The organism is Acinetobacter sp. YH12137, assembly GCF_013418535.1.
In the GTDB taxonomy this organism is placed as follows: domain Bacteria; phylum Pseudomonadota; class Gammaproteobacteria; order Pseudomonadales; family Moraxellaceae; genus Acinetobacter.
The window spans coordinates 1-57671 of the sequence record NZ_VPBW01000011.1 but is presented as its reverse complement, the minus strand read 5'-3'; the positions used below and the strand labels follow the sequence as shown (position 1 = coordinate 57671).

General features: G+C 43.9%; 50 protein-coding genes and 1 tRNA gene (1 of these 51 running past the window's edge). 25 read left to right on the top strand and 26 right to left on the bottom strand.

All coding sequences use genetic code 11. The features are described from left to right. Nucleotides 1-2489: the 5' portion of an ATP-binding protein gene (locus FTU72_RS07980; protein WP_179992987.1), read on the bottom strand. Its footprint begins 319 nt before the window's first position; only the first 2489 of its 2808 coding nucleotides appear in the window; its start codon is at nt 2487-2489; its stop codon lies beyond the left edge, outside the window. Between the two features lie 331 nt (nt 2490-2820). On the opposite strand from FTU72_RS07980, the gene cysM reads away from it, so the two are divergent. The 5 genes from cysM (at nt 2821) to FTU72_RS07955 (ending at nt 9073) form a co-directional block, all read left to right on the top strand. Further along, nucleotides 2821-3750 (top strand): cysteine synthase CysM, encoded by a 930-nt coding sequence (gene cysM, locus FTU72_RS07975; protein WP_034702431.1) that lies wholly within the window; start codon nt 2821-2823, stop codon nt 3748-3750. A 17-nt stretch (nt 3751-3767) separates the two neighbouring features. After that, nucleotides 3768-4586: a 3'-5' exonuclease gene (locus tag FTU72_RS07970; RefSeq protein WP_180052655.1), complete on the top strand. Its 819-nt coding sequence runs from the start codon at nt 3768-3770 to the stop codon at nt 4584-4586. Nucleotides 4587-4592: 6 nt separating this feature from the next. Further along, the gene (gene rlmD, locus FTU72_RS07965; RefSeq protein ID WP_180052654.1) at nt 4593-5969 is read left to right on the top strand and encodes a 23S rRNA (uracil(1939)-C(5))-methyltransferase RlmD; all 1377 of its coding nucleotides are present in this window, start codon (nt 4593-4595) and stop codon (nt 5967-5969) included. 44 nt (nt 5970-6013) lie between these two features. Then, nucleotides 6014-8323, top strand: a complete 2310-nt coding sequence (locus FTU72_RS07960; RefSeq protein WP_179992984.1) for a bifunctional (p)ppGpp synthetase/guanosine-3',5'-bis(diphosphate) 3'-pyrophosphohydrolase — start codon at nt 6014-6016, stop codon at nt 8321-8323. Between the two features lie 93 nt (nt 8324-8416). After that, the gene (locus FTU72_RS07955; protein ID WP_180052653.1) at nt 8417-9073 is read left to right on the top strand and encodes a hypothetical protein; all 657 of its coding nucleotides are present in this window, start codon (nt 8417-8419) and stop codon (nt 9071-9073) included. A gap of 49 nt (nt 9074-9122) precedes the next feature. On the opposite strand, the gene secF is transcribed toward FTU72_RS07955, so the two are convergent. The 8 genes from secF to queA form a co-directional block, all read right to left on the bottom strand. Next, nucleotides 9123-10097: a protein translocase subunit SecF gene (gene secF, locus FTU72_RS07950; RefSeq protein ID WP_171064806.1), complete on the bottom strand. Its 975-nt coding sequence runs from the start codon at nt 10095-10097 to the stop codon at nt 9123-9125. A 7-nt stretch (nt 10098-10104) separates the two neighbouring features. Continuing rightward, nucleotides 10105-12003 (bottom strand): protein translocase subunit SecD, encoded by a 1899-nt coding sequence (gene secD / locus FTU72_RS07945; protein ID WP_159123076.1) that lies wholly within the window; start codon nt 12001-12003, stop codon nt 10105-10107. Nucleotides 12004-12055: 52 nt separating this feature from the next. After that, on the bottom strand, nt 12056-12385 hold the full coding sequence (gene yajC / locus FTU72_RS07940; protein WP_004783613.1) for a preprotein translocase subunit YajC: 330 nt from the start codon (nt 12383-12385) through the stop codon (nt 12056-12058). A 100-nt stretch (nt 12386-12485) separates the two neighbouring features. Next, nucleotides 12486-13616 carry a tRNA guanosine(34) transglycosylase Tgt gene (gene tgt, locus FTU72_RS07935; RefSeq protein WP_004783611.1) on the bottom strand — a complete coding sequence of 377 codons (1131 nt, stop codon included), beginning with the start codon at nt 13614-13616 and terminating at the stop codon, nt 12486-12488. A 122-nt stretch (nt 13617-13738) separates the two neighbouring features. Then, nucleotides 13739-14593, bottom strand: coding sequence for a DUF4303 domain-containing protein (locus FTU72_RS07930; protein ID WP_180052652.1), 855 nt, complete (start codon nt 14591-14593; stop codon nt 13739-13741). 110 nt (nt 14594-14703) lie between these two features. Next, complete coding sequence (locus FTU72_RS07925; protein ID WP_034702415.1) at nt 14704-15273, bottom strand: LemA family protein; 570 nt, start codon at nt 15271-15273, stop codon at nt 14704-14706. Nucleotides 15274-15298: 25 nt separating this feature from the next. After that, a complete protein-coding gene (locus tag FTU72_RS07920) occupies nt 15299-16327 on the bottom strand; it encodes a hypothetical protein (RefSeq protein WP_180052651.1) in 1029 nt (342 codons plus the stop codon). A gap of 18 nt (nt 16328-16345) precedes the next feature. Continuing rightward, the gene (gene queA / locus FTU72_RS07915; RefSeq protein ID WP_004783603.1) at nt 16346-17380 is read right to left on the bottom strand and encodes a tRNA preQ1(34) S-adenosylmethionine ribosyltransferase-isomerase QueA; all 1035 of its coding nucleotides are present in this window, start codon (nt 17378-17380) and stop codon (nt 16346-16348) included. 167 nt (nt 17381-17547) lie between these two features. Here queA and FTU72_RS07910 point away from each other — a divergent pair. Beyond that, nucleotides 17548-17634: transfer RNA gene (locus tag FTU72_RS07910), tRNA-Leu, on the top strand. Nucleotides 17635-17897: 263 nt separating this feature from the next. Here the strand turns inward: FTU72_RS07910 and FTU72_RS07905 are convergent. Then, nucleotides 17898-19541: an acyl-CoA synthetase gene (locus FTU72_RS07905; RefSeq protein WP_179992978.1), complete on the bottom strand. Its 1644-nt coding sequence runs from the start codon at nt 19539-19541 to the stop codon at nt 17898-17900. A 241-nt stretch (nt 19542-19782) separates the two neighbouring features. Here FTU72_RS07905 and FTU72_RS07900 point away from each other — a divergent pair, with 241 nt between their 5' ends. From FTU72_RS07900 to infC, 4 genes are all read left to right on the top strand, one after another. Further along, nucleotides 19783-21066: a D-arabinono-1,4-lactone oxidase gene (locus FTU72_RS07900; RefSeq protein WP_180052650.1), complete on the top strand. Its 1284-nt coding sequence runs from the start codon at nt 19783-19785 to the stop codon at nt 21064-21066. Between the two features lie 12 nt (nt 21067-21078). Beyond that, nucleotides 21079-22248: an alanine racemase gene (locus tag FTU72_RS07895; protein ID WP_180052649.1), complete on the top strand. Its 1170-nt coding sequence runs from the start codon at nt 21079-21081 to the stop codon at nt 22246-22248. 227 nt (nt 22249-22475) lie between these two features. After that, on the top strand, nt 22476-24398 hold the full coding sequence (gene thrS / locus FTU72_RS07890; protein WP_180052648.1) for a threonine--tRNA ligase: 1923 nt from the start codon (nt 22476-22478) through the stop codon (nt 24396-24398). Between the two features lie 5 nt (nt 24399-24403). Continuing rightward, entirely contained in the window at nt 24404-24955 is a 552-nt protein-coding gene (gene infC / locus FTU72_RS07885; protein ID WP_081400954.1) for a translation initiation factor IF-3, read from the top strand. A 61-nt stretch (nt 24956-25016) separates the two neighbouring features. On the opposite strand, the gene FTU72_RS07880 is transcribed toward infC, so the two are convergent. From FTU72_RS07880 to FTU72_RS07870, 3 genes are all read right to left on the bottom strand, one after another. Continuing rightward, entirely contained in the window at nt 25017-25412 is a 396-nt protein-coding gene (locus FTU72_RS07880) for a hypothetical protein (protein WP_004783587.1), read from the bottom strand. 225 nt (nt 25413-25637) lie between these two features. Next, nucleotides 25638-26189 (bottom strand): hypothetical protein, encoded by a 552-nt coding sequence (locus tag FTU72_RS07875; RefSeq protein WP_159123057.1) that lies wholly within the window; start codon nt 26187-26189, stop codon nt 25638-25640. A 99-nt stretch (nt 26190-26288) separates the two neighbouring features. Continuing rightward, nucleotides 26289-26753, bottom strand: coding sequence for an Hsp20 family protein (locus FTU72_RS07870; protein WP_004783582.1), 465 nt, complete (start codon nt 26751-26753; stop codon nt 26289-26291). A 310-nt stretch (nt 26754-27063) separates the two neighbouring features. Here FTU72_RS07870 and FTU72_RS07865 point away from each other — a divergent pair, with 310 nt between their 5' ends. The 3 genes from FTU72_RS07865 to FTU72_RS07855 all read left to right on the top strand — a co-directional run bounded on the left by FTU72_RS07865 (nt 27064) and on the right by FTU72_RS07855 (nt 28477). Then, on the top strand, nt 27064-27684 hold the full coding sequence (locus FTU72_RS07865) for a glutathione S-transferase N-terminal domain-containing protein (RefSeq protein WP_004783581.1): 621 nt from the start codon (nt 27064-27066) through the stop codon (nt 27682-27684). A 72-nt stretch (nt 27685-27756) separates the two neighbouring features. Beyond that, a complete protein-coding gene (locus tag FTU72_RS07860) occupies nt 27757-28047 on the top strand; it encodes a hypothetical protein (protein ID WP_159123055.1) in 291 nt (96 codons plus the stop codon). Between the two features lie 7 nt (nt 28048-28054). Continuing rightward, entirely contained in the window at nt 28055-28477 is a 423-nt protein-coding gene (locus FTU72_RS07855; RefSeq protein ID WP_034170828.1) for a YqaA family protein, read from the top strand. A 92-nt stretch (nt 28478-28569) separates the two neighbouring features. Here the strand turns inward: FTU72_RS07855 and FTU72_RS07850 are convergent, their stop codons facing one another. Beyond that, complete coding sequence (locus tag FTU72_RS07850; protein ID WP_180052647.1) at nt 28570-29823, bottom strand: MFS transporter; 1254 nt, start codon at nt 29821-29823, stop codon at nt 28570-28572. Between the two features lie 230 nt (nt 29824-30053). Here FTU72_RS07850 and rpmI point away from each other — a divergent pair, with 230 nt between their 5' ends. Both rpmI and rplT read left to right on the top strand, forming a co-directional pair. Beyond that, the gene (rpmI, locus tag FTU72_RS07845) at nt 30054-30248 is read left to right on the top strand and encodes a 50S ribosomal protein L35 (RefSeq protein WP_004278281.1); all 195 of its coding nucleotides are present in this window, start codon (nt 30054-30056) and stop codon (nt 30246-30248) included. Between the two features lie 11 nt (nt 30249-30259). Further along, a complete protein-coding gene (gene rplT, locus FTU72_RS07840; protein WP_004647525.1) occupies nt 30260-30619 on the top strand; it encodes a 50S ribosomal protein L20 in 360 nt (119 codons plus the stop codon). Nucleotides 30620-30703: 84 nt separating this feature from the next. Here rplT and FTU72_RS07835 read toward each other — a convergent pair whose 3' ends face one another. Next, a complete protein-coding gene (locus tag FTU72_RS07835) occupies nt 30704-31732 on the bottom strand; it encodes a hypothetical protein (RefSeq protein ID WP_180052646.1) in 1029 nt (342 codons plus the stop codon). Between the two features lie 159 nt (nt 31733-31891). On the opposite strand from FTU72_RS07835, the gene pheS reads away from it, so the two are divergent. The 3 genes from pheS to FTU72_RS07820 all read left to right on the top strand — a co-directional run bounded on the left by pheS (nt 31892) and on the right by FTU72_RS07820 (nt 35721). Next, nucleotides 31892-32872: a phenylalanine--tRNA ligase subunit alpha gene (gene pheS / locus FTU72_RS07830; RefSeq protein WP_180052645.1), complete on the top strand. Its 981-nt coding sequence runs from the start codon at nt 31892-31894 to the stop codon at nt 32870-32872. 174 nt (nt 32873-33046) lie between these two features. Then, nucleotides 33047-35428 carry a phenylalanine--tRNA ligase subunit beta gene (gene pheT / locus FTU72_RS07825; RefSeq protein ID WP_180052644.1) on the top strand — a complete coding sequence of 794 codons (2382 nt, stop codon included), beginning with the start codon at nt 33047-33049 and terminating at the stop codon, nt 35426-35428. After that, nucleotides 35425-35721, top strand: a complete 297-nt coding sequence (locus tag FTU72_RS07820) for an integration host factor subunit alpha (protein ID WP_004783565.1) — start codon at nt 35425-35427, stop codon at nt 35719-35721. Before pheT ends, FTU72_RS07820 begins: the two co-directional genes overlap by 4 nt. Before the next feature lie 105 nt (nt 35722-35826). On the opposite strand, the gene FTU72_RS07815 is transcribed toward FTU72_RS07820, so the two are convergent. From FTU72_RS07815 to trxA, 3 genes are all read right to left on the bottom strand, one after another. Continuing rightward, complete coding sequence (locus FTU72_RS07815; protein ID WP_179992970.1) at nt 35827-36114, bottom strand: hypothetical protein; 288 nt, start codon at nt 36112-36114, stop codon at nt 35827-35829. A gap of 402 nt (nt 36115-36516) precedes the next feature. Beyond that, a complete protein-coding gene (gene rho, locus FTU72_RS07810) occupies nt 36517-37785 on the bottom strand; it encodes a transcription termination factor Rho (protein ID WP_004783562.1) in 1269 nt (422 codons plus the stop codon). A 321-nt stretch (nt 37786-38106) separates the two neighbouring features. Beyond that, nucleotides 38107-38433, bottom strand: a complete 327-nt coding sequence (gene trxA, locus FTU72_RS07805) for a thioredoxin (RefSeq protein ID WP_005233946.1) — start codon at nt 38431-38433, stop codon at nt 38107-38109. Between the two features lie 261 nt (nt 38434-38694). Between trxA and ppx the strand changes: the two genes are divergently transcribed. From ppx to FTU72_RS07780, 5 genes are read left to right on the top strand one after another with little or no spacing between them, the layout of a single operon-like run. After that, nucleotides 38695-40215 (top strand): exopolyphosphatase, encoded by a 1521-nt coding sequence (gene ppx, locus FTU72_RS07800; protein ID WP_180017794.1) that lies wholly within the window; start codon nt 38695-38697, stop codon nt 40213-40215. Between the two features lie 30 nt (nt 40216-40245). Then, nucleotides 40246-41070: an acetyl-CoA carboxylase carboxyltransferase subunit alpha gene (locus FTU72_RS07795; protein ID WP_004783557.1), complete on the top strand. Its 825-nt coding sequence runs from the start codon at nt 40246-40248 to the stop codon at nt 41068-41070. After that, nucleotides 41007-42380 carry a tRNA lysidine(34) synthetase TilS gene (gene tilS / locus FTU72_RS07790; protein WP_180052643.1) on the top strand — a complete coding sequence of 458 codons (1374 nt, stop codon included), beginning with the start codon at nt 41007-41009 and terminating at the stop codon, nt 42378-42380. The genes FTU72_RS07795 and tilS overlap by 64 nt, the downstream gene beginning before the upstream one ends. A gap of 2 nt (nt 42381-42382) precedes the next feature. Then, nucleotides 42383-43213, top strand: coding sequence for a pyrroline-5-carboxylate reductase (gene proC / locus FTU72_RS07785; RefSeq protein ID WP_004783553.1), 831 nt, complete (start codon nt 42383-42385; stop codon nt 43211-43213). Nucleotides 43214-43245: 32 nt separating this feature from the next. Then, on the top strand, nt 43246-43815 hold the full coding sequence (locus tag FTU72_RS07780) for a YggT family protein (protein ID WP_004783550.1): 570 nt from the start codon (nt 43246-43248) through the stop codon (nt 43813-43815). Nucleotides 43816-43962: 147 nt separating this feature from the next. On the opposite strand, the gene polA is transcribed toward FTU72_RS07780, so the two are convergent. Beyond that, on the bottom strand, nt 43963-46728 hold the full coding sequence (polA, locus tag FTU72_RS07775) for a DNA polymerase I (protein ID WP_180052642.1): 2766 nt from the start codon (nt 46726-46728) through the stop codon (nt 43963-43965). 161 nt (nt 46729-46889) lie between these two features. Between polA and FTU72_RS07770 the strand changes: the two genes are divergently transcribed. Continuing rightward, on the top strand, nt 46890-49595 hold the full coding sequence (locus tag FTU72_RS07770) for a DUF2339 domain-containing protein (protein WP_180052641.1): 2706 nt from the start codon (nt 46890-46892) through the stop codon (nt 49593-49595). A gap of 152 nt (nt 49596-49747) precedes the next feature. Here the strand turns inward: FTU72_RS07770 and FTU72_RS07765 are convergent, their stop codons facing one another. Together FTU72_RS07765 and FTU72_RS07760 are read right to left on the bottom strand one after the other, a co-directional pair. Beyond that, complete coding sequence (locus FTU72_RS07765) at nt 49748-50671, bottom strand: mechanosensitive ion channel family protein (protein WP_180017804.1); 924 nt, start codon at nt 50669-50671, stop codon at nt 49748-49750. Between the two features lie 9 nt (nt 50672-50680). After that, nucleotides 50681-51511, bottom strand: a complete 831-nt coding sequence (locus FTU72_RS07760) for a hypothetical protein (RefSeq protein WP_166135723.1) — start codon at nt 51509-51511, stop codon at nt 50681-50683. Nucleotides 51512-51604: 93 nt separating this feature from the next. Here FTU72_RS07760 and gspE point away from each other — a divergent pair, with 93 nt between their 5' ends. After that, complete coding sequence (gene gspE, locus FTU72_RS07755; protein WP_180052640.1) at nt 51605-53092, top strand: type II secretion system ATPase GspE; 1488 nt, start codon at nt 51605-51607, stop codon at nt 53090-53092. Nucleotides 53093-53265: 173 nt separating this feature from the next. Here the strand turns inward: gspE and FTU72_RS07750 are convergent, their stop codons facing one another. The 5 genes from FTU72_RS07750 to FTU72_RS07730 form a co-directional block, all read right to left on the bottom strand. Further along, nucleotides 53266-53691 (bottom strand): organic hydroperoxide resistance protein, encoded by a 426-nt coding sequence (locus tag FTU72_RS07750; RefSeq protein ID WP_004783539.1) that lies wholly within the window; start codon nt 53689-53691, stop codon nt 53266-53268. Nucleotides 53692-53809: 118 nt separating this feature from the next. Next, nucleotides 53810-54637 carry a carbon-nitrogen hydrolase family protein gene (locus tag FTU72_RS07745; RefSeq protein WP_159123043.1) on the bottom strand — a complete coding sequence of 276 codons (828 nt, stop codon included), beginning with the start codon at nt 54635-54637 and terminating at the stop codon, nt 53810-53812. Nucleotides 54638-54657: 20 nt separating this feature from the next. Next, nucleotides 54658-55176 (bottom strand): anti-anti-sigma factor GigB, encoded by a 519-nt coding sequence (gene gigB, locus FTU72_RS07740; protein WP_004783532.1) that lies wholly within the window; start codon nt 55174-55176, stop codon nt 54658-54660. A gap of 112 nt (nt 55177-55288) precedes the next feature. After that, the gene (gigA, locus tag FTU72_RS07735; RefSeq protein ID WP_180052639.1) at nt 55289-56257 is read right to left on the bottom strand and encodes an RsbU family protein phosphatase GigA; all 969 of its coding nucleotides are present in this window, start codon (nt 56255-56257) and stop codon (nt 55289-55291) included. 103 nt (nt 56258-56360) lie between these two features. Next, complete coding sequence (locus FTU72_RS07730; RefSeq protein WP_159123041.1) at nt 56361-57275, bottom strand: VacJ family lipoprotein; 915 nt, start codon at nt 57273-57275, stop codon at nt 56361-56363. Nucleotides 57276-57671 lie beyond the last annotated feature (396 nt).

The window sequence follows — 57671 nt, the reverse complement described above, 5'->3', positions numbered from 1 at the left end:
GCCAGATCTTCTTTATTGGCCGCCAGTTGCAGGCTTTGCTGCCAGTCCAGAATATTCGGATCCAGCGCATCAATGACATTGGCACGTTCCAGCACCGGAATCTTTTTAAAACTCTCAGTCGTCCAATGCGTCAGGATCTGCACGATCTGATCAATCTGAATAGGCTTAGTGACATAATCATCCATACCATTTTGCAACAGTTTTTGCTTCTCATCGGAAAGGGCATGTGCTGTCAGGGCAATAATCGGCAGACGCTGATGATTTTCAAAAGTTGATTCCAGTGAACGGATTGCACGGGTGGTATCGATACCCGACATCACTGGCATCTGGATATCCATAAACACCAGGTCAAAGGACGGCAGACCCTGTTCATAACGGCTCTGGATGATATCAATCGCTTCCTGTCCGCTAATGGCTTTGGTCGTGGTGACATTCAGTTCGGCCAGTAAAGCTTCCAGAACAATCAGGTTCGGCAAATGGTCATCAACGGCAAGGATATGCAGTCCCTGACCATTAAAGTCTTCATGCTGTTCCTGATCGAAGACGGGTTGATTGCCGAGCAGTTGGATCAAGGCACTACGACTCAGTGGCTGATGCAGGGCACGAGCACGATGATCATTCAGCATGTTCGGATCTAGCTGCATCTGATAACCATACACAGCCAGATGCCCCTGATAGCGAGAGCGAATTTCTGTCAGTAGAGCCTGGCTATCGCCACTATGGTCAACAATCAGCCAGGTATTCTCAATATTCTGTAAATGGTTCAGACGACTGAACAGATCCAGAATGGAAGTCGATTCAATATGTTTAACGCGATAATTTTCCAGATAATGTCTCAAAACATTCGCTGTTGCCGGATGGGCAAGATAAGACACAACGGTCAGATCACTGAAGTCAGGATGTTCATGAACAATATCTTCATCCACCGGGAATTGGGCAGTAAACCAGAAGGTTGAGCCTTTTTCTGTTGGTGCACGTTCCTGGTTATCTTCAAAGCCGATCTGACCATGCATCAGGTGAACCAGTTGCTTAGAAATGGCCAGCCCTAGACCTGTACCACCGAATTGGCGGGTGACCGAGGTGTCGCCTTGCGAGAACGATTCAAACAGTTTCTTGCGGTCAGTTCCGCTCAGGCCAATGCCGCTGTCCTGAACACTGAAATGCAGCAGACATTGTCCAATATCATCGTGCTCCATGCGTGCCCGGACAATGATTTCGCCATCTGGAGTAAACTTGATCGCATTGGAAATCAGGTTGGTCAGAATCTGCTTGAAGCGTAGTACATCACCAATCACATGTTTTGGCACATTGTCTGCAAAATAGAATGCCATATCGATATGCTTCTGTGCAGCCAGTGGCGAGAGCATGTCCATCACATCGAAAATGGCTTCTTCCAGATCAAAAGGTGCGGTTTCCAGTTCCAGTTTGCCGGCATCGATCTTGGAGAAATCCAGTACATCATTGATCAGGGCCAGCAGATGCGCAGAAGATTTGCGGATGGTCTGTAAATACAGGCTTTGCTCATTGCTAAGATTGCCTTGACGCAGCAGCAGGTGAATAAAACCATCAATACTATTTAAGGGTGTGCGTAATTCATGGGAAATATTGGCCAGAAACACCGACTTGGCCTGGTTGGCCGAAATCGCCTGATCACGTGCCTGACGATAAGTAATATTTTGAACTTCTAAAGTATCTAGAGTACGGCGCAAATCATCTTCAGTCTGTTCGGTATGCTCGCGCAATTCCAGAAAACTGAAATGCAGACGTTTCACCACATTGGCAATATCACGCTGCAAAAGACGCAGTTCACCGGTACTGTTAATCACCATATGCTGATCTAGGGTATCGGCATTCAGGCGTTGTAGCTGCATGCGAATCTCATACATCGGTGCAATCCAGCGACGAGAATAGAAATTCAGACATAACAACAAGAGCAATAAGGTCAATAAGCCGGTCGCAATCAAAACGATCAGGACCCGGTAGCGGGCAATTTCTAAGGGCTGATTGTCCAGTTCGATCGCCAGCCAGCCTGCATTCATGCCATTTTCATTTACTTTGACTGCATAAATATGATTGTTTTTATCTAAGATTGGGCCAACAAAATTGCCGTCTTTTTTAAAGTCCGGCCAAGGCGCCTGTTCCTGAAACCCAATACCGAGTTTACTTTTACCATTTTCATCCAGAATAGCCGCACGAACCAGATGCTTTTCATTCAGCATATTTTGCATGGCGTCATGAGCTTGTTCATATTGCCATGGATAAAGGCTCAAAATGTCCAGCGCATATTCAGAAGTGGCCTGAAAACGGGTCAGAATCGCAATGGCCATCTGCTTTTGCTGGGCACGGGCAGCATTGGAAGTTTCTGAAATGACCAGAGCAGCACCAACACAGGCCAGAATAGTAATGGGTACAAAAATCAGTGCAATCAGCTGTCCATAAGCATGATTTAAGTGTAGGCGTTTAAACAGCTTTTTGTTGATATTTGACATGATTCAAGCAGTATTTTCCTTATGCTTTGCATATTAGCATGCTTTAAATCTACTGTTAAAATTTCAGCATTATTTTTCTAAAGCTCCAGATTAACGCAGAAAATAAGAACCATTGCGCTGAACAGTCATTATGTGTGTTTAAGCAAATCTTTTCAGGGGGAGAAGTGAGCTAAGTCACTGTCACGATTGAGGAGTTTTATCAAGCTAAAACAGGGCGAATTGGCCGTGCTGATCGTGATCTATACAGTTTTATGCAAAAGCACTGCTATAAATGGGTGCAGGGAAATGCATTTTTTCATACAATAGCCGCACCTCGATATAGGTGCAAATAATGAGTAATACCACCCCTGATTTTCAAGCAGACGAATTTTTACTGGACCATTATGTAGGCAAAACGCCACTGGTGCGTTTGCAGCGTCTGGCTAGTCACACTCAAGCCACAGTACTTGCAAAACTCGAAGGAAATAATCCGGCAGGCTCGGTCAAGGACCGTCCAGCGTATAACATGATCATGCAGGCGGAAAAGCGCGGACAGATCAAACCGGGTGATACCTTGATTGAGGCGACCAGCGGAAATACAGGGATTGCATTGGCGATGGTTGCGGCCATGCGTGGTTACAAGATGCAGCTGATTATGCCGAATAACATGAGTCAGGAACGTAAGGACGCAATGCGTGCTTATGGTGCTGAACTGATTGAAGTGACCAAAGAGCAGGGCATGGAAGGTGCACGTGATCTGGCCTTGCAAATGCAGGCTGAAGGTAAAGGTCTGGTGTTAAACCAGTTTGGTAACCCGGACAATGTCGAAGCGCATTACCTGACCACAGGTCCTGAAATCTGGCAGCAAACAGGTGGCAAAATTACACACTTTGTCAGCTCAATGGGTACTACAGGTACGATCATGGGCGTATCTAAATATCTGAAAGAAATGAATCCGGATATTCAGATTGTGGGCCTACAGCCATCTGATGGTTCTAGCATTGCCGGTATCCGTCGCTGGCCAGAAGAATATTTGCCAACGATTTTTGATCGTAGCCGTATCGACCGTATTATCGATATTCCACAGATTGAAGCGGAACGCACCATGCGTAAACTGGCGCAAAAAGAAGGTATCAGTGCCGGTACATCTTCTGGCGGTGCAGTTTGGGCATCCATCAAGCTCGCAGAAGAAAATCCGGATGCAGTAATTGTGTGTATTATCTGTGACCGTGGTGACCGTTACCTGTCTACAGGCTTATTCTCTGTACAAGACCCTGAATAATTTTTGAGAAATCTTTTATGCGCCTGCCTGTTTTAACTTTCGATATTGAAACTCAAACCGATCTTAAATCAGGCGCGCATCTGTTTGGTCTGGATCTGTCTGAGGCTGATCTGGATCAGGCTCTGACCAAATTACGCCGTCAGGAATCAGGCTCGGACTTTCAGCGTCTGCCACTGCATGAGATTGTTTGTATTTCCGGTTTATGGATGGATGAACAGGGCATGCGCCTGTTTTCTTTCAGCCGTGAACAGTACAGTGAAGCAGAGATTTTAAAAAAATTCTTATCTATTTTTGACAAGCGTCATCCGACGCTAGTCAGTTGGAATGGCTCACAATTTGACCTGCCGGTTATTCTTTATCGGGCCATGTATCATGGTTTATCTGCCCCAAGTCTGTTCGATCAGGGCGAAATTGATACGCAAAAGCGTTATAATAACTACCAGAATCGTTACCATCAGCGTCATGTTGATTTGATGGATGTTATGGCCATGTTTCATGCCCGTCATTTTCAGAAACTGGATGATGTTGCTCATTTACTGGGTTATCCAGGCAAGCGTGGTGATGGTGGCTATCATGTACCTGAATATGTACGTAACCAGCAATGGAACGCACTCACCAGCTATTGCGAAGGTGATGTGCTCAATACCTGGTTGGTCTATATTCGCTGGCTGTTGCTAAAAGGCCAGTTGATGTTGCCTGATTATCAGCATCTGGTGCAGAGTACGATTCAATACCTGCATACCCAGCCGCAACATGCAGATTTTTTATCAGTCTGGCGTGAAACCTCACAAAGAACTGAATTTACCCGTTTTGATTTTCCCATCTCCACATCCTAGGTTTTCATGAAACGTCGAGTACAACCACGTCCAGCGCCGCAATCCGAGTATATTTTTCAGGTTGAATCACTCTCACATGAAGGACGTGGCATCGCTCACTATGGTTCACATCCGGATCATCCACTTGAAAAGCATGGTAAGAAAGTCTTTATCCGCTATGCCTTGCCGGGTGAAACCGTACGTGCCCGCATTACCCGTGAAGTCAAAAAACTGGAAGAGGCGGATAGCCTTGAGTTGCTCAGTGAGGCTTCCGAGATCAGGGTCAAACCTGTGTGTCCACATTTTGGCGTATGCGGCGGCTGCAATATGCAGCATATCCATCCAGATGCACAGATTGAACTTAAGCAGAATGTTCTGAAATCACATTTGCAGCATTTTGCCGGGATTCAGCCTGAAGAATGGTTGCCACCGCTACGTTCACAACGTGAAGATTACCGTCGTAAAGCCCGGATTGGGGTGCGCTATCTGCCTCAAAAAGACAAGCTGGTGGTCGGTTTTCGTGAAAACCAGACCAATAAGCTGACTTCGATTGACCGCTGCATGATCCTGGATCGCGAGTTTGGATCGGTTACACGTCTTAAACAATTGCTCCAAAGTCTCGATGGTCAGGCAGATATTGGTCATATAGAATTGGCTATGGGTGATCATGACATTGCGTTGCTCATTCGTGAAACCGCAGAATTATCGGTAACAGATGTCAACCGATTGCGCCAATTTACGTTAGAGAAAGGTTGGCAGCTTTATTTGCAGCCTGCAGGCCAAGATTATTTGAAGCGGATTGATGAGCCTGAACAGGCAGCACGCTTACACTATGGTCTTGATGACTTTGATGTGGAATTCGGTTTTAATCCATTGGACTTCACTCAGGTCAATTCAACGATCAATCCGCAAATGGTGCGCTTGGCATGTGATTTGCTTCAATTACAGCAGAGCGAACGCGTTCTGGATCTGTTTTGTGGATTAGGAAACTTTTCTTTGCCACTGGCGCGCTGTGTTGGTGCGTCTGGTCAGGTGGTTGCGGTTGAGGGAAGTGAGGAAATGGTGCAACGCGGTGCGGAAAATGCTAACAATAATGGTATTGCACAAGTTTCGTTCTATTCACAAGATTTAACCAAAGATTTTTCGCACCAGTCTTGGGCAAATCAAGGATTTGATGCATTATTAATCGACCCGCCACGTGCTGGAGCAGAAGAAGTCATGCATTATATTCCTCAGTTTGGTGCCAAAAGAATCGTTTATGTGTCATGTAATCCTGCTACGCTTGCAAGAGATGCAGGGCTACTGGTACAACAGGGTTATCAGCTAACGAAAGCCGGTGTGATGGATATGTTTACGCATACCGGACATGTCGAGTCGATTGCCTTGTTCGAAAAAGAAAATTAAATAAACGATCAAAGAGATGATGTATCTAAAAGTAGGAGAAGGGTATGGTCACAGTACGTGAGCAACTGCCTGGGCGGCTCACTGAGTTGTCACAGGAGGCGACTGTAGAACATGCCGAACAAGCACAGCAGGATCTGACTGAATGGTTAGATCGGGTTCGTGGCATATTAGACGGGGCTCCCCTGAAGCAGCTCGAAGAAGTTGCCCGTTTAACCTTAGAAAAAGAGCTACAAAGTACGATTCAGCATCGCTCTAATACCTTCTATACCGGTATTGAAATGGCGGATATTCTCGCGCATCTCTATGTCGATGAAGATACCTTGTCCGCTGCCATGCTTTACCGCGCAGTACGTGAAGGCGTCATGCCACTGGCAGAAGTGCAGGAAAAATTCGGTGAACAGGTCTACAGTCTGGTCAAAGGCACGCTGTCCATGGGTAAGCTGTCTGAGCTGATTGAAAAAAATAAACGCCTGGAAGATCACTTTAATAATAACCAGCGTGAACATCTGTCTGGCATTTACAAGATGCTGATTTCAGTGACAGAAGATGTCCGCGTCGTGTTAATCAAGCTGGCAGAACGTACCTATGCACTGCGCGAACTGGCCAATTCTTCACGTGAACGGCAAGAACGGGTCGCACGAGAAATTCTCACCATTTATTCTCCTCTAGCGCATCGTCTCGGGATTGCCCAGTTGAAATGGGAACTCGAAGATCTGGCCTTCCGCTATCTGGCGCCAGAACGCTATAAAGAAATTGCCTCTTTGCTGAATGAAAAGCGTCTGGAACGTGAACAATATATTCAGTTCGTGATTGATAAATTGCGTGAAGAGCTGGCAGAACACGGCATTGAAGCTGAAATTAACGGCCGGGTGAAGCACATTTATTCGATCTATCGGAAAATGAAAAGCAAAAGCCTGAGCTTCGACCAGCTGTATGACATCCGTGCGCTGCGTGTATTGGTGAAAAGTGTGCCTGAGTGTTATCACACGCTCGGGATCGTACATCAATTGTGGCGACATATTCCGCATCAGTTTGATGACTATATTACCAATCCGAAGGCCAATGGTTATCGCTCTTTACACACAGCTGTGATTGCGGAAAACAAGTCACTTGAAGTGCAGATTCGTACTTATACGATGCATGAAGAGGCTGAACTTGGCGTATGCTCACACTTCAACTATAAGGAAGGTTCGAAAAATACCGATACTTCCTTTAATCATCGTCTGCATTCCCTGCGTGCAGTGATTGAGCATTATCAGGAACGCAATGAAGCCAGTGCACATAAGGATGAAGAAGAGGAAGTTGAAAATTTTGAGCATATTCAAGATTTTGAAGGCTTTGAAAAAATCTATGTGTTCAGCCGTGATGGTGATATTAAAGAGTTACCACGAGGGTCAACCGTACTCGACTTTGCCTATCATGTACATACGGAAGTCGGCAACAAATGCTATGCAGCCCGGGTCAACCAGCGCTATGTACCTTTAACCTATGCCTTGAAAACCGGGGAACAGGTTGAGATTCTGACCAAGAAAGACCGTGAACCAAATCGGGACTGGTTGGTTAATTCACTGGGTTATATCAAGACTGCACGTGCCCGTGACAAGTTACGTCACTGGTTCCGTCAGCAGGATCGCAGTAAGAATCTGGAAGTGGGTCGTGAAATTCTGAATAAAGAATTGGCACGTCTAGCAATTCACCCGAAATCAATCGACTTGGGTGATTATTGCAACCATTTCAATGTGAAAAGTGGTGAAGACATTCTGATTGGTCTGGTGAATGGTGATATCAGCCTGCATGCCCTGATCAATCAGGTGAACCGTCATATGCATCTGGATCAGGATGAGCCTGAACTGGTGCTGAAACCGGCGTTGAATCCGCGTGCCAGCCATACTTTGTCTGCACATGGTATTCTGATTGATGGTCTGGATAACGTCGAACTGCATGTAGCCCAGTGCTGTCAGCCGGTGCATGGTGAATCGATTGCGGGTTATATTACGCTGAATCGCGGTGTAAGCATCCATAAGGTGGCTTGTCCGGATTATGTACGCATGATCTCGCAGGAACCGGAACGTGCGGTAGAAGCCGACTGGGAAATGCAACCGACTCGCGGTCAGAGCGTGCAGATTGTGGTGGAAGCCTATGACCGTCGTGGTTTGCTTAAAGATCTGACTCAGGTGATTTTCTCGGATCAGATCAATATCCGTCAGGTAAATACTATTTCTGAAGCAGATGGTATTGCCAATATGAAGCTGTTGATCGAAGTTAAAGGCTTGGCTCAACTTTCCAAATTATTGGCCCGTCTTGAACAGCAGCCGGGAATTATCAGTGCCCGCCGTCTGGTTCAAGGTAACTGATTCTTTTTAGGCATGATTAGAAAAGCCCGCAATTCAATTGCGGGCTTTTTTGTTATAAGGTGTGCTGAAGAGGGAAAAGAGCAAATAATAAACATGAGTGCCACGGAAATATTTGAACTGAGACGAAATAATCTGGCCAAAGTAATCGATCAGTTGATTGATAGCCAGCAGTTTAAAAATGGCAAAGAGATTTGCGAGCACTTTGGTCTGTCTGCAGCCTATATTACCCAGCTATTGAACAGTAAGCGCCAGATTGGAGAGAAGGCCGCACGCGAGCTGGAGCAGCAACTGGGCCTGGAAAGTTTAATATTGGATCGTGCTCAAGCACCTGTTATTGAATTGGCATCTAGTCCTGTAAAAATGAATTTGTTCCAGATGCAGGTTGTTGAGCAGCAAGCCTTTAAAATGAAAACTATAGATTCGGCAGAAAGACTTTTACCATGGCTTAAATTGGAGCTTCAGCATTATGCCATTCAGGTCACAGGACAATATTATTTTCCGAGCCTAAAAGCAGGCTGGTGGTTGGTCTGTGATGAGCAAGCTGATTTACAGCCATCTGGCTTGATGTGTCTTTATTTAATTAATGGACTGCAGCTCATTGTGGAGCTGATTTCGGAAAACCAGGACAGCTATCAGATCCAAAGTCTGGATGAAAGCCGCAAGGTCAGTTTCCAGAAATCTGATATAGCTAAAATCCATCCTGTGATTGCCATAGTGCCTCAGCATTCAATTTTTTTAGACCAGAAATAATTCAGCCCATCATAAGATGGGCTGAATAGGGAAATCGAAAACGGGCAGCTTATGGAAGCTGATTTTCGTCTTCAAACTCTGGTTTCACCTGAACAATAAAGTCCTGACGATTCAGACCGCGCCACAGGGCGAAGGCTGTACCGATATAGATCGAAGAATAGGTACCGACAAAGACACCTACAAACATCGCAATCGAGAACCATTTCAGGCCAGCACCGCCCATGATCATCATGGCCACTACAACCAGTAATAAAGTCATAGAAGTATGAATGGTACGGCGTAAGGTTTCAGTCAAGGCAATATTGATAATTTCAACAGGTTCGGCACCCCGGATCTTACGGAAGTTCTCACGGATACGGTCAGAAACCACGATGTTATCGTTGAGTGAGAAACCGATGATCGCCAGTAGTGCAGCCAGAACCGTAAGGTCAAATGGCCATTGCATCATGGCAAAAATACCAATCGTCACCACGATATCGTGGAACAATGACAGTACCGCACCCATCGCCAGTTTGAACTCAAAGCGGATAGTGACATAGACCAGCATCAGCAAGAGGGCAAGAGCAACTGCACCCGCAGAACGCACATACAGCTCATTACCGACCTGTCCACCGACTACATCGACCTTAGGTACCTGAGCCGCATTGCCTGGCAGCTGAACTGCTGCAGTAACGGCTTTGGTAAGGTCTTCTGCTTCAATATCTTCCTGAACCGGCATACGTACCATCAGGTCACGTTCCGAGCCCAGAGTCTGCACGACAGCATCATCAAAGCCAGCTTTGCTGAGTGCCTGAGTTACATCATCAGGTTTTACCGGATTGGTATAGTTCAGCTCTGCTGATACACCACCGGTAAAGTCCAGACCGAGGTTCAAGCCTTTAGTCGCAATAAAGAAGATGCTGGCAACCGTCAGGATGATAGAGAACACTGCCGCAGGCAATGCAATCTTCATAAACGGAATGATACGTTCGTCTTCAGGACGACCATACTGTTTTTGATTCAGTTGAGTATTTTCAGTCATCATCGATCTCCTAAATGCTCAACTTTTTCAAGTTACGTTTTTTGCCATAGATGATCTGTACGATCGCACGGGTTACGGTAATCGCCGTAAACATCGAGCAGACAATACCAATCATCAGGGTGACAGCAAAGCCTTTGATCGGACCAGTACCAATTGCGAACAGAATGAACGCTACCAGGAAGGTAGTTAAGTTCGAGTCGAAAATGGTGTTATAGGCCCGATCATAACCGGCCACAATTGCCTGTTTCGGCGAGGCGCCCCATTTCATTTCTTCCCGTATCCGCTCACAGATCAGTACGTTGGCATCGACCGCCATACCGATAGTAATCACGATACCTGCAATACCCGGCAGGGTGAGGGAAGCGCCAATCCATGACATCACTGTCAGAATCATTGCCAGGTTAACGACCAGCGCGAAGTTGGCAATGACACCGAACAGACGGAAGAATACCACCATCCAGATCGCCACTAAAATGAAGCCGATTTGAGTAGAGAGTACGCCTTTATCAATATTTTCCTGACCCAGACTTGGACCAATCACACGTTCTTCAACGAAATACATTGGCGCAGCCAGAGCACCAGCACGTAGCATCAAGGCAAGCTCAGAAGCTTCCTGAGGTGAGTCCAGACCGGTAATACGGAATTGAGAACCCAATACTGCCTGAATGGTAGCAGCGTTAATCACCACAGATTCGGTATATGGTGTACGCACTTCAGTTTGTGCACCTGTTGCCGGGTCTTCTACGTAGCTGATCTTTTGCTTGTTCTCAATGAACAGTACCGCCATACGTTTGCCTACGGCATTACGTGTGGCATCTGCCATCAATTTACCGCCAGCGCTGTCCAAAGTAATATTAACTTCAGCACCACCAGTATCCTGACTAAAGCCAGAAGATGCATTTTGTACACGTTCACCGGTCAAAATACGGTTACGGTTTAGCAATAACTGACGACCACTGTCCAGAGATTCATAAGCAAATGCCTGAGTTCCTGCTGGAGCTGTACCACTTAATTGGCCAGTATAAGGATCGATGTATTGATCATTCAGATCAGACACCAGACGGAATTCCAGGTTCGCCGTACGACCCAAGACACGTTTTGCTTCTGCGGTATCCTGTACACCCGGAAGTTCAACCACAATACGGTTGCTACCTTGGGTTTGTACCAGCGCTTCAGCCACACCTAACTCGTTAATACGGTTACGTAAAGTAGTTAAGTTCTGGTTCACCGCATAAGATTCGATTTCCTGCTTACGCGTATCGGTATAGTTGAGGCGTAAAGTCGAACCTGTTTCAGTCGCCACTGCCTGCTGGTTGAATTCATTGCCATTACGGCGCAAGAAATCCATGACGGCAGCACGATCATCATTATTGGCAAACTGCACAACAATGGTGTTATTGCTTAAATTCAGGCTATTGAATTTCAGGTTGTTATCACGCAGCTGACGACGCAGGTCAGTTGCAGAGGTGTCCATACGCTGTGCAATCGCCTTGTCCATATCCACTTCGAGCAGGAAGTGAACACCACCACGTAAGTCCAGACCCAGTTTCATTGGTTTGGCGCCAATTTTCTGTAGCCATTCTGGGGTGGTTGGAGCAAGGTTAAGTGCTACGACGTATTCATCACCTAAACCACGGCGTAAAGCTTCTTTGGCTTTCAGCTGTGCTTCACTTGAATTTACACGTAATAAAGCAGCGTTATTACTAAAGCTATTGTCGTGAGTTGCAATATTTTCAGTTGTTAAAATCTGCTCTGCTTTTTGTACGATGCCTGCGTCAATCTGAGTACCGGCTTTGGCACCCGAAATCTGTACAGCAGGTTCATCTGGATACAAACTTGGCAGGGCATATAAAGTACTGACCACCAGGACAACCAGGATCAGCACATATTTCCATGCTGGGTAACGCATTCGTTTTCTTCTTAAAATGAAAAAGTCGTGCGGGGAGCACGACTAATTTTGATTAAATGTTATTTAAAGTGCCTTCAGGCAGAACTGAGATCACACTCGCGCGTTGAACTTTGACTTCTACACCGCGGCTCAACTCAACCACTGCGAAATCACCTTCAATTTTAGTGATTTTGCCCATTAAGCCGCCTGCAAAAACGACTTCGCTGCCTACGCCAAGGCTGTCAACCAGAGCACGGTGCTCTTTGGCACGTTTTGATTGAGGGCGCCAGATCAAGAAATAGAAGATTGCAACAAAAACCGCAATCATCAAAAGGTTAGCCATCAAGCTTGGTTGTTGTGCAGCTTCACCTGCAGCGTGAGCAGTCGAAATAAATAGGCTCATTTCATTTTCCTAAAATAAAAAACTGGTGATCAACTTGATAATAAATTGACATATTCTTGCAATTTACCCTGTCTTTTTCCTCAGCGCAAATGCTGAAAGATTAATCTTGTGGACAAGGTGGAACTTCTAGGCCACGACGAGCGTAAAAGTCCTGAACAAATTCATCAAAAGTCCCGTTATCCAGCGCGTTGCGGATATCTTCGGTAAAACGCTGGTAATAACGCAGGTTATGGATGGTACCGAGCATAGAACCCAGCATTTCTCCACATTTCTCTAAATGGAACAGATAAGCACGGGTAAAGTTCTGACAGGTATAACAATCGCAATGTGGATCAAGCGGGCTTTGATCATGACGGTATTGGCTATTACGGATACGCACCAGACCATCAGTCACGAAATAATGACCGTTACGTGCATTTCGGGTTGGCATGACGCAGTCGAACATGTCTACACCACGACGGATGCCTTCAACGATATCTTCCGGTTTGCCGACACCCATCAGGTAACGCGGTTTATTTTCCGGCATTTTGTTCGGAAGATAATCCAGTACCTTGATCATTTCTTCTTTCGGTTCGCCAACGGACAGACCGCCAATCGCATAACCGTCGAAGTCAATCTCAAGCAGGCCTTTTAAGGATTCATCACGCAGGTCTTCATACATCCCGCCCTGAATAATCCCGAACAGGGCATTTTTATTGTTGAGTTCGTCATGATGATGTTTCTTGCAGCGCTCAGCCCAACGTAAAGACAGCTGCAAAGATTTTTGCGCTTCTTCATGGGTCGCTGGATAAGGCGTACATTCATCAAAAATCATCACGATATCGGAGTTCAATGTATGCTGAATTTCCATTGAAATTTCAGGTGAAAGGAAAACTTTTGAACCATCAATCGGTGAGCGGAAGGTCACGCCTTTTTCTTCAATCTTGCGCATTGCACCCAGACTGAAGACCTGGAAGCCGCCTGAGTCAGTCAGAATCGGTTTATCCCATTTCATGAAACCGTGCAGGCCACCATGCTGCTTGATGACTTCAAGGCCCGGGCGCAGGTACAGGTGGAAGGTATTACCGAGGATAATCTGCGCTTTAATGCCTTCAACATCACGTGGCAACATGCCTTTAACCGTGCCATAAGTACCAACTGGCATAAAGACAGGTGTCTCTACTACGCCATGTTCAAGCGTTAAACGACCACGACGGGCACGACCCGACTGACCTAATTTTTCAAACTTCATAAGAGTTCCAAATCAAGGCGAAAAAACAGTTCGCTGATTACTAATGCGAATTAAAGGGCGCTATTTTCCTTGATTCTGACCTTAAACGCCAGCATTGTAGAGAATTCACTCTGTAATTTTATTTATCGATGAATAGAGGAAACATCAGGTGAAAGAGGTGAGTTTGCAGAAAACTGCTGTAAACGCTGCATGATTTCTTCCCGGCTCAAGGCACAGCTGCCATCGGGTTCAGCCGCCATGGCAGCAATATGCTGGATCAGTTTCTGGATATAGATATTGCTGTCGATAAAATAGGATTCTAGCGTCAGTAAATAGGCATCCTGCGCTACTTGTAAATAGTCATAAGGCTCCATAGCCAGCATTTGTTCCAGGTCAATCAGGATGTCTTTATCGCTTTGCGAAAGCTTGAGGTGTTTATGAGATGTGGGCAAAGGCTGAGCTTGCCGTGAAGCAAAAAAGTCATTTAGTAAAATGCTTTCAGTATTAAGTTCAAGTGCAGATTGGCATTCACATTCGGGTTGGCTCGGAACGCTGAGGAAAAAGATAATCGAATCTAGATCCAGACCATAAGCTTCAGAAAGTCTATGTTTAGCTTGCTTAAAAGTTTCTAGCAATAAATCCAAGTGAGTAGCAGGAAGCTGTTTTTGTTGAGCTAAGACAGGATGGCCAAAACTATGCTGGGTTTTAAAATACTCTGCCAGCCAAGTTTTAAAAGGCACGAGTTTAGATTGTGAAGAGGCTTGAGTTCTATAGCGCCATTTTCGTACATTCCAGCGATCCTGTTCGGCCAGATATTGCAGTGGATCTTCAGGATCCTGGAAAATGCTACGTTCTGTGGAAATCGCCAGATCATCCAGCAGCAAAAATTCATCAAAGACCAGACTACAGGCATAGATGTGATCATCCTGATAGCGATCATACAGTTGATAAAATTCCTTGACCAGCGTCTGTTGCAAGTGTTCTAAATAATCCAGCATGATTTTTTATTCTTTTTATTGGGTTTTATAAGTGTATTGCTTTATCTCTCGCTATTTCATCATAAGCCAATGTATTGCAAATCAAAAACTATAAAATGTAATGATTTTTCTCAGTGGAAGTTCGGACGATAGTCAAAGTTTTGACTCACAGTCTGGTCACGGAAAGGGCGTACTGCTTTCTTTCTGAGGAACATGTTATTGATAATATTGTGCGGAAAAATCTGAATCTGGTTATTGAAGAGTTCAACATTGCGGTTGTAGATGGTAATCGCAGCACCGACATTTTCATTCTGTTCTTCAATTTCATTCATCATTTTCAGGTAAATGTCATTTGCTTTCAGTTCAGGATAGTTTTCAATCACCACATTCAGGCTGCGCATCAGTTCTTTATTCAGGTTTTCAACCCGTTGTAACTGGGCAATATCGGCATCCTGGATATTCAGGTTCATAATGTTCTGGCGCAGTTCAGTGACTTTCTCTAAAGTGCCTTTTTCAAAACTGGAATATTGCTCAACCAGAGGTTGCAGACCATCCAGGATTTTTAGTTTTTGCCGCTCATAGCTGGCGACATCGGACCATGCACGAATAGTGGAGTTATGATGACGCACAATGCTGTTACGAATCATGATAATGGCAATAATGACCAGAAGCGGGATAATGACAAAAACAAAAAATCCCATAAAAGTAGTCCCCAGAAAAAAATAATTATTTTAAAAATTGCGTCAGATCAGTATGTAACTTTTCCAATTCTATTAATTTAAACGTTCTGAGATGGCCACGCAATGTGGAAATATCGCTAATTTTATCGTGTTTACTGGATACCTCAAATAAATCATGTGGTCCCAGATAGCAGAGTATATGGCTTTCCGGGTGAAACAGTAAATCGCCCTGACGCTGTTCAAAAAAATCCGCCAGTCGAAGTACAAAACCAGGCGTGAGCATTTTGGCTATTTGCATCGGATCACTGCCAAAGAAATTCAATTTCTGGTTGGTGCGAATATCGCTGCTGTGCCAGGGATGAGCATAAGGATAATGAAATTTCTTTCTGGAGGTAGTCACGGCTAGCCCCTGAATCTGAACATCAAAAACAAATACTCCCCAAAGGTCTTTATGTACCTGAGTCAGTTTGACCGGTTGACCTTCTTTATTGCGTACCTGAACTTCATGCACATAATGATATTGAAAGACCAGAACCTGATGTTGTTGACCATCTTCATCTTCCCAGACAGTGCTGGCATAGCGTGAAATTTCATTACTCAGAGAGCCCTGATTAAATACCGGGAACAGACGTTTTAAATGGCTAATAAAATGTAGGGGATTCAGTGGAATAGAAATATGTTGTGGCTGCCTCTGAAAAGCCAGCTGGTATTTTTTGGCGAGCGCCTCATCTTCCAGATAACGAATGACTTCATCCAGTGGCTTTCGATGTTCATAGCTGATATAAGCCCAGAATACCAATAGGCATCCAAAGAAAACACCGCTTTGCATCCAGATATTGGCAGGCGCTACAAAGATGCAGCCAATCAGAAAGAGTCCGATTCCGGCCAGAGCAAGCGGTAAATTATTTTCAAATTTTAAGCTAATTGGGCCATTCCAGGGGTGCAAGCCATCCAATAATTCCTGATGGCTTTTGGCCTGACGACCCAGATCCCAGAGCCGGGCGATATTGCGAAACACCACTTCATTTTTCTTACGTCGAATATGAATGGAATGCTGCACAGACTCGATCGGCATGGGGAGGTTTCCTGCTGATTATTGCGCTTGATCAATCAGCATGGCATCGCCATAACTGAAGAAGCGGTATTTGCTTTCAACCGCGTGCTTGTAAGCATTCAGGATGTTTTCGCGGTTAGATAGAGCCGAAACCAGCATGAGCAGGGTAGATTCCGGTAAATGGAAGTTGGTAATCAGACGATCCACCACTTTGAACTCATAACCCGGATAGATGAAGATTTGAGTATCACCGGTCCAGCCTTTCAGTTCACCACCATTGGCCTGAGCCGCACTTTCGGTCGCACGGGTTGCGGTCGTACCGACAGCAATCACTTTATTACCACGTGCTTTGGTGGCTTTGATCAATTCCATGGATTCATCCGATACCTGACACCATTCGCTGTGCATGATATGGTTTTCGATATCATTGGTACGAACTGGCAGGAAAGTACCTGCACCGACATGCAAGGTCACAAAGGTTTTCTGAATGCCTTTTTCTTCCAGTTTCTTCAGCAACTCTTCATCGAAGTGCAGGGAAGCGGTTGGTGCAGCCACACTGGCCAGTTTTGTCGGATCGTTAAAAACAGTCTGATAACGTACTGTATCAATTTCTTCTGCTTCACGGTTGAAATAAGGTGGAATTGGTAGCGCACCGTATTGATCCAGCACATCCAGAATCGGCTGAGAAAACTCGACAATAAACAGATTTTCATGACGGCCTTGAACGGTGACTTTGACTTCATCTGGACCGATAAATAATTCTGCACCGGCTTTAGGTGTGTTGCTGGCCTTGATATGACAATGCGCAATGAACTGATCCATCATACGCTCAACCAGTACTTCAACTGCACCACCAGAGGCACGTTTACCTTTCAGGCGCGCTTTCATCACTTTGGTATCGTTCAGAACCAGCAAATCGCCTTCATTCAATAAATCCAGAATATCGGTGAACTGGTGATCGTGATATTGGCCATGTGCATCAAGGTGTAACAGGCGGGAAGCACTACGTTGTTCAAGAGGATAGCGAGCAATCAGCTCATCAGGGAGATCGAAACTAAAATCAGAAAGTTGCATGACAATTTACGATAAAAAAACTGCGGCTAGTATAAACTTTTTTCTTTTTTATGGCGGGAATTGCTCGATTATAAAACAAAAAAATAAGAATTGTTTTAAAATTAGGCAAATGTGTTTTTTCTGCGTTGACAAGTTTTTGAAACAGAGTAATATAGCCGTCATCCACTCCCGAGGTGGTGAAATTGGTAGACGCGGCGGACTCAAAATCCGCTGTCAGAGATGACGTGTCGGTTCGAGTCCGACCCTCGGGACCAAGATTCTGAAGAACCCCAAGCATATTAAGTCTTGGGGTTTTTTATTGCCTAAAAATAAGCACGTAGATGTGGACCTCATTGATTGATCGCATTCTGTATCTTTAATTTGGTAAGGCATCTTTCAGGATAAGAACCTTAATCAGCACTTAAATAAACTAATTGCCTTTATTCTGAATATAAAAAAACCCCACTCATCAAATTTTTCTTTTTCACCATCAAAAATAAAATTCAGGAGTGGAGCTAGATATTACAGTCTTAATAAATTAAGAAAATTCACCCGTTGAGCGTTCTTTGGCCCAGTCACGCAGGATAAATTTCTGCAATTTCCCGGTTGAAGTTTTTGGAATCTCGGTAATCACTACATCTTTAGGTACTTTAAAACGCGCCAGATGTTGCTTGCAGAATTCGATAATCTCTTCTGCTGTGGCAGTTTGTCCTACTTTCAGTTCGACAAAGGCACATGGCACTTCCTGCCAGCGAGGATCTGGTTTTGCCACCACGGCTGCCGTGAGAATAGCAGGATGCTGATAGAGCACTTCTTCCACTTCCAGCGATGAAATGTTTTCACCTCCCGAAATAATCACATCTTTAGAGCGGTCAGTGATTTTTGCATAACCATCAGGTTGGCATACTGCCAGATCGCCAGTATGGAACCAGCCACCGGCAAAGGCTTCTGCAGTTGCTTCCGGATTCTTTAAATAACCTTTCATGACGATGTTGCCACGGAACATGATTTCACCCATGGTCTGACCATCATGTGGCACTTCCTGCATAGTGTCAGGATCAAGTACTTTCATGCCATCTTGCAGCGGATATGGTACACCTTGACGAGAATGCAATTGCGCCTGCTCCTGAATCGACAGATCTGACCAGCCTGCCTGAGACGCACAGAGCGCAGAAGGGCCGTAGGTCTCAGTTAGACCATAGACATGAGTCACATTAATACCGATATTGCGCATGCCCTCAATGATTGCAGCAGGAGGCGCAGCACCGGCTACCATCACTTCGACACGATGATCAAACTTGGTCTTTTTCTCTTCAGGGGTATTGATCAGCATCGATAGTACAATTGGCGCACCGCAGAAATAATCCACTTTATGTTCAGCAATCAGCTTAAAGATCAGTTCCGGATCAACTTTACGTAAACAGACGTTCGTACCGCCATTGGCTGCCATGGTCCAGGCAAAGCACCAGCCATTACAGTGGAATAGCGGTAAGGTCCATAAGTAAGTGGCACGTGGCATCATGCCACAGGCAATGATATTACTGGCTGCATTAATATAGGCGCCACGGTGATGGTAAACCACGCCTTTCGGGTTACCTGTGGTTCCAGAAGTGTAGTTCAGGCTAATCGCATTCCATTCATCATCCGGTAAATGCCATTCAAAATTGGCATCGCCTTGAGCCAGCCAGTCTTCATATTCAATCTGGCCGATACGGGTATCTTCACCCTCAAATTCCTCATCAGCCACGTCAATCACATAAATGTCTTGCTGTGGAACCAGAGCCAAAGCTTCTGTTGCAACTGCAGAAAATTCTGGATCGACCAGCAGTACTTTGGTCTCAGCATGTTCCAGCATGAACGCCAATGTTTTGGCATCCAGACGGGTATTTAAGGTATTCAGGACCGCACCCGCCATTGGCACAGCAAAGTGTGCTTCGATCATCGCAGGTACGTTTGGCAGTAAAACTGAAACGGTGTCATTTTTACCGATGCCTAAATTCTGGAGCTGGTGGGCAAACTGACGGCAACGATTGTATTTTTCACGCCAGGTAATACGACGCTTACCATGAATGATCGCATTTTGATTCGGGTAGATATAAGCCGCGCGATCGAGATAGCGTAAAGGTGACAGCGCTACAAAATTGGCAGGGGTGCGCGGTAATTCATCGTATGCCTTAACCATTGTAAAACTCCGTTCTATATTTATTTTTCATATCCTGTTAAAAAAGATATGCAATTCTTGGAAGTCTTGCAGTTATGCTTTAGTCGAGTGCGAATGTATAATTTTAAAAATTTAAATAATTGAATATTAATAAAATTATTTTTAAGCACCGATTTTTTTGAACCTATGGGTTCCCATATTTGCCTTTTTAGGTATTTTACTCTAAATGGGTGTTAAATATAGCCTCAGCCAAGGAATAATAATGAAAATACAACAGGCGGATGCAACATGGCGCAACTGGTCAGGAAGCCAGTACAGTTCTCCTCAAATTTTTGAGCCTAAAGAAATGAATGAATTGCAAAATCTGGTGAAGTCACATGCGCAGATTCGTGTGGTGGGTGCAGGACATTCATTCAGTGCACTAGCTAAAACCGATGAGGTCTTGATTCGTCTGGATCATTTCAAAGGCGTGATAGATGCAGATGAAGCGACAGCTCAATGTACTGTACAGGCAGGTACGCGTTTATATGAGTTGGGTGAATATCTAGCCCCTCTTAATCAGGCTTTGATCAATCAAGGCGATATTGATCAGCAAAGTCTGGCGGGTGCAGTCTCGACCGGTACGCATGGCACGGGAATTGATTTGCCGTGTTTATCTGCTTTCGTTCAAGGCTTTGAATTACTGACTGCAGATGGCGAATTATTGCAATGTGATGAGCAGCAAAATACGGAAATTTTTCAGGCAGGGCGGGTAGCACTGGGCAGTCTCGGAATACTCACCAAAATCACCCTGCAAAATCGGCCGCGTTATAAATTAAAAGAACAGATCCGGTTGTGTCCGTTAAAAGACATATTTTCCAATATCGATCAATGGAAACATCAGTATCGGCATATTGAGTTTTGGGCTTTTCTGCATGCTGATCAGGTCATGCTGAAAACACTAGATGAAACTGATGACCGCATTCAGCCGAGAAAAGAAAGCTGGCCATCAGAAGATAGTTTATTAATGTTGTGCTCAGAATTGACACGGTTATTGCCGTCTACCAATCCTTATCTGCAAAAGCTGCTCGGTGTTTTTGTCAAACCGACCTGTTTTGTGGATTGGTCCAGTCAGATTTTCCCCACACCGCGTAATACCCGATTTAATGAAATGGAATACCAGATTCCGGTCGAACTAGGCTTGCAGTGTCTGGAAGAAGTGCTGCATTGTTTAAGGCAGCATCGTGTGCCGATGTTCTTTCCGATCGAGTTTCGTTATGTCAAAGCGGATGATATCTGGCTTAGTCCGTTCTATCAGCGGGATTCAGTTTCAATTTCTATCCATCAGTTTTATAAGCAGGATTATCATGTCATTTTTAATCTAATTGAACCGATTTTTCAGAAATATCAGGGGCGACCGCATTGGGGGAAATTACATAGCATGCATGCTGCATCGCTGCGCGATTTATATCCAAAATGGCCTGAATTTATAGCGCTACGTCAGCAGCTGGATCCGCAGCAAAAATGGCTGAATCCCTACTTGAAACAACTGTTTCTGGCTAAGTAGCAGGAGTAGAAGATGCGATCAACTTATTTTCAGCAACTGACTCAAGACCTAAAACAGCAGGGTACAGGTACACCACAACTGATTCTGGATTTGGTTCAGTATCAGCATAATCTGGATGTTGTGCAGGCAAAACTACCTCCGCAGTTAAAGCCTCGTCTGGTGGTGAAATCTCTGTCCAGTACCGAGTTGCTTCAATTCGCTAGTGAAAAGCTGAATACCCAGCGTTTTATGGTATTTCATCTGCCACATCTTCGGGAAATTATCGGAGCATTTCAGCAAGCGGACATTCTACTCGGTAAGCCAATGCCGGTTCATGCAGCGCAGCGCTTTTATCAAAGCTGGTTTGGTCAAATGGACTTAAATACTCAAGTAAATATTCAATGGCTGATCGATAGTCAGGCACGGCTGGAGCAGTATCTGCAACTCGCCCAAAACCTGAATTTCTGCCTGAATGTGAATATTGAAATTGATGTGGGGCTGCATCGCGGAGGGGTGAACAGTCAGGAGCAGTTTATAGCCCTACTCAAGCTGATTCAGCAGCATCCTTTGTCTCTAAAATTTTCCGGATTAATGGGCTACGATGCGCATGTAGCCAAACTGCCAAAAATTCTCAAAAGTCCTGAAAAAAGTTATCAGCAATCACAGCAGATTTATCAACAATTCAAGCTGACGCTGCAACAGCAATTTCCTGATTTATGGCATGAAAACCTATGTTTTAACGGTGGCGGCAGTCCGACCTTTATGCAGCATTGCCAGCAGAGTGTTTGTAATGATCTGGCTTTTGGTTCCATGCTACTTAAACCCAGCGATTTCGATCTGGACAATCTCTCTGCTTTAAAATGTGCTTCGTGGATCGCCACACCAATTTTAAAAGTGCTGCCTTATAGCCAGATTCCTGGACTGGAAATGCTGAATCATCTACCACATCAGCATAAAGCGCTATTTGTGTATGGTGGCTACTGGCAGGCGGACTATTATTTTCCAGAAAAAAGCCAGCCGCATGTTTTATATGGACGCAGTAGCAATCAGGAAATGGTTCTGGTACCGAAATCTTGCGAACTGAAAGTCGATGATTATGTGTTTTTAAGGCCGACCCAAAGTGAGGCCATCATTCCCCAGTTTTCTCACTTGTATGTCTATGCTGAAAGGCAATTTGAAGCGTGGCAAACCTTTAGAGAATAAATAATTCTTGAGCGAATAATGATCTTAACTCGTTGCAGCTCAAAAGAACTTTTTGGTGATAAATCCTATTTTTATTAGGGAAAAGGTTTAATCATTGGCTCAAGCCGTGTAAAATTCTAGGCGATTTTTTATTTATCCACCGTTTTTATCTTTTGAGGTTCTCCCTCGATCATAATCTCGCGGTGACATGCTCCATGGTACGGGGCATCACTCCTTAAGGATTTCATATGCCAATTATCACTTTGCCAAATGGCGATCAAAAACAGTTTGATCACGCCGTATCTGTGATGGAAGTTGCTCAAAGCATCGGTCCTGGTCTTGCAAAAAATACCGTTGCAGGTCGTGTAAACGATCGTCTAGTGGACGCGTGCGATCTGATTACTGAAGACGCAACCTTACACATCATCACGCCTAAAGATGAAGAAGGTGTCGAAATTATTCGTCACTCTTGCGCACACTTGGTGGGTCATGCCGTTAAGCAATTGTTCCCAGAAGCAAAGATGGTCATTGGTCCAGTCATTGAAGAAGGTTTCTACTATGACATCTGGATGCCACGTCCATTTACTTTAGATGACATGGCTGCGATTGAAGAGCGTATGAAAAAGCTCATCGATCAAGACTATGACGTCGTGAAAAAAATGACTCCACGTGATGAAGTGATTGCAGAATTCACTGCACGTGGCGAAGAATACAAATTGCGCCTGATCGCAGACATGCCTGAAGAAACTCAAATGGGCCTGTACTACCATCAGGACTATCTGGATATGTGCCGTGGTCCGCACGTACCAAATACCAAATTCCTAAAATCGTTCAAACTGACTAAAATTTCTGGTGCTTACTGGCGCGGTGATGCGAAGAATGAACAGCTACAACGGATCTATGGTACAGCTTGGGCGGATAAGAAACAGCTCGCAGCTTATATCAAGCGTATTGAAGAAGCTGAAAAACGCGATCACCGTAAAATTGGTAAAGCCTTAGACTTGTTCCATATGCAGGAAGAAGCACCAGGTATGGTGTTCTGGCATCCAAACGGCTGGACCATTTACCAAGTGCTTGAACAATACATGCGTAAAGTTCAGCAAGAAAATGGTTACCTTGAAATCCGTACACCACAAGTGGTGGATTTCACGCTTTGGGAAAAATCAGGTCACGCAGCGAACTATGCTGAAAACATGTTTACGACTCATTCAGAGAACCGTAACTACGCTGTAAAACCGATGAACTGTCCTTGTCACGTGCAAGTGTTCAACCAGGGCTTAAAATCATATCGTGATCTTCCAATCCGTTTAGCGGAGTTTGGTTCATGTCACCGTAACGAGCCATCGGGTTCTTTACACGGCATCATGCGTGTACGTGGTTTTACCCAAGATGATGCGCATATTTTCTGTACTAAAGAACAAATCGGTACTGAAGTTGCAGACTTTATCAAATTGACACTAGACGTATACAAAGATTTTGGCTTTGAAGAAGTACAAATGAAGTTATCTACACGTCCTGAAAAACGTGTGGGTGATGATGCACTTTGGGATATGGCAGAAAAATCTTTGGCAGATGCTTTAGATGCAGCGGGTCTTGAATGGGATCTTCAACCAGGTGAAGGTGCATTCTACGGTCCGAAGATCGAATTCTCATTGAAAGACTGCTTAGGCCGAATCTGGCAGTGTGGTACCATTCAATGTGACTTCAATCTTCCAGAACGTCTGGATGCCTCTTATGTTACTGAAGACAACGATCGTGATCAGCCTGTGATGTTGCACCGTGCAATTCTTGGCAGTTTCGAACGTTTTATTGGTATACTGATTGAACACTACGCGGGCTTTATGCCACCTTGGTTATCACCAGTGCAAGCGTGTGTCATGAATATTACTGATGCTCAAGCCGAGGCTTGTGAGTCAGTCGTCGCGAAACTTAAAGAAAACGGAATTCGTGCAATTTCTGACTTGAGAAATGAGAAAATCGGCTTTAAGATTCGTGAACGTACTTTAGAGCGTATTCCTTACTTATTGGTACTTGGGGACCGTGAGGTAGAGGAAGGTACTGTGAATGTCCGTACCCGCTCAGGAAAAAATTTGGGTACTATGTCAATCGATGCTTTCGTTGACTTAGTAAAAGCAGCCGTTGCCGAACGCGGCCGGTACATTGTGGAGTAACAGCGATTAAACAGCCTGACCGTAATCAACAGGGCGGTAATAAATCAAACCGTCCTGCCTTGAATGATGAAATTCGTGCTAAAGAAGTTCGTCTTGTAGACGAAAATGGTGAGCAAAAAGGTATTGTAAGCCTTGCGGAAGCATTGCGCGCAGCAGAAAATGTTGAGCTTGATCTTGTTGAGATCGTAGCCAATGCTGAGCCACCTGTTTGCAAAATCATGGACTTCAATAAGCATTTGTTTGATCTGAAACAAAAGCAGAAAGAAGCGAAGAAAAAACAACATCAAGTCCAGGTGAAAGAAATCAAGCTACGTCCTGCGACAGATGTAGGTGATTACAACGTAAAATTACGTGCAATCATCAAATTCCTTGAAGAAGGAAACAAGGTTAAAATTACCCTGCGTTTCCGTGGTCGTGAAATGGCTCACCAGCAACTGGGTCTGGCTCAACTGCAAAAAGTTGAAGCAGACGTCGTTGAATATGGTGTTGTTGAACAAGCACCAAAAATGGAAGGTCGTCAAATGGGTATGCTGCTTGGTCCTAAAAAGAAAAAGTAAGCATCTCTTGATGAAAAAAGCCCTGCATTTGCAGGGCTTTTTTATGAGGTAACTTAATTTTTTATTGAGTAGGGTAGGATTTTCCTGCTTCTACAATCGGAATATTGGCCTCAGTGGGTACATAAATTATTTGTTGAATACGACCTTCACGTAGGGCTTCACCAAATGCACCAATAAATTCCTGCTTGCGATATTCAGGATAATCTTTAGCTGCCTGCCCAACGAGTTTAATAGCTTCTGCACGCAGTTTGGCACTTTCCAGTTCCGCTTTTGCAACTTGCACTTGAATCATTTTAGATTGTTCTGCTTCAGCCAATGCTGCCTGACCATCCATCCCTTGTTTCCAAACTTTATAATGTGGCCAGCCAAACAATAGCAGTAAAATGACAATCAATAAAAAGAAGAGCAAGCCCAATAGCATGAATGGACTTAGGGCGTTGCGACGGACATAATTCATAGTGCACCTACGGCAGATTTTTTTATCTATGGTATTTATTGAATGTTTTATTCTGTTTCAGAAAAGCATAGCCGAAATTTTATGTAAATCAACTATATGTGGTGATAGGGGAAAGTCCCAACCAGAACACCATTTTTTAATAACTGCTTTTTGTCCTTTGAAATCTGATGAGATAAATTTCTTTCAGCTTAAACTTCATGATTAAAATTGCTTTTGAATCAGCTTTTATGATCTTAAATTCCAAGCACTGTGCATGGCCTGAATAATTTCTTTAGCTTGCTGACGGGAAAACATCGATAAATGAATCCGGAATAATCTTAAACAGAGCCGGTCGCGCCAACTGGACTGACAAAGAATAAAATCGAGAGTGCCATCTCGCTGATTAATTTGATGAGCGGGAAGTCTGGTTAGCCAGCGTTTGGTACGTGCCTTAATTGAATCATATTGAGGATTGATAAAGCTATAATGGACGGCTTCACGATATAAACACAGGCTGATCCGGTATCCTGCCAAAGTATAATAAATTGTCCGCGAGGTGATTTTTAGTTTAATGCTATATACCAAGAGCGATAGCATTAGGAAACCCAGCATATAGCCATAAAAGCTTGGAGACTCCTGCCATAAAAATACCAATCCTCGAATAAAACTGGAAGGAGGATCTGGAGTATGAAGGTATAAGGTCATCAAAATCCCAATGGGATAGCAAAGAAGGAGAAGTCCCATATGTTTCATCGTCTGGGCACTTTGATGAAACAGAATAATGTCTGATGTGTTCATATTATTATTTTTATAAGGAGTGAAAATTGAACACTTTCAAGCTTAAGGATTCTGTCCTAAAAAAGAAAGACCCATTCGGGCCTTTCTTTTCGTTGAGGATCAGCTTTGCTGCTCGTTAGATTCATTTTTTTCAGCTAACAGCTTTTTGCCAATCGGAATCTGACGAGGCAATTTTTCTTCTGGCACATTGCGCTGCAATTCGATTTTCAATAAACCATTTTCAAATTCAGCTTGTTGTACCTCTACATGTTCATCCAGTCTTAAAGACAATTTGAATGAACGGTGGGCGATGCCTTTATGCAGGAATTCCACAGTCGTATCTGAATTTTCTTCCACCGCTTTACCGCTAATGGTCAGAACCTGATTTTCCAGATTGATCTCTAGCTGGTCTTCATTGAATCCGGCAGCAGAAACCACAATGCGGTAATTGTTGTCGCCGGTTTTTTCAATGTTGTAATGTGGATAGTTCGGTGCCTCACTTTGCATTGCATAATCAAAAAGGTCATTAAAGCGGTCAAAACCGATACTACGACGGAATAGTGGGCTAAGACTGAAATTGCTCATTGATCTTACCTCCTGATCTCAGAAAAGTTTTTTAAACAACATGCAATTCTTCAATATGAACTCAGTGATTAGAAACAATCTCCTGAATAGATCATTGCTCTATTTCTAATATAGGATTGAGGCGAAGCTTTTCAAGCCTCAAGATTTAAAAATATTTGAACCCATCTTGAGCTAAAAATAATGCTTTGAATTTAGCGATTTTACTGCTGAATCTATAACAAAATATGCGGAAGTAAGGCTTTAAATCATGCTATAACTAGATCAAATTTCAATAATGTCATGTAAAAACGAAAAGGTAACAGGTAATAACATGATTGATCTCTATTATTGGGGAACGCCCAATGGCCATAAAATTACCATCGCATTAGAAGAAATGGGCTTGGAGTATAAAATTTTCCCGATCAATATTCTGGAAAATGACCAGTTTCAACCTGATTTTTTACGTATCTCTCCAAATAACAAAATTCCTGCGATTGTGGATCAGGATGGCCCGCGTGGTGAACCGATTTCAGTCTTTGAATCTGGCGCGATTCTGCAATATTTGGGTCGTAAAACCGGCCTGTTTTATCCGGATGATGAGCAGCAACGTGTTGAAGTTGAGCAATGGCTGATGTGGCAAATGGGTGGCTTGGGTCCGATGCTGGGGCAGAATCATCACTTTAGCCGTTTTGCTCCTGAGCGTATCCCATATGCTACTGATCGCTATGTCAATGAAACCAAGCGTCTATACGGGGTTCTGAACAAACAGCTGATTGGTCAGAAATATGTAGCTGGTGAGTATTCGATTGCGGATATGGCTATTTTGCCATGGGTGCTACGTCATGAATGGCAGCAGATTGATCTGGCTGATTATCCGGAAGTACAGGAATATGTGACACGCCTGACTGCGCGTCCAGCGGTGCAAAGAGCGTTAGCAATACAGGTCAGATAAGTCTGGCCTTTGTGCTAAACTAGATAAAAGTAGATTAAACCACCTTTGGGTGGTTTTTTATTGGGTGAGTATATGAAAGATTTTTTCCTGAACTTTACTAAAATCGTGGAAACGAATCCTCGAATTTACTGGAGTATTATTTTCGGTATCGCAGCTTGTCTGCTGCTGTTCGTTGCTGAAATTGTGCATGTGGATCAGGTGATCAGTGCCTTGAATACCAAAGATCGTCAGATTTTAAATACAGCTCTTGAGCCGATCACCCAGAAATATCAATGGTCACGTATTTTGGTCATGGTTATGGCTATAGTCTGGGCGAATTGGGAATATCTTAAAGCCAAGAAAAAACTGGGTTTAAGCCGCTAGTCTCGGGATGTCCCTGTTTCTGCTCTTTCTTGCCGCTTTTGGTGCAGCCACTTTATTACCGCTGCAGTCGGAAGCGGTTTTGCTGGGTTTATTATGGCAAGGGAGCTATTCGGCGGCCTTGCTCATCATGATTGCAAGTGCTGGAAATATCTTGGGTTCCTGTGTGAACTGGTATCTGGGGTTCAAGATTGAGCAATATAAGCATAAAAAATGGTTTCCAGTCTCTGAGCAGCAGATGCTGAAAGCCCAAAGTACCTATCAGAAATACGGCTATTGGTCATTATTGCTGAGCTGGGTGCCGATTATTGGCGATCCAATTACGTTAATTGCCGGTTTGCTTAAGGAAAATTTTACCCGTTTTATCTTGATAGTCAGTATTGCCAAAATTGGACGTTATCTGTTTGTCTATTGGGCTTATGCGATGTTTTAAAAAAAGAGGCATAAAGCCTCTTTTTATTTATATTCATCATTAGTGCGCAGAATTTTCTTGATTGAAAAACCTTTGCACATCAGAACTAAAAATTATTTTTCATTTCCTTTGGTAATATCAACTCCAAACAGATCCTTGGTTCTCGCCCAGCTGATGGCAACTACCAGTAGGGTCATGCTGCCACCAAACACTGTAGCCATAATCGTGCCCATATATCTCGCAGCCAGACCAGACTCAAAAGCACCCAGTTCATTACTAGACGAGACAAACATGCCGTTTACTGCAGCAACCCGGCCACGCATATTATCGGGTGGATAAATCTGTAAAATCGTCTGACGAATCACCACTGAAATACTGTCACAAGCCCCGGTCATGGCAAGAGCAAACAGAGATAGCCACATCGAGTTGGAGAAAGCAAATAGTAAAGTAAAGACACCGAAACCTGCGACTGCAAGCAGCATATTACGCCAGGCATGTTGCATAGGCGGAAAGCGGGTCAGGACAATCATGGTTATCAGCGCACCAATGGAAGGAGCAGCCCGTAAATAACCCAAACCCTCTGGACCAACTTTTAGAATATCTTCGGCAAAAATCGGTAAGAGGGCAATCACCCCACCAAACAGCACCGAAACTAGATCTAGGGAAATTGACCACAGTACAATTTTACTGTTCCAGATGAAGCGGAAACCATCGCCCAGACTATGCAGGACATTTTCAGTTTCAATTTTAGGAAAATCGCGCTTTTGCAATAAGTTAATCAGAACAAAACAGATGCTGACCAGTACTGCGACAGTTAGAAGACTGGTTTCCCGACCTAAAAACGCCAGCATAAAACCACCGAGCATCGGCCCGATAATTACACCACTTTGCCAGCCAATTGTGGTCCAAGTTGCACCATTGGCATAGAGTGCACGTGGAATCAGAAAGGGTTTTAGTGAAGTTGCTGAAGGATTATAAAAGCCACGAATGGTACCCAGACAGAAAATGACGGCATAAATTCCCCAAGATAATTGACTGGTGCTGAGGTTTCCCAAACCGTGATAATGAAACAGTGACCAGAGAATGACAGGCATCGGAATGGCAAAAAATAAACAGATTTTCATAATAGTCTGCTTATTAAAACGATCCGCAACATATCCACCCCATAAAGAAAGGGAAATAAATGGAATCGCCTCTGCCAGACCAATCAGTCCTAAGGTCAGCGGGTCTTTGGTAATCTGATATAGTGAATAGGCAACAATAATTTCCTGAATCAGAATGGCTAAAGTCAGGCAAAACTGATTTAAGGTAACAATAGAAAAGTCTCGATAACGGAGTGCGGCAAATGCATCGGGCTGAATGTGCATAAAGAGCTGTAACTGAAAAAATTGACAAATTATAAAGTGATATCGCAAGCAGTATATAAATTCATCATTCAATTCTTATCGTAAAAAATGCTAAGTTTGCAGATTCATCAAGAAAAAAAGACTAGTGCTTTTGTTTTAAGCAAAGATGCATTAGAATATCGGCTCCCTTACCTGCAGGGCGTTCTTGCAATGGTGCAGACGTGCCGAACAGGTGTTCAAAAGAGGTTGTTATGCCTAAGATGAAAACTCGCCGTGGTGCAGCTAAACGCTTCAAAGCGACTGCTAACGGTTTTAAGCGTAAACAAGCGTTCAAACGCCACATTTTGACCAAAAAATCTGCTAAGCGTATTCGTCAATTGCGCGGCTGTGTAATGGTTCACGTAAGTGACGTTGCTTCAGTTCGTCGTATGTGCCCGTACATCTAAGGAGATTATAAATGGCTCGTGTAAAACGTGGTGTACAGGCTCATCGCCGTCACAAAAAAATTCTTGCTCGCGCTAAAGGTTACTATGGTGCTCGTTCACGCGTTTACCGCGTAGCGTTCCAAGCGGTAATCAAAGCTGGTCAATACGCTTACCGTGACCGTCGTCAGAAGAAACGTCAATTCCGTGCTCTATGGATTGCGCGTATCAACGCTGGTGCACGTCAAAACGGTTTATCGTACAGCCGTATGATCGCTGGCTTGAAAAAAGCTCAGGTTATCATCGACCGTCGCGTACTTGCTGACATCGCTATGCATGACGCAGTTGCGTTTGCAGCTCTAGCTTCTAAAGCTAAAGATGCGTTGGCTGCATAAGTCTTTATGACTTAGAAAAAAGACCGCTTTTAGCGGTCTTTTTTTATCTCTGTCTTTTTTATTTTTTGACGTTCAAATCAGTCTTTAAAGCCCAAAATAATATCCAATCAAACAGATAATCACCGTAATAATAATCAGGGTAATCACATTGCCTGAATTGGATTTAGCTGCGTCATGGGGCTTATGTGCTTTAGAAACTTTGACCGCGCGATCTTCAGTATTCATCCCTGCAAAAGGATCAGGCGTCACTTTAGGAGTGAGTTGTGCGGTTTTATAATGATTGGCCACTTTCACAATGAACTTGGCACTGATTTCATCGATTTTTTGTGCAAAGTGGCGCAGATTTAATTGCTGCTCTGGATTCAGTACCTGACCATCATCGTTATAAGGGTGTTGAATCTTCGTCTGAATAAAATCACTTAATGCATCCAGACGGTACAAGGTCTGATGAGCATAATCAGATGAATAATCCGTTGGGATTAAAGCAAGATGACTTGGATTTTCTGAGTGAGACTGAATCGTTGGGGTAGTACCGTAATAAGGCAAACCAGTATAAGTAGGCTCAGTGAATCCTTGAGCTAAATGATGTTCAAATAATTCCTGTTCAGTATAGGTATGAATATCATCCCAATTTGGCTGCACTAGATCAGCATCAATTCTTTTGGCCAGTTTACTGTTCAGTTCGTAACGCCAGAATACTTCATGACGTAAAGGCGACTGTTGGGCTTCCGGTGCTTCATAATCATTATCAGCGGTATACCATTCAGCCAGTTCCTTACCGATCATCCAGGCGGTTTTACCTTGAGCATGATGACTGATAATCACATGAGCCAAAGGAACCAGCTCAACATTGGCATTAGGGTTATTTTCATCTTCCAGTAAATGTGAAGAATGTAGACTAATACGACGAACACCTTGTTTTTTCAGACCTTCTAACCAGATTTGAAAGTGCTGTGCCAGTAAATGCTGGGAAATCAGATCTCGAAAAGTTAAATGGTGCTGATTAAAAATGGAGTGATTCAGCCAGCGGCTGAAACTGAGATCCTGAGTTAAAAACTCATTGCCATAAGTGACGAGGGTCAGTTGCTGTTTCCAAATTTGATCGAGTGCCATAGTGATTTGATCTGATTGATATTATGTTTATCTTATACTTTTTATAATTCATGATGCTATTCTAATTTTCATTAAAAGCGCACTTCATCAACTCGCCTAAAAACTGTTAGAATATGGGGTTTTTAAAAATATTTCTAACCTGTTGCTTTGAGAGTTACTATGTCACTGGAAGCCCTGACCACTGAAGCGCTCGCTGCGATTGCAGCAGCTCAAGACCTTGCTGCACTTGATCAAGTACGAGTGCAATTTACGGGGAAAAAAAGCCAGCTCGCGGAACAATCTAAGTCGCTGGGGAAAATGGATCCTGAACAACGTAAAGCGTTCGGGGCACAAATTCACGCAGTTCGTGAAGCCATCACAAGTGCTTTGACACAACGTCAGGCTGAACTGCAAAAAGCTGCACTAGAGCAGAAGCTTGCTAGTGAAAAAATTGATATTACCTTGCCCGGTCGTGGCCAACAGGTGGGCAGCATCCACCCAGTGACCCAAGTACAAGAACGTATCTGTCAATTCTTTACCAAAGCAGGTTTTACAGTAGCAACTGGTCCAGAAGTTGAAGATGACTATCACAACTTCGAAGCATTGAATATTCCGGGCCATCACCCTGCACGTGCCATGCACGACACTTTCTACTTTGATGTGAACCATCTGCTACGTACCCATACTTCGGGTGTACAGATTCGTACCATGGAAACCCAGCAGCCACCAATTCGTATCGTGTGCCCAGGCCGTGTATACCGTTGTGATTCTGACCAGACGCATTCACCAATGTTCCACCAGATTGAAGGCTTATACGTTGCTGAAAATACTAGCTTCGCTGAATTGAAAGGATTATTGGTTAACCTGCTAAACGAATTCTTCGAAAAAGATTTGAAAGTGCGTTTCCGTCCGTCTTATTTCCCGTTCACTGAGCCAAGTGCTGAAGTGGATATTATGGATGAGCGCGGCAAATGGTTAGAAGTTTTGGGTTGCGGCATGGTACATCCGAATGTACTTCGCGCTGCGGGCATTGATCCAGACAAATACAAAGGCTTTGCATTTGGTTTAGGTGTAGAACGTTTTGCAATGTTGCGTTATGGCATTAATGACCTGCGTATGTTCTATCAAAACGATGTGCGTTTCTTACGCCAGTTTGCTTAAGAGATTTGATAGCCTCTTCTTATAAAGTTGAGTGGCTAAAACATATTAATTTTTAGATTTAAAAATCCCCCTAAATCCCCCTTTGTAAAAGGGGGACTTACACGAAACAAGATAGGGTGTGGGATTTCCCCTCTTTGAAAAAGAGGGGCTAGGGGAGATTAAGGAAATGAATGTATGAAAATTAGCGAAAATTGGCTGCGCACATGGGTTAACCCAGCCATCGACAGTGACACACTCTCTGACCAGTTGACTATGCTGGGTCTGGAAGTTGACGAACTTGCACCTGCAGCAAAACCGTTCACAGGTGTGGTTGTGGGTGAAGTCCTGACTGTCGAACAGCATCCTGATGCAGATCGCTTACGTGTAACGACTGTGAACATTGGTTCAGGTGAGCCTTTGCAAATCGTGTGTGGTGCACCGAACGTACGTGCCGGTATGAAAGCACCCGTAGCTACCATCGGTGCAGTATTACCAGGCGATTTTAAAATCAAGAAAGGCAAACTGCGTGGTGTTGAATCACAAGGTATGCTGTGTGGCGCTTCAGAAATCGATCTTGAAGACAAAATTGATGGTCTGTTAGAGCTTCCTGCAGATGCACCAGTCGGTGTCAATGTTCGTGAATATTTAGACCTTGATGACAACGTGATTGATATCAGCATCACCCCGAACCGTGGTGACTGTTTCAGCATTCGCGGGATCGCACGTGAAATTGGTGTAATTAACCAATTGCCTGTCACTGCACCTGAAATTAAAGAAGTTGCAGCAACTCTTGCAGATGAGAAGAAAGTCGTTGTTGAAACTGAAGGTTGTGCACGTTACCTCGGTCGTGTGATCAAAAACGTCAATACCAAAGCACCAACCCCTGAGTGGATGGAACGAGCTTTAGTACGTGCCGGTATCCGTCAGCACAGTATTTTGGTTGACATCACTAACTATGTATTGATGGAACTGGGTCAACCTCTACATGCATTTGATGGCGGTAAGGTTCAGGGTTCAGTACATGTGCGTCAGGCGAAAGCAGGTGAAAAACTGGTTCTATTAAATGAACAGGAAGTGGAACTGCAAGACGACGTGATGGTAATCGCAGATGATGAAAAAGCATTAGCGATTGCAGGGATTATGGGTGGTCTGTCTTCATCTGTAACGGATGAAACTACTGAAATCTTCCTAGAATCAGCATTCTTCGCGCCATTGCATATTGCTGGCCGTGCCCGTCGTTTCGGTCTGCATACTGATGCATCTCAACGTTATGAACGTGGTGTCGATTTCGAATTGCCTATGATTGCAATGCATCGTGCATCTCAGTTGATTGCTGAGCTTGCAGGCGGTGAGTTTGGTCCAATCATTGTAGCTGAAAAACCAGAGCTATTACCAAAGCGTGAAGCGATTGAGCTAGAACAAGCGCAAGTCGATCAACTATTAGGTTATACAGTTGAATCAGATTTCATTACAGATGCTTTAACGCGTTTAGGCTGCAGCGTCACTGTAAAAGCTAAAGGTCAGTGGTCAGTGGTTCCTCCATCACACCGTTATGACATGGCAATTTACCAAGACCTGATTGAAGAAGTTGCCCGTATTCACGGTTATGACAATATTCAAATCAGCTTACCAGTCATTGATGTGAAATTGGCGAAATATGAAGATCAATTCGAACTAACTCAGCTTCGTCAAACAGCCGTGACCTTGGGTTATCAGGAAGCGATCAGCTTCAGTTTTGCTGACCTGAAACTGGAAAAACAGCTGAATCCAGCGGTGAATCCATTGGCTTTGGCGAACCCAATTTCAAGCGATTTGGCAGTGATGCGTTCAACTTTACTGTCTAGCCTGATTCCATGCGTACAGTACAATGTCAACCGTCAGCAGAACCGTGTACGTTTCTTCGAACTCGGTCTGCGTTTTGATTACCAGAATGCGGCTTCGATTCATGATCTAAAACAGATTCCAACTTTTGCCTTGATTGCCACAGGTTCACGTACACCTGAAACTTGGCATGGTAAAGCGCAGCCAATGGATTTCTTTGACTTCAAAGGTGATATTGAGGAAATTCTGGCAGCTGCGCGTCTGAATGTAGAATATGTACGTTCTGAACGTAGCTGGTTACATCCTGGTCAATCTGCTGAAATTCTAGTGAATGGTCAGTCAATTGGCTACTTAGGTCGTTTACATCCGTCGCTGGAAGATGAGCTCGATTTGGCGACGACTTGGGTCGCTGAATTAGATCAATCGGCTGTTTTGCAAACTTATGTATCTAATTTTACAGAATTATCACGTTTTCCATCGGTTCGACGTGATATTGCGCTTTTAATTAGTGATAAGATTAATGTTAGCGAAATTCAGGGACTTATCGAAAAAACAGGTGGAGAGCTTCTAGGCTCGACATGGTTGTTCGATGTGTACACTGGACAAGGAGTAGAAGAAGGGAAACGCTCACTGGCATTTGCACTTCTCTGGCAGCATCCAAGCCGTACACTGGAAGATGCTGAAATTAAATCAGGTATGGATAATATCCTTCAGGTGTTGGAAAACACTTACCAAGCGACATTGAGGGCTTCATGACAGCATTAACAAAAGCAGAAATGGCTGATCATTTAAGTGAGCTCACGAGTTTAAACCGTCGTGAAGCTAAACAAATGGTCGAGTTGTTTTTCGATGAGATTAGCCAAGCGCTAATCTCGGGCGAACAAGTAAAATTATCGGGTTTCGGTAACTTTGAATTACGTGATAAGCGCCAACGTCCAGGCCGTAATCCGAAGACGGGTGAAGAGATTCCGATTTCTGCACGCCGTGTTGTTACGTTCCGCGCGGGGCAGAAGTTCCGTCAACGTGTGGGGAATGAGCAGATCAATTGATCTGCTTTTTTTCATTTAAAAATTTTATTTTTTTAATCTTTTATATTTCTAAACAAAAAAAAGAGAGCCAAAGGCTCTCTTTTTTGTACTGAATAATCGTAAAGATTATTGAGCAGCAGCTTCAGAAGCAGCAGTAGCTTGAGCAGCAGCGTCAGTAGCAACAGCAGCAGCAGCGTCAGCTTCAGCAACAGCAGCAGCGTCAGAAGCAGCAACTTCAGAAGTAGCTTCTACAGCAGCAGCGTCAGCAGCAGCTTCAGCTTCAGAAGCAGCTTCTACAGCTTCAGATGCAGCTTGGTTAGCGTCAGCAGCAGCGTCGTCAGCTTTTTTAGCACAACCAACGAAAGCTAAAGTAGTAGCAACTGCAGCAGCAATAGCGATTTTTTTGAATAACATGGCATCACTCTCTAAAAAATTGAGATTAAAAAAAACCAAAGTCAGGCTGTAATATGCTTTTATTATTCCTAATAGTGTTAGGGACTAACAACGCAGGAGCAGTCTAACTGGTCTGCAAATATGCTATCACTGCGCATTTTTAATTGCTACTAGGGGAACATCAAAAACAGTGAAAAAACGATAAAAATTAAGGGTTTTTTAACAGAAAATAACAATTAATTGAAAGATATAGATTGGAGAAAGGCTTATTAAGCTTATAAAAATTATACAGTTATTTATCTGTTTATTTTAATAATCAAAAACTTAAAAATAAGTTTACAGATATCTCAGTACATTGTTTCATTGTGTAACATGCGTCAACCATAAAAAAGGCCACCTTGAATAGTGACCTTTCCGATAATTTTAGTTCGATGCTTTGCGTTTCATCTGATCAAAGAAATCATCATTGGTCTTGGTTTCTTTCATACGATCCAGCAGGAATTCCATCGCAACCAGTTCATCTTGGGTATGCAGGAGTTTGCGTAGAATCCAAACTTTACGCAGTTTGTCTTCGGACATCAAACGTTCTTCACGACGCGTACCAGATTTCTTGATATTCATCGCAGGGAAGACGCGTTTTTCTGCAATACGGCGATCTAGCGTGATTTCCTGGTTACCTGTACCTTTGAATTCTTCGTAGATCACTTCATCCATTTTACTGCCGGTTTCAATCAGGGCTGTAGAAATGATAGTAAGAGAACCACCTTCTTCGATATTACGTGCCGCACCAAAGAAACGTTTTGGACGTTCAAGTGCATGTGCGTCAACACCACCGGTCAGTACCTTACCTGATGAAGGAATCACAGTGTTATATGCACGTGCCAGACGGGTAATCGAATCCAGCAGAATCACCACATCTTTCTTATGCTCAACCAGACGTTTAGCTTTTTCAATCACCATTTCAGCCACTTGAACGTGACGGGCAGGGGATTCATCAAAGGTAGATGCGACCACTTCACCGCGAACAGTACGTTCCATTTCGGTGACTTCTTCAGGACGTTCATCAATCAGAAGGACAATCAGGAAACATTCAGGGTTGTTACGAACAATCGATTGCGCGATGTTCTGTAATAGCATGGTTTTACCAGCTTTCGGTGGTGCAACGATAATTGAACGTTGACCTTTACCAATTGGCGCCACCAGATCGACCACACGTGCAGTTAAATCTTCAGTTGTACCATTACCAAGTTCCATCACAAGCTGTTCAGTCGGGAACAATGGAGTTAAGTTTTCGAACAAGATCTTGTTACGTGAATTTTCCGGGGTATCGTAGTTAATCTGATTGACTTTAAGCAAAGCAAAATAACGCTCACCTTCTTTAGGCGGACGAATGGTTCCCGTAATGGTGTCACCGGTACGCAGGTTAAAGCGGCGAATTTGTGATGGGCTGACATAGATATCGTCAGGACCTGCCAAATAAGAGCCTGCTGCAGAGCGTAAGAAGCCAAAACCATCTGACAAAATTTCTAGAACGCCATCACCAAAAATCTCTTCACCATTCATCGCATGGCGTTTTAAGATGGCAAAAATAATGTCTTGCTTACGGTTACGAGCCATACCTTCAAGGCCCATAAACTCGGCAATCTTGATGAGTTCGCCAATCGGTTTTTTCTTGAGTTCGGTTAAATTCATAGGTGGTCAGATAGAATCAAAGTTCTAAGGTATAGGTTAGAAAGGGAGTAACATTCGGCCGCATATAAGCATTCAAACGAAAGCAATTGAATTTGCACAAGAACAATTCAGAGGTCTGTTTGATTGTTTCAAAGAGAAATGTGAAAACAATTTCTATTGCCGAGCGGCATGTTATGTAATGTGTCTTGTAAGAAACTGACAGGATTTAGCATCCTTTATCTCTTGAAGTTGAAATATAAGAGAGAAACAGGTTTTTGTCAATTTATAGACGAAAAAAATACGCAACCTTTGGTCGCGTATTTTTACTATAGCATTTTATGCTTAGATGTTTTGATCAATAAATGCAGTCAATTTAGATTTTGGTGCTGCACCGACTTGAGTCGCTACGACTTCACCATTTTTAAACATCAATAAAGCTGGAATGTTGCGGATATTGAAATTCACAGCAGTTTGTTCGCAAGATGTTACGTCAACTTTGACAATTTTCACTTTGCCTTGATATTCATCAGCCAATACTTCAAGTACAGGGGCAATAGCTTTACATGGCGCACACCAGCCAGCCCAGAAATCAACCAGTACAGGAACGTCTGATTGAAGAACGTCTGCTTCGAAGTTTGCGTCAGTAGTGTTTACGATGTTGCCAGACATGGAGTGCTCCAGAATTAATTTTATAAAGATAACTATAATTATTAGTATTACATAGCCATCTTTAACAATGTAGGGGAATCTGTAAATTTTCAAGCTTTAATGTTGTTTTGTCTAATGGATGATCACGATAGTCACCATCGCCTCATACAATTGTCCTATAAATGAAAAAAATAATTACGCGAAATTGTCCTGACAAATGGCTTTTAAATTGCATGGTTGTGAATTACTCTAAGCACAATTCTTAAAAGGTTTATTTCTAGAATGTCTGATTTTTTGATTGATGAAGAATTACTCGCAGCCATCGATATGGGATCAAACAGTTTTCATTTGGCGATTGCCCGGGTGGATCATGGCGAAGTGAAAAAAGTCGCATCAATGTCAGAAAAGGTTCAGCTTGCTGCGGGACTGGATGAAAATAAAAACTTAACCGAAGCCGCGCAGCAGCGTGGTTTGGCTTGTCTGGCCCGTTTTGTCGGACGTTTAGGTTCTGTACAACCAAACCGGTTAAGGATTGTGGCAACCAACGCATTACGTCAAGCCAAAAATGGTCATGAATTTATTCAGAAAGCGGCTGAAATTTTACCAAAACCGATTGAAATTATTGCTGGTCGTGAAGAAGCGCGTCTAATTTACTTGGGTGTGTCACATACCATGGCCAATACTGGCCGTCGTCTAGTAGTCGATATTGGTGGTGGTTCGACTGAACTCATCATTGGGGAAGAATTTGAACCCATTCATACCGAATCTGTGCAGATGGGTTGTGTGACTTTTACCAAGAAATTCTTTGCTGATGGTGAAATCACCCATAAAGCCTTTGATAAGGCAGTGACTGCGGCACGTAAAGAAATTTCGGGCATTGCCAATACTTATAAATCTGCCGGTTGGGATGCGGTGGTTGGTTCGAGTGGTACGATCAAAGCCTGTCGCCAGATCTGTGTCAACATGGGCTGGAGCAATGATAAAGAGCAGCTCACCCGTGAAGGTCTGGAAAAACTCAAAGACAAATTATTCAAATATAAACATGTTTCGGACATGGAGTTTGAAGGTCTGAAAGATGACCGCCGTGCAGTTTTGCCTGCAGGAATTGCCATTTTATATGCGGTATTTGATGTGTTGAATATTCCATATCTGGTGTATTCAGATGGTGCATTACGTGAAGGCGTGATGTATGACCTCTTGGGTCGTTTCAAGCATGAAGATATCCGTGATCGTTCAGTCCATGCCTTAATTGGTCGTTATAATGCCGATGCCAAGCAGGCCGAACGTGTAGTGCAGACTGCACAAAAACTGTTTGATGATGTAGCAGCTGATCTTGGCCTATATAGCGAGGACAGTGATTTACTTCGTCGTGCAGCTTATTTGCATGAAATTGGTTTAGCGATCAGTCATAGTGGTTATCACCGCCACGGTGCCTATTTATTGCAACATTCTGACATTGCCGGTTTTTCGCAGGTAGATCAGAATTATTTGTCACATTTGGTCGCACACCATCGTCGTAAATTGCGCGCTGATGCCAAGCATGATGTGATGAAAGTCGGTGGAACTAAACTTTTACAGCTGTGTTTGCTGTTGCGTCTGGCGGTTTTGGTCAATCACAGTCGTAGTGATGAGATGCTTCCTGCCATTGAACTCAAGGTCAAGAATGCGCAACAATGGCAGCTCAGCATTTCTGGTGATGCCAAACAATGGCCATTACTGATTGCTGAACTGCATGATGAACAGGTGCAGTTTAAAAATTGGGAGATCGAGCTCTCGGTTCAATCTGAACAATTTGTTAATTAATACCTTTATAGGGATGAAAACGGTTGACCTATGAAAAATAAAGCTACCCCATCAAAAGCATGGACGACAGTACAGATTGCTCGTCATCCGGAACGTCCACAATTTCTGGACTACGTAGGTGAAATATTCACTGAATTTGATGCTTTGCATGGCGACCGTCTCTATGGTGATGATGGCGCAATGATCGGTGGTCTGGCACGTTTCGATGGACAACCAGTGATGATCGTGGGTCAGCACCGTGGTCGTAGTACCCGTGAAAAATTACAGCATAATTTTGGCATGAGTAACCCGGAAGGTTACCGTAAAGCTCAGCGTCTGCTGGATATGGCGGAACGTTTTAATCTGCCAGTCTTCACCTTTATTGATACCATGGGTGCATACCCGGGTGTGGGTGCGGAAGAGCGTGGTCAGGCTGAAGCGATTGCGTCAAGTTTGGCACAACTTTCTAATCTGAAAGTACCTGTAATTGCTACAGTTTTGGGTGAAGGTGGTTCAGGTGGCGCACTCGGCATTGGTGTTGCGGATCGTGTAGTGATGCTCTCTCACAGTATTTATTCAGTGATTTCACCAGAAGGTTGTGCATCTATTCTGTGGAAAACCGCAGAAAAAGCAGAACAGGCCAGTGAAGCTTTGGCATTGACTGCTGAAAAATTGCAGAAGATGGGCATTGTTGAATACGTCGTTGATGAAGGTGAAGGTGCACATCTGGATCCGGATGAAGTCATGTACCAACTGAAAGCAGTCCTGAAAGAAGCTTTAAATGAACTGCAAGCAATGGAACCACAAGCACGATGCGAAGCACGTTACCAACGTTTAATGAAGTTTGGCAGCGACAATTTAGGTCTGGCATCTTAAAGCAACTGCAGGAATTTCCTGCAGAAACAAAATTTCTAATCGGATGCAGTGGCGGCGTAGATTCTATGCTGCTTCTGCATCTGATGTTTTTTTTATGCCCGGGAAAAATCCGCGCAATTTATATTGATCATCAATTGCAAAGTATCAGCAATGAATGGGGCACTTTTGTCCAGCATCAGTGTCAGCAACTAAATATTCCTTGCATCATTCAGCCCGTCCATGTTGCCAGCGGCAATCTGGAATCACAGGCTCGCCAATCACGGTATCAAGCTTATTTACGGCATCTTCGGCCCGATGAAATTCTGGTCTTAGCCCATCATCAGCAAGATCAAGCAGAAACTTTAATGTTGCGCTTACTTTCTGGGGCAGGGATTGATGGTCTGGCTGCCATGAAAGCGATCGATATACGGACAGATTTAACCATCTGGCGGCCACTACTGGATATTTCCCGTGAGCAGATTTGCCAATGGGCAGCAGATTTAAATATCCAGAATATCGAAGATCCGACCAATCAGGATACTCATTATGACCGTGCCTGGGCACGTCAGGTGCTGTGGCCAGTATTAAGTCATCGCTATCCGAAAATGCAGTCTGCCTTGGCTCGTACCAGTGAACTGATGCAGGATGCACAAAACATTCTGCAAGACGTATTAGAGCAGGATATCAAACTCTGTGGTAACGCCGAAATTCTCGATCTATCTTCATTCTCAAGTTTATCCAAAGCACGGCAGCGTCAGTTACTCTCGGTCTGGATGAAAGGCGAAGGACAATATCGTCCCTCTCTGAACATGGTTGAGCGTGTACAGGTTGAAGTAATTGAAGCGAAACCAGATGCCCAAGCAGCGCTGCATTGGTCGGGCTATTACTATGTGCGTTATCAGCAGCAGTTGCATCGACTAAAAGCTGAAGTTTATCTGGTTGACCAACAATCGACTGTAGCCGAACAGCAGATCATTTTACAGAATAAAGATCAGGTTCATCTTCCTTCCGGTCAATTCAGGATTCAAAGGGCTGAGATAGGATTATCTCCCACTTTATTAGGACAACCCTTGTATTTACGGCAACGGAAGGGGGGTGAAAAAATCCATCTCTATGGACGGGTGGGACACTGGCCGCTCAAAAAAGCTATTCAGGAAGCGCAAATATTTCCCTGGACTCGGCATACTATTCAAATATTAAGCACAGATAATGTTATGCTAGGCGTGTTTACACCTAAAGGATTTTGGTTAGCTCAATCTGCATATTGTGAAGCAGGGGGATGGCTACCCATTTCGGTTTCTTCAACTTTAGAATTCAACGACGAGCATTAAACATGAGTGCAGCTTTAAATTGTAATATTAGTTTTATTGGTGGCGGTAATATGGCTCAAGCCTTGATTGGCGGGCTGATTTCGCAGGGGTTGCCAGCAACGCGTATTACAGTTTCTGATCCGGTTGAGAAAGTACGCTCACTTCTTGCAGAAAAAGAAGTCAATGTCACCGATGATAATATTGCTGCTATTAAAGATGCGGATATCGTCCTGTTTGCAGTCAAACCACAGGTTTTAGCTGGTGTGTTAAAACCACTTCAAGGTTTACTTGATGGCAAGCTGGTGATTTCAATTGTTGCGGGTGCCGAGATTGCAACACTATCTGCGCTATTGGGTACTGATCGTATTGTCCGTGTGATGCCGAATACACCCGCATTGGTACAGACTGGTGCACATGGTTTATTTGCCAATGCAGAAGTTGGTAATGATGACCGTGAGCTGGCGAGTCAGGTTTTGGCTTCTACCGGTCTGACAATTTGGGTAAACTCAGAAGCTCAGATTGATGCCGTAACTGCAGTCTCTGGTTCAGGACCTGCTTACTTCTTCTATATGATGGAAAGCATGATTCGTGCAGGCAAGAATTTAGGTCTGGATGAAAAAGTAGCTACTGCATTGACATTGCAAACTGCTTTGGGGGCAGCGCAAATGGCGATCACCAGTTCGAATACACCGGCAGAGCTGCGTAAAAATGTAACATCTCCGAATGGTACAACTCAGGCGGCATTGGAAGTGTTTGATCGCGCGCAGATTTCTCAGAATATTCAGGCAGCGCTTGCTGCTGCGCAAAAACGTAGTCAGGAACTGGCCCAAGAGCTCAGTGACAATAGCAAATAATCTATCAGTTTAATTTTTAGGAACGTTCAAGTATGGGTGCAAATTCTGCGCTAATTTTTGGCATTATCATTAACGTCGCGATTTTGCTCGTATTCTTCCGCTTTTTAATGCAATTAGCCGCGGTGAGTCCTTATAATCCTGTCGTTCTATCTACTGTCAAAGCGACTAAAATTGTAGATGTGTTTGGGCGTATTTTCCCAACTGCAGGTAAAGGCCGGGTGAATACTGCTGCACTGGCACTTTTGGTCGTGCTGTATTTGCTGAAAATTTTTGGCATCATGTATTTGTCTGGGGGAATGCCAAATGGTCCAATCCATTTGCTTATTCTAACCTTCGTTACCATGATGCAGGATTTGATCCGTTTCTGTCGTTACCTGATTTTTGCAACAATTATTTTGAGCTGGGTGGTGATGTTTACGCAATCCCGTTCACCTTATATTGAGGTAGTTCAGGAACTTGCAGAGCCATTATTGGCACCGTTCCGTCGTATCATGCCGAATATGGGGATGATCGATCTGTCTCCAATCTTGGCAATTTTGGCATTGATCGTAATTGAAATGATTATGAACCAGGTGGCAATTGTGTTGCTAACCGGCCTTTAATCAGATCCCAAAGAAAAGGACGCTTAGGCGTCCTTTTTTATTTCAAGAAAATTCCCTCTCCTTGTAGGAGAGGGTTAGGGTGAGGTCTATAAATTTAAATAACCTCTATCCCAACCTTCCTCCTAAAAGGAGGAAGGAGCTTTAGTATTAATGCGCTTCATCCCAGTTCATGCCTTTACCGACTTCCACGACCAAAGGCACAGAGATTTCAATCACAGATTGCATCACTTCGGCCAGTTGAGGAGCCAGTTCATCTGCAATCGCTTCATCGACTTCAAATACCAATTCATCGTGCACTTGTAGCAGCATTTTGGCCTGATCTTTAGGTAGCATTTTATCAACCTCAATCATCGCCATTTTGATAATGTCTGCAGCTGAACCTTGTAATGGTGCATTAATCGCCGCACGTTCAGCGGCTTTGCGGACCATCATGTTACGGGCATCGATATCAGGTGTGTATAAACGGCGACCTAGAATAGTTTCAACGAAGCCTTGTTCCAATGCCACCTGACGGGTACGCTGCATATATTCATAAATTCCCGGATAGCGGCGGAAATACTGTTTGATATATTCCTGTGATTCCTGACGGGTGAAACCTAACTGACGGGTCAGACCAAATTCAGACATGCCATAGAGCAGACCGAAATTCACGGCTTTGGCCTGACGACGCTGATCATTGGTCACTTCTTCAAGCGGGATACCCAGAACTTCAGCTGCGGTACGGCGATGCACATCCTGTCCATGGTTAAAGGCATCTACTAGCGCATCATCCTGAGATAAATGTGCCATCAGACGCAATTCAATCTGTGAATAATCGGCTGCGAGTAAGACACGACCTTCAGGTGCAATAAAGGCCTTACGAATCTGACGTCCGATTTCCGCACGAATTGGAATGTTTTGCAGGTTTGGATCAGTAGACGATAAACGGCCAGTGGCTGTGAGTGCCTGATGATAACTGGTATGCACACGATGGGTTTCGTTATTGGCCTGTTTGCATAGACCATCGGTATAGGTACTTTTCAGTTTAGACAGACCGCGATATTCCAAAATCAGTTCAGCAATCGGGTGTTCCAGTTTTTCCAGTACACTTTCGCTGGTACTGTACTGACCGGTAGAGGTCTTTTTACCACCTTTCAGGCCTAGTTTTTCAAATAGAACTTCACCGACCTGTTTTGGAGAGCTGACATTAAACGCTTCACCGGCTATTTCCGTGATCTGATTTTCCAGATTCTGCATGGTTTGAGCGAACTCACAACCGAGTTGATCCAGAAAAGCCAGATCCAGTCGGATGCCATTTTCTTCCATGCTGGTCAGCACACGCGCTACCGGCATTTCAATATTGTGCAGAATATTGACCAGTTCAGGATAAGCCTGAAGTTTTTTGCTCAGTACTTCAAACAGACGATAGGTCACATGCGCATCTTCTGCGGCATAGTGGGCGGCAGTTTCGATCTCGATTTTATTGAAAGTTTTTTGTTTGGCGCCTTTACCTGCCACCTGTTCATAGGTCGTGGTTAAGTGGCTTAAGTACAGACGAGCCACATCATCCATACCGTGGCGAGTGGCAACCGAGTTGAGCACATAAGAAGCCAGCATGGTATCAAAATACCAGCCCACCAGATGAATGCCGTGATTTTCCAGAACATGCGCATCATATTTCAGGTGGTGGCCAATTTTCTGAATCGCTTCATCTTCTAAAATCGGTTTGATCTGAGCCAGAATTTCTTCACGATTTAGCTGTTCTGGAGCACCTTCATAATCATGTGCTAGCGGTACGTAATAGGCATCCTGGGCATCAAAAGCCACCGAAAAACCGACAATCTGTGCAATACGATAGTCCAGACTGGTGGTTTCAGTATCAAAAGCAAAGCGTTTTTCAGTATTTAAACGTTCAAACAGCTTGTCCCAATCTTCCTGAGTCAAGACGGTATGATAAGTCGCCTCTCCGAGCTGATCGTTATCACTGCTCAGTGTCGCCTGCTGGTCATCAGCTTCCTGAGGTTCAGGTGCTGCTTTGGCAGTAATCGATTGGGTAGCCTGTTTATAATTACGGTTATTGGGATTATTTGGATGATCCAGTGATTGCAGCTGGTTACGGAATTCCAGTTCAGTATACAGATTACGTAAAGCTTCTACATTTGGATCCTGAAGTTTCAGGTCATCATAAGTGAAGCTTAAATCCAGATCGCAAATGATGCTGGCCAACTGATGATCCAGTGCAATGCCATCGGTATTGTCTTTAATATTCTGACCCACTTTACCTTTGATCTTGTCGACATTTTCCAGAATGCCACCAATCGAGCCATATTCATTGAGTAATTTGGCTGCAGTTTTCGCCCCAATCCCAGGCACACCCATAATACCGTCTGAGGCATCGCCCATCAGGGTCAGATAGTCAATGATCTGGTTTGGCCATACACCAAACTTTTCAAAAACCCCATCAACATCCATTGGTTTTTCTTTGAAACTGTCTTCCAGGGTCACTTTATCAGTCACCAGCTGTGCCATGTCTTTATCACCAGTCGAAATCAGCACCTGATGGCCTAAAGCTTCAGCACGTTTAGCCAGTGTACCAATAATGTCATCCGCTTCCGCACCTGGCAGCATATGCAGGGGAATGCCCAAAGCACGAATCAAGGCATGTAAGTATGGAATTTGCTGTGACAGTTCTTCCGGCATGCTCGGACGGTCACCTTTATAAATAGGTGATAGCTCGTGACGGAAAGTCGGTTCAGGCGTGTCGAAAATCACCGCCATATGGGTTGGCTGGGTACGGCGCATCAGTTTTTGAATAGCAGAAATCGCACCACGAATTGCATTGGTGTGCAGACCGGTTGACGTGGTTAATGGTGGTAGTGCATGAAAGGCACGAAATAAAAAGTAAGAGCCATCGACCAAGACAAATGGTGGCATGTAATCAATTCCTTATTCAAAAAACAGTTTTATTGTACGTGATTTTTACTGCACTCGCAGGGGCAAGTCGGTTTCTACAGCTTAGCGAATATCGGGTGAAGATGAAATAAGCAGTACAAGCTGTTGTATGATGACATGGTTAAGGAACGAGAACGAGAAGAATGACGGCAGGGCAAAATGAATTGCGTATGATCTGGCTGATTAGTCTGGTAATTGTGGGGATAAGTGCATGGTATCTGGAATTGCAGATCGTGACTTATCTCACTGGTCTGGGTTTCCTGATCAGCGTGATGCAATATATCAGTGCCATTGAAGCGCCCGTGCGGGATCTGGCTGCACCGACGCAGGTGATTGTGCCAGCCAATTCTAAAATACCGCTATATATTTCTTCTATTATCGCCATTGTCGGAGGCGTGACTGAGCTCAACTGGCTGATGGGGATCGGCATTACCGCCTGGATTTTCTTTCTATTACGCTGGTTACAACGTTTGGAACGTAACATTGTCCAGTTGCAATCTCGTTACCGGTCAGCAGATCAGATACATCCAGAAATCACTCAACCAGATATTCCTTTACCCATTGCTGCTCAAGCTAGTTCAGATCAACCACAATTGCTGGATCAGATCCAGCAGTGGATTTTTCGAGGAAATCCGGTCCTTAAAGCTGCGATCGCGATTCTGGTCATTGGAATCATTTTATTACTCCGTTTTGCGACAGAGCACTGGCAGCTGAGCTTGGCGGTAAAATTAGGACTGGTCGCTTTATCTGCTGTTGTTGTGACCGGATTGGGTTATACCCTGATCGCTAAAAACCGCAGTTTTGGTCTGGCACTGGAAGGCTTGGGATTAGGGGCACTATTTCTGACCTTGTTCTTTGCCTATTACAATCTGGTGATTGCCACCTTGCCACTGGCAGCTCTGGTGTTTTTGGTTATTTTGGCAATTACGCTGTACTTAAGCTTGAAACAGGAAAGTATTGAGCTGGCAGTCATGGCCTTATTCATTGCCTATCTGGCGCCGTTTACCTTACCGACCCGGGATGCTTCTGCGGTTGAGTTCATCAGTTATTATCTGCTGATTAATATCGGCGTGCTGTTACTCAGCAGTTTGCGGCCCTGGAAAATCCTGAACCAGATTGCTTTTCTGGTCACAATCATAGTAGGCGGGATGTATAGCCTGATTCATGGTCATACATACGAGCGTTATACAATGACCGCCCTGATTCTGGCACATAGTGCGGTATTCATCTGGCTAGGCTTTCGTTTTAGCCAGTTACTGGCTCGGCAGGATCTTTCCTGTTTTCGTTTAAAACCGGTTCTGGATCTTGCCCTGATTTTCGCTGCACCGATTACCGCATATATTTTCCTGTATCTGATTCATTTCAATCAGCCTGATCAGAAGCTTTGGCAAGCCGGGCTTAGTCTGTTATTTGCCGGGATATTTGCAATCTGTTGGACTTTAGTGCGTCGTAGAGAAAGTATTCAGGTCATTTCCCAAAGTTATCTCAGCTTGATGCTGATCTTTCTGGCTTTGGTTCCACCCATTTTATTGACAGAGCAGTGGAGCGTAGTCGGTTGGGCAGTTGAAGGCGTACTAATTTATCTCTGGGCATTGGAAAAGAATATTCGGGTTGCGCATTATCTGAGTATGGGACTGCTGATTATGGCAGGCTTCAGTAGTGTTTACTATCTGATCGAGCTTAATCCCACACCGCGGAAAATTTTCTGGATTCTCAGCTTCTGTTATGTCGCCGTCGTCTTCCTGAGTCAGCTTAAAGCCAAATATCGCCAGCAGCTTAATAGCTTAAGTATCAGTTTTCTGAGCACTCTCAGTTTTGCTGCGACCCTGATGTTGTTTGCCTTGCTTGAAGATGAGTTTGCTCATGAACAGGCTTATATTTATAGTTTATTCAGTCTTGGACTGGGTTATACGGTTCTAAGTGAAATCATACAGCGCAAGCATCAGGAATGGTGCTGGTTATTGCCAAAATGGAGCGGTCTTACGCCATTGGTGATCATTGCGATTTTGCTGGCTGTTGATTATAGCGAAAATGGGATTCTGGTCTGGCCAAGTGCTTTGGAGCGTGGAATCTTTGCACTTTCATCATTATTGCTGGCTGCTTTATGGTTAAGACCGGTGAAAGGAATTGATTTATCCAAAGAGTGGATGAGCTTTGGGGTATTTGCCAGCCTGACTTTGGCTAGTGTATGCCTAATACCGAGCATGCCTTATCTCAGTATGGTAATTCTGCCTTTGGTATTCTGGTTCTGGTGTTATCGACAAAAAGAAAATTCAGAGTGGCGCTTACTCTGGCAAAGTAAAAACTGCTTGGTGTTAATGGGAGCTTGGTTAATATGCTCACAGCTGTTTAACCAGCAAGCTTTCCAATATTACTGGTTACCTCTATTCAATCCATTTGATCTGATCAGTCTGGCCATGCTTGCCAGTTTCCTGTGGATGCTGTTGCAGCAGATTCGGGCAGGACACGATCGCGGGATGATGTCGGTACTGATGGTACTAAGCCTGTTATGGCTGTCGAGCTATATTGTATTACGGGCCTTACATATCTATCTGCAAACACCATTCAATAGCCTGGAATTGTGGAGTAATGCCACAGTACAGTTAAGCCTGACGATTCTTTGGGTATTGCTGGCCTGGGCGACCATGTGGACGGCCACCCTGAAAAGACTTAAACCGATGTGGATTTTAGGGGGGAGTATTCTGGTCATTGTCAGCTTGAAGCTGGTGTTATTTGACCTGTCTCATACCGGTACACTGACGCGTGTGATTTCATTCCTGCTGGCCGGTGGAGTCATGCTACTGATTGCATATATTGCACCGATGCCGGATGGAGAGAAGAGGGTTTGAATCTAAATTACTAGATTTGAGCAATTAATTTAATCTTCCCAAACCCTGAACGAGCTTAAAGCACTACTTTAAACGATGTGTAAGAGAAAGACAGGCTTTTTATGACAGTTCCTCCCTTAGTAAAGGGAGGTTAAGAAAGGATATAGAAAAAGTTATTTTAAATTCGGCTCTCTCTTAAGCTCCTTCTCATTGGCATATTGATCAATGTCTTCATTTTCCAGTGGGCGAGCCAGTGGATGATCAACAAAGCCCATTTTCGGTACCGGAATTTCAATCTGGTTGTCGAGAAAGCCATTTCGAATCCGTTCCTGCATTTCATCACGGACTTTCAGATAATTTTCCTGCTGACACCAGATCGCAAACAAAAGTTCAATCGAAGATTCACGGAAGGCGGTGACTGTGACTGCAGGCTTTGGATCGGCCAGAACCAGCGGATATTTATTGGCAACATCAAGCAGTACTTCACGCACCTTGATGATGTCTTCATGGAAATTAATAGCCAAGGTAATCGGAATACGCCGGATCGGAAACTTGGACAAGTTGTGTACCGGAGCCCGAATCAGTTGTTCGTTCGGCAAGCGTACATAAATATTGTCTTGGGTAAGTAGTTTAACCGAGAGCAGATCAATCGAAATCACTTCACCTTCAACGGTATGTCCACGAATCAGTGTAATCTGAATGGTATCACCCACTTCAAAAGATCCTTCACCAATCAGGAAGATACCGCTGATCAGGTTGGATGCAGAGGTTTGGGATGCGAAACCCAGTGCGACGGTTAAAATACCTGCTGCACCGAGAAAGACACTGAGTTTAAATCCGGCTTCCTTCAAACTCGCCATCACAAACAGCAGGAAAATAAAGTAGAAAATCCCGCGGCGCCAGACCATTTGCTGATGCGCATTAAAGCGTATACCAATAGTACGGATAAAAGCATTCGAAAAAAAACGTGCGATCAGGAAACCAATAAAACACAGCACAACCGCGACGACGATTTCAGTCAGGCGATCGGTATTAATATTGGTAAATACTCCCTTGAGACTGTTGGTGACTTCGGTTGGAATATTCGAATTTGGCATCACACGCTCTTAGAAAAATGAATCAAACATATTAAATAAATTTCCCGCTGGATCACGGGGTGGGTGTAAATAATCCACTTCACCCGCATTGGGCGGGGTACGGTTTTCCACCCGGATCCGGGGTGGGCGATCCAGACCTTCATGCAAAACCTTAATCTGCGAGGTCCACAGACGTTCAGTGCTGGCACTATAAAAGAGAGGCAATGCAGGTACTGGAACATTCATACGATCGAAACGCAGTTGCTGCTGACTGGTATTATGAAACTCAATTGGAGTCACAGCACGGAATGCACGAGGACGTAATTGTTGCAATTCAGTCCGGCCATCGACTGCGGTAGCATAGCAAATTTCACCGGAACGATGATTGGGTCCAAACCAGGTATCTTTCGGTAAAATCACTGGAAGATCAAAAATCGGTTCACGTTGACCTTCGACAAAACCGGCAATCCATAGCGGGGTGCTGATATAGAGGGTTCCACGTTGTCCAGCCGGAATATAAATCGGATCAACCGGTTTAATTACTACGGAGCGATTCGCCAGACGTGGCATAAGTTGTAATTTGCTTTGGGTGGATTTGAACATATAGCGTTCAATTTTCACCGGGGTCGGGAATGCAAACAGTGGGTCACTGATCTGATGCCATTGCTGTTCATAATCGTACTGAACCCTCGGACGGTAATATTCTAGTCGCCATTCCTGCAAGCCTCGGGTCAAACGAAACAGCAGAGAGCCAAATTGCCAGGCCTTGGACTCGTTAATTTCAAAACTTTGCTCTCCCCACCATTGAATTCTGGGAGACTGCAGGTTTAATTCCTCTTGATCTTGCGGCAATGTTGGCATCCTTTCTTGCTAAATCTTTGAAAACATACTTCACGCTGTCATATGCTTAGAGTACACTCAATTTAAATTTTTTCATCATTATTATAATCTGCGATGCAAGTACTGAAACAATTACAAATCCCGTATAGCTTTGCGAAACGTCATGGTGTGCTATTGCGTTATGAGGGAGATCAGGCTTTTATTGTCCGTCGTGACAATACATCTATGCTTGCATTACAGGAAGCACGCCGTTTGCTGGGTCATCCGGCTCAGTATCAACATTGTACAGAACAAGAATTCAATCAGTTACTCAGTTCCAGTTTTGCCGGCGATAGCGGTGAGTCACAGCAGGTGGCTGCCGGTCTGGAAGATCATCCTGATTTATTAAGCCTTGCCGATTCGGTTCCTGAAGCCGAAGACCTGATGGATCAGGAAGATGATGCGCCTATTGTCCGTCTGATCAATGCCTTGTTGTCGGAAGCGATCCGTGTTGGCGCCTCAGATATCCATGTGGAATCTTTCGAAAAACGACTTTCCGTACGCTTGCGTGTCGATGGGCAGTTGCGTGAAATTGTGCAGCCACGTCGTGAGCTGGCGCCATTACTGGTATCACGGATCAAGGTCATGGCCAAGCTGGACATTGCAGAAAAACGTATTCCTCAGGATGGACGTATTTCCTTGCGTCTGGCAGGGCGTGAAGTCGATGTCCGTGTTTCAACCTTGCCATCCTCTTATGGGGAGCGGGTGGTGATGCGATTGCTAGACAAACAGGCTGGCCGTCTAAATATGACTCATCTGGGCTTGATGAATAACGATTATGATCGACTCAAGACCCTGGTGCATCGTCCTCATGGCATTATTCTGGTGACTGGACCTACCGGTTCGGGTAAGACCACTACCTTATATGCAGCACTTTCTGATCTAAATGATGGTTCCAAAAATATCCTGACGGCTGAAGATCCGGTGGAATATCAGTTAGAAGGGATTGGTCAGACTCAGGTAAATACCAAAGTCGACATGACCTTTGCTCGTGCTTTAAAAGCCATGTTGCGTCAGGATCCGGATGTGGTGATGGTCGGTGAGATTCGTGATCTGGAAACCGCAGAAATTGCAGTTCAGGCCTCACTGACAGGTCACCTGGTATTATCAACGCTGCATACCAATACTGCGATTGGTGCAGTGACCCGTCTGAAAGACATGGGAATTGAACCATTCTTGCTATCGAGCTCCTTAATTGGGGTAGTTGCTCAGCGTCTGGTACGGACTTTATGCCCACATTGTGCAACCTGGAAAGATGCAGATGCATTTGAACAGAATCTGTTTGAACATATTGAGCATCCACAGGATTTAAGATTACCTCAACCGCACGGTTGTGAACGGTGTGGTAATACCGGCTTTAGTGGACGTACCGCCATTTATGAAATTGTACCGGTTGATGAGCATATGCGCCGTCTGATTCATGGTAATGTGGCTGAATATGAGCTGGAAACCTATGCACGTCAGCAATCTGGTTCAATTCGTGATGATGGTTTACGTAAAGTGCTGGCTGGTAAAACGACTATTGAAGAAGTTTTGCGTGTGACCAATGAGGCGGCAGAGTAAATTTTTATTCGTTGTGATAGGAAGGCGCAGTTTTCTTAAGTAAATATCTCAAATGATTATTTTTCTATGAAATAGCACACAGTAATTTTGATCAAAATTCTATAAGAATAATCAGCTCTATCCTGAAATGACTTCTGATTTTTCAGGATAGAGAGTGGAATGCTTATGTAGACTTAGGTGATGACATTCAAAGTAACATCAATATTGTTTCGGGTTGCATTTGAATAAGGACAAACGATGTGTGCGGCATCGACCAGCTTTTGAGCTTCGTCCTGTTCCATTCCTTCTAAATGAATATTTAAAGTCACTTCAATGCCAAAACCGGTAGGAATCGGACCAATGCCAACTTCACCTTCAATATAGGCATCTTTGCTAATATTGATTTTATCCCGGTTGGCAACAAACTTCATGGCACCTAAAAAACAGGCTGAATAACCTGCAGCGAACAATTGTTCAGGATTGGTCCCGCCACCTGGGCCACCCATTTCCTTGGGCACTGCCAGTTTCACATCCAGAATCTGATCGTCAGAGGTTGCACGGCCATCTCGACCGCCTGTAGCTTTGGCACGTGCGGTATATACTGCTTTTTCTAATGACATGAGAGTATTTCCTGCTTGTTCTTTTATGGAACTTCTATGCTCCATAATTTCTAGGGAAGAATAAGCAGGGATTTTGTTAATTTATGCAAGCGAATGAGAATGCGGTAAAAAGTCTGACTTAAGAGAACTTTAGTAGCTTGCGATGCTGCATGAGTGGCATAGACTCACGCACTTTGGCCTGCCCAGTCAAATCAAAATCAACCGTAATAATCTGTGCGCCTTCCGCATGCACCATATCGAGAAGTTGACCACGGCTGTTTGTGGCAGCGGCATGTCCCCAAGTTTGACGTTTTTCACCATGCCAACCCTGTTGAGCAGCACCGAGAACTGTGCATTGGGTATCCATAGCACGTGCTTGCAATAATAATTGCCAGTGCATTTGGCCAGTGGTGTAAGTAAAGGCAGATGGCGCAGTTAAAATATTCGCGCCTTGGGCACGTAAATGAAGCGCAAGTTCAGGAAAACGCAGGTCATAGCAGACCATCATACCGATATTGCCAAAAGGTGTTTTCGCAACAACAACATCGGTACCTGGTTCAAAAAATTGGGATTCCTGATAGCCACCAACAGCATCACCGACCTGTACATCAAAGAGGTGAATCTTGTCATAGCGGGCTTCAGTTTTTTCTGGGCTAATACACAAGCTAACGGTACGAACTCGGCCATCTTCAATAATCGAACCATCAGGACGATAAGGACAGGGTAATGTCCCTGCGATAATCCAGATCTGATATTGATGCGCTAGTTGTTCCAGACGTTGTTGAATGCTCTCGAATTGAGCTGCAGTTTCGCGCTGCTTACCAGCAGCAAAACAGACGAAATTTTCAGGAAAGACAATAAGCTCAGCACCTTTTGCTTTACTTTGTTGAATTAATGATTCGATGGTCATGAAATTTTGCTCAATTTCATTTTGGGAATTCATCTGTGCAACAGAAAGTAAAGTCATAGGGATTCCTTATTGTGTGTTCATACCTTTTGTTCAGATACTTGATCTAGATTATCTTGTTCTTTTTGCAACTGTTTGACCAAGGGCTCAAACATATTCTGGTTGCTCTGATTTAACCGCATTAAAGTCTTGTGTGCATCTAGAACAGTTTTCAGCATTGCTTGATGCGTCACATGTTCTTCCATCAGTTTACGCGTACATACATTTGAATCACCGCAGTAATCCAAAATGACAAAGACCTGCCCCAAGCCCATACTATTGGCCAGAGTCGTGATATCAGAGTTAGTCGACAACATCACCGCCTGGATCTTATGGAGCTGCTTAAGTTTAAGTCCTAATTTTGCTAGGACACCCAGTACAGTGCTGTCAATAAAGCTGGTTTCAGTCAGATCAACAATTGCGCCAACAACGTTGTCCTGCTGCTCAAGTTTGTTCAGTAATTTGTCTAGACTAATACAAGATTGGGCCCGCACTTCGCCGATAAGCTTAAAAATATGCGTTCCATTCAAGCTTGCATATTCAACATGACCTGTTGACATATAAATGCCATTTGCAGAGAAGGATATTAAATTATCCCATAGGGTCTACGGATACTCAAGTAGCTGAAAGTCGCAATCAAATTAAGTGCTTATAAAGCTTGTGATTATACTGCTATTTCACTCTTATAAAGCTGAGAATGGCAATATCGTCGGCAACATGTTCGGGTGCTTCGAAGGATTCGTTCTGTAAGTGATGCAATAATTGGGAAAATTGTTCATTCAGACCGCCGTTAAACGGCTCCAATGCTCCATCTGAACAGATAATAAATCGTGCATTGCGGCTGAGAATATATTCATTTTCTTCTACCTCAAGGTCTTCAGTGAGGCCAAGAGGAAAGCTGCTGGATGACAGGATTTTAGGTTCCTGATTCGGTTCAAAGATAATCGGAGGAGGGTAGTGGCCAGCACTGGACCATTTCAAGACATGACTTTCTAGGTTTAGAATTCCGGCTATCATGGTGATATGTTTTTCAATATTTTCCTGAACCAGCATCCCGTTCAGCTTCTTGATTAGCTCACGAGGTGTTTTCGAACGTCCATGAAAAGCCGCCATCCAGGACGTTAATAAACTGCTGGTAACGCCATGACCAGAAACATCCGCAAGATAGAAAATGACTTCTTTATCGCTGATTTTCCAGTAATCGTACCAATCGCCAGATAGATAGGCAGAAGGTTGAAAATAGGTTTCAACCGCATAATTGGTTAATTCAATTTCATTCGGTAGCAAACGTTTTTGTAGCTCTGCCGCAGAAGGAAGGTCACGACTATCCTGATTACGCTTATATTGCGCATCAATTTTTTGTAATGCGATATCGGGTTGTTCAGGCAGTTTATTCCAGATCCAGCCTGCCAAAGCGCCTTGTTCCCAAGCTTGTGCCAAGGCTGTTCCTTCATTTTCCAGCGCTAATACGACAGTCGGAAGGTTCCACTTATATTTCAGATAATCATGTACATCTGCAATGGCAATAATCGTCGCATCGTACAACTCGTGATCTTCCAGCTTGATTACTTGAACGTGCGGAAGCTTCTCAAGCACTTGATCTAAATAAGGAATATCACGGGTAGGTTGAATGAAATACATAGACAGGTAGTTCGATCTTGGGATGAGTTATAAGATGTACTATAACAAGCAAATGATTGCTAGCGAACGGTTTTCGCTAGCAAATCATCATTGAGCTTAGGTTTCAAAGGTCATCACTAGAAGATTCAGTCTCATTTTCATCGAAAGATTCATCTTCAAGATTTTCATCATCGAAGTCATCTTCAAGGAATAAAGATTCCTGTTCCAGACCTTTTTTCTGGGCGATCATATAATTGGTACGTTGCAAATAAATATCGCGAATTTGTGCATAACGATCACCTGTTAACACACCTTCAATATCAAGTAATTCTGCACGATTATCAATTGCACGCCAGAATTGATCACCCCAATACAAGCCTTCATCATCTTCAAGAATATATTTCTGTGGACGGGTCTGGCTATCGACTGCCATACCGAAAGTATCACGCACAGAACTTGGGCCCAGGAACGGTAACATCACATAAGGACCGGAAGGTACACCGTAATAACCTAGCGTAATCCCGAACTTTTCATCTTCATGATCCAGTCCCAGACGACGGGCTGGGTCTGCCAGACCTAAAGTAGTTAAGGTATTAATGGTAAAACGGCCCAAAGATTTTGCGGCACGAGCAGGACGGCCCTGAATCAACTGGTTTACCGCATTCCATGGTTCACCTAAATTGCTACGGAACTGGGTATAGCTGCCACGCACATCTTGAGGAACCTTTTCCTGATACTGAACCGCAATGGGGCGAACAACTGCCTGATCGATTGCATCATTAAATTGATACACCTTTCTATTCCAGCCCTGGAAAGGATCTTTAACTTCTTCAGCCTGTGCAGCACTAGCATCGACTTTTAGCTGGGTTTGCAGGTGACTCACTTTAGAAGATATTTTTTCTCTGAGTGGAACCGTAGCAGTAGTAGAAGATTCAGTTTCTATTTCAGTCTGTTCAGCCTGAGTAGTGTCTTCAGCAAAAATTAATGGGCTAGAGGCCAAAGAAAATAAGCATAAAGATAAATAAATAGAGCGATGCATAAGGAAACCCCAAAGCCTTGTTCTGAGTATAGTGGCGTTGTTTAACCCGGAATAATAAACTGTATTACTAGGAATAGGCGTAATTTAAGCAAAATTGTATAATAAATGAATAAAAACTTCATAAAAGGCTAAAAATTAGACATGCGGTAAGATTTATTTGAAAAAGGTGTTGCAAGCCCCCTGAAATACTGTAGAATGCACATCCATCGGCGGTGATGAAGATTAAAACTTCTGATAAAACAGTAACTTAGCATGAAATAGTTGAGTTAGGTTTTAGAAAGAAAGTTTAAAAATAATTTTCATTACTGGTTGACTTTCTAGAGATAGAGAGTAATATAGCCGACCTAGCTTGCTACTGACGAAGTAGTAAGAAGATCATTAAGAGATTATGAAGAA

What these genes read in the sequence shown, in the direction of transcription:
- FTU72_RS07760 (WP_166135723.1), bottom strand. Translation starts at nt 51,511, where the DNA reads ATGCCAACATTGCCGCAAGATCAAGAGGAATTAAACCTGCAGTCTCCC.
- FTU72_RS07870 (WP_004783582.1), bottom strand. Translation starts at nt 26,753, where the DNA reads ATGAGCAATTTCAGTCTTAGCCCACTATTCCGTCGTAGTATCGGTTTT.
- gspE (WP_180052640.1), top strand. Translation starts at nt 51,605, where the DNA reads ATGCAAGTACTGAAACAATTACAAATCCCGTATAGCTTTGCGAAACGT.
- FTU72_RS07850 (WP_180052647.1), bottom strand. Translation starts at nt 29,823, where the DNA reads ATGCACATTCAGCCCGATGCATTTGCCGCACTCCGTTATCGAGACTTT.
- FTU72_RS07745 (WP_159123043.1), bottom strand. Translation starts at nt 54,637, where the DNA reads ATGACTTTACTTTCTGTTGCACAGATGAATTCCCAAAATGAAATTGAG.
- queA (WP_004783603.1), bottom strand. Translation starts at nt 17,380, where the DNA reads ATGCAACTTTCTGATTTTAGTTTCGATCTCCCTGATGAGCTGATTGCT.
- FTU72_RS07865 (WP_004783581.1), top strand. Translation starts at nt 27,064, where the DNA reads ATGATTGATCTCTATTATTGGGGAACGCCCAATGGCCATAAAATTACC.
- FTU72_RS07860 (WP_159123055.1), top strand. Translation starts at nt 27,757, where the DNA reads ATGAAAGATTTTTTCCTGAACTTTACTAAAATCGTGGAAACGAATCCT.
- trxA (WP_005233946.1), bottom strand. Translation starts at nt 38,433, where the DNA reads ATGTCTGGCAACATCGTAAACACTACTGACGCAAACTTCGAAGCAGAC.
- FTU72_RS07820 (WP_004783565.1), top strand. Translation starts at nt 35,425, where the DNA reads ATGACAGCATTAACAAAAGCAGAAATGGCTGATCATTTAAGTGAGCTC.
- rlmD (WP_180052654.1), top strand. Translation starts at nt 4,593, where the DNA reads ATGAAACGTCGAGTACAACCACGTCCAGCGCCGCAATCCGAGTATATT.
- thrS (WP_180052648.1), top strand. Translation starts at nt 22,476, where the DNA reads ATGCCAATTATCACTTTGCCAAATGGCGATCAAAAACAGTTTGATCAC.
- rplT (WP_004647525.1), top strand. Translation starts at nt 30,260, where the DNA reads ATGGCTCGTGTAAAACGTGGTGTACAGGCTCATCGCCGTCACAAAAAA.
- tilS (WP_180052643.1), top strand. Translation starts at nt 41,007, where the DNA reads ATGCGAAGCACGTTACCAACGTTTAATGAAGTTTGGCAGCGACAATTT.
- FTU72_RS07905 (WP_179992978.1), bottom strand. Translation starts at nt 19,541, where the DNA reads ATGGTTAAGGCATACGATGAATTACCGCGCACCCCTGCCAATTTTGTA.
- yajC (WP_004783613.1), bottom strand. Translation starts at nt 12,385, where the DNA reads ATGAGCCTATTTATTTCGACTGCTCACGCTGCAGGTGAAGCTGCACAA.
- proC (WP_004783553.1), top strand. Translation starts at nt 42,383, where the DNA reads ATGAGTGCAGCTTTAAATTGTAATATTAGTTTTATTGGTGGCGGTAAT.
- tgt (WP_004783611.1), bottom strand. Translation starts at nt 13,616, where the DNA reads ATGAAGTTTGAAAAATTAGGTCAGTCGGGTCGTGCCCGTCGTGGTCGT.
- FTU72_RS07765 (WP_180017804.1), bottom strand. Translation starts at nt 50,671, where the DNA reads ATGCCAAATTCGAATATTCCAACCGAAGTCACCAACAGTCTCAAGGGA.
- cysM (WP_034702431.1), top strand. Translation starts at nt 2,821, where the DNA reads ATGAGTAATACCACCCCTGATTTTCAAGCAGACGAATTTTTACTGGAC.
- polA (WP_180052642.1), bottom strand. Translation starts at nt 46,728, where the DNA reads ATGCCACCATTTGTCTTGGTCGATGGCTCTTACTTTTTATTTCGTGCC.
- FTU72_RS07930 (WP_180052652.1), bottom strand. Translation starts at nt 14,593, where the DNA reads ATGCTGGATTATTTAGAACACTTGCAACAGACGCTGGTCAAGGAATTT.
- FTU72_RS07880 (WP_004783587.1), bottom strand. Translation starts at nt 25,412, where the DNA reads ATGAATTATGTCCGTCGCAACGCCCTAAGTCCATTCATGCTATTGGGC.
- pheT (WP_180052644.1), top strand. Translation starts at nt 33,047, where the DNA reads ATGAAAATTAGCGAAAATTGGCTGCGCACATGGGTTAACCCAGCCATC.
- FTU72_RS07925 (WP_034702415.1), bottom strand. Translation starts at nt 15,273, where the DNA reads ATGGGATTTTTTGTTTTTGTCATTATCCCGCTTCTGGTCATTATTGCC.
- FTU72_RS07900 (WP_180052650.1), top strand. Translation starts at nt 19,783, where the DNA reads ATGAAAATACAACAGGCGGATGCAACATGGCGCAACTGGTCAGGAAGC.
- FTU72_RS07795 (WP_004783557.1), top strand. Translation starts at nt 40,246, where the DNA reads ATGAAAAATAAAGCTACCCCATCAAAAGCATGGACGACAGTACAGATT.
- FTU72_RS07770 (WP_180052641.1), top strand. Translation starts at nt 46,890, where the DNA reads ATGACGGCAGGGCAAAATGAATTGCGTATGATCTGGCTGATTAGTCTG.
- FTU72_RS07960 (WP_179992984.1), top strand. Translation starts at nt 6,014, where the DNA reads ATGGTCACAGTACGTGAGCAACTGCCTGGGCGGCTCACTGAGTTGTCA.
- gigB (WP_004783532.1), bottom strand. Translation starts at nt 55,176, where the DNA reads ATGTCAACAGGTCATGTTGAATATGCAAGCTTGAATGGAACGCATATT.
- secF (WP_171064806.1), bottom strand. Translation starts at nt 10,097, where the DNA reads ATGATGACTGAAAATACTCAACTGAATCAAAAACAGTATGGTCGTCCT.
- FTU72_RS07920 (WP_180052651.1), bottom strand. Translation starts at nt 16,327, where the DNA reads ATGCCGATCGAGTCTGTGCAGCATTCCATTCATATTCGACGTAAGAAA.
- gigA (WP_180052639.1), bottom strand. Translation starts at nt 56,257, where the DNA reads ATGTATTTCATTCAACCTACCCGTGATATTCCTTATTTAGATCAAGTG.
- FTU72_RS07855 (WP_034170828.1), top strand. Translation starts at nt 28,055, where the DNA reads ATGTCCCTGTTTCTGCTCTTTCTTGCCGCTTTTGGTGCAGCCACTTTA.
- FTU72_RS07955 (WP_180052653.1), top strand. Translation starts at nt 8,417, where the DNA reads ATGAGTGCCACGGAAATATTTGAACTGAGACGAAATAATCTGGCCAAA.
- FTU72_RS07730 (WP_159123041.1), bottom strand. Translation starts at nt 57,275, where the DNA reads ATGCATCGCTCTATTTATTTATCTTTATGCTTATTTTCTTTGGCCTCT.
- FTU72_RS07835 (WP_180052646.1), bottom strand. Translation starts at nt 31,732, where the DNA reads ATGGCACTCGATCAAATTTGGAAACAGCAACTGACCCTCGTCACTTAT.
- secD (WP_159123076.1), bottom strand. Translation starts at nt 12,003, where the DNA reads ATGCGTTACCCAGCATGGAAATATGTGCTGATCCTGGTTGTCCTGGTG.
- FTU72_RS07970 (WP_180052655.1), top strand. Translation starts at nt 3,768, where the DNA reads ATGCGCCTGCCTGTTTTAACTTTCGATATTGAAACTCAAACCGATCTT.
- FTU72_RS07780 (WP_004783550.1), top strand. Translation starts at nt 43,246, where the DNA reads ATGGGTGCAAATTCTGCGCTAATTTTTGGCATTATCATTAACGTCGCG.
- rpmI (WP_004278281.1), top strand. Translation starts at nt 30,054, where the DNA reads ATGCCTAAGATGAAAACTCGCCGTGGTGCAGCTAAACGCTTCAAAGCG.
- FTU72_RS07895 (WP_180052649.1), top strand. Translation starts at nt 21,079, where the DNA reads ATGCGATCAACTTATTTTCAGCAACTGACTCAAGACCTAAAACAGCAG.
- rho (WP_004783562.1), bottom strand. Translation starts at nt 37,785, where the DNA reads ATGAATTTAACCGAACTCAAGAAAAAACCGATTGGCGAACTCATCAAG.
- FTU72_RS07875 (WP_159123057.1), bottom strand. Translation starts at nt 26,189, where the DNA reads ATGAACACATCAGACATTATTCTGTTTCATCAAAGTGCCCAGACGATG.
- FTU72_RS07750 (WP_004783539.1), bottom strand. Translation starts at nt 53,691, where the DNA reads ATGTCATTAGAAAAAGCAGTATATACCGCACGTGCCAAAGCTACAGGC.
- FTU72_RS07815 (WP_179992970.1), bottom strand. Translation starts at nt 36,114, where the DNA reads ATGTTATTCAAAAAAATCGCTATTGCTGCTGCAGTTGCTACTACTTTA.
- ppx (WP_180017794.1), top strand. Translation starts at nt 38,695, where the DNA reads ATGTCTGATTTTTTGATTGATGAAGAATTACTCGCAGCCATCGATATG.
- pheS (WP_180052645.1), top strand. Translation starts at nt 31,892, where the DNA reads ATGTCACTGGAAGCCCTGACCACTGAAGCGCTCGCTGCGATTGCAGCA.